The organism is Streptomyces sp. DH12 (genome assembly GCF_020873895.1).
GTDB lineage: Bacteria > Actinomycetota > Actinomycetes > Streptomycetales > Streptomycetaceae > Streptomyces.
Map to the genome: position 1 here is coordinate 225312 of NZ_JAHWGT010000003.1, position 57161 is coordinate 282472.

The 57161-nt window shown below is 74.2% G+C and carries 41 protein-coding genes, 1 pseudogene and 1 riboswitch (1 of these 43 only partly in view); of the genes and pseudogenes, 26 read left to right on the top strand and 16 right to left on the bottom strand.

From position 1 onward, the window contains the following. On the bottom strand, positions 1–734 hold the 5' portion of the coding sequence (locus LPA54_RS04250; protein WP_228973947.1) for a carbohydrate ABC transporter permease. The gene continues 163 nt to the left of window position 1, outside the view; only the first 734 of its 897 coding nucleotides appear in the window; its start codon is at positions 732–734; the stop codon falls past the left edge of the window. A 273-nt stretch (positions 735–1007) separates the two neighbouring features. Beyond that, on the bottom strand, positions 1008–2312 hold the full coding sequence (locus LPA54_RS04265; RefSeq protein WP_228973833.1) for an extracellular solute-binding protein: 1305 nt from the start codon (positions 2310–2312) through the stop codon (positions 1008–1010). A gap of 275 nt (positions 2313–2587) precedes the next feature. On the opposite strand from LPA54_RS04265, the gene LPA54_RS04270 reads away from it, so the two are divergent. Further along, entirely contained in the window at positions 2588–5350 is a 2763-nt protein-coding gene (locus LPA54_RS04270; protein ID WP_228973836.1) for a glycosyl hydrolase, read from the top strand. A 3-nt stretch (positions 5351–5353) separates the two neighbouring features. Here the strand turns inward: LPA54_RS04270 and LPA54_RS04275 are convergent, their stop codons facing one another. Beyond that, positions 5354–6403 carry a LacI family DNA-binding transcriptional regulator gene (locus tag LPA54_RS04275; protein ID WP_228973838.1) on the bottom strand — a complete coding sequence of 350 codons (1050 nt, stop codon included), beginning with the start codon at positions 6401–6403 and terminating at the stop codon, positions 5354–5356. A 469-nt stretch (positions 6404–6872) separates the two neighbouring features. Further along, the gene (locus LPA54_RS04280; RefSeq protein WP_228973839.1) at positions 6873–8420 is read right to left on the bottom strand and encodes a M1 family metallopeptidase; all 1548 of its coding nucleotides are present in this window, start codon (positions 8418–8420) and stop codon (positions 6873–6875) included. A 202-nt stretch (positions 8421–8622) separates the two neighbouring features. Between LPA54_RS04280 and LPA54_RS04285 the strand changes: the two genes are divergently transcribed. The 3 genes from LPA54_RS04285 (at position 8623) to LPA54_RS04295 (ending at position 13934) form a co-directional block, all read left to right on the top strand. Beyond that, complete coding sequence (locus LPA54_RS04285; protein ID WP_228973841.1) at positions 8623–10764, top strand: Xaa-Pro dipeptidyl-peptidase; 2142 nt, start codon at positions 8623–8625, stop codon at positions 10762–10764. Next, positions 10761–12062: a M14 family metallocarboxypeptidase gene (locus tag LPA54_RS04290; RefSeq protein WP_228973843.1), complete on the top strand. Its 1302-nt coding sequence runs from the start codon at positions 10761–10763 to the stop codon at positions 12060–12062. Before LPA54_RS04285 ends, LPA54_RS04290 begins: the two co-directional genes overlap by 4 nt. 234 nt (positions 12063–12296) lie before the next feature. After that, a complete protein-coding gene (locus tag LPA54_RS04295) occupies positions 12297–13934 on the top strand; it encodes an ABC-F family ATP-binding cassette domain-containing protein (protein ID WP_228973845.1) in 1638 nt (545 codons plus the stop codon). A gap of 123 nt (positions 13935–14057) precedes the next feature. Here the strand turns inward: LPA54_RS04295 and LPA54_RS04300 are convergent, their stop codons facing one another. The 7 genes from LPA54_RS04300 to LPA54_RS04330 form a co-directional block, all read right to left on the bottom strand. After that, complete coding sequence (locus LPA54_RS04300) at positions 14058–14255, bottom strand: hypothetical protein (RefSeq protein WP_228973847.1); 198 nt, start codon at positions 14253–14255, stop codon at positions 14058–14060. Between the two features lie 166 nt (positions 14256–14421). Then, the gene (locus LPA54_RS04305; RefSeq protein WP_228973849.1) at positions 14422–16869 is read right to left on the bottom strand and encodes a Tex family protein; all 2448 of its coding nucleotides are present in this window, start codon (positions 16867–16869) and stop codon (positions 14422–14424) included. A gap of 173 nt (positions 16870–17042) precedes the next feature. Continuing rightward, the gene (locus LPA54_RS04310) at positions 17043–17906 is read right to left on the bottom strand and encodes a hypothetical protein (RefSeq protein WP_228973851.1); all 864 of its coding nucleotides are present in this window, start codon (positions 17904–17906) and stop codon (positions 17043–17045) included. 342 nt (positions 17907–18248) lie between these two features. Then, positions 18249–19838: a PfaD family polyunsaturated fatty acid/polyketide biosynthesis protein gene (locus tag LPA54_RS04315; protein WP_228973854.1), complete on the bottom strand. Its 1590-nt coding sequence runs from the start codon at positions 19836–19838 to the stop codon at positions 18249–18251. Continuing rightward, a complete protein-coding gene (locus LPA54_RS04320; RefSeq protein WP_228973855.1) occupies positions 19835–20326 on the bottom strand; it encodes a hypothetical protein in 492 nt (163 codons plus the stop codon). The genes LPA54_RS04315 and LPA54_RS04320 overlap by 4 nt, the downstream gene beginning before the upstream one ends. 2 nt (positions 20327–20328) lie before the next feature. Next, the gene (locus LPA54_RS04325) at positions 20329–26508 is read right to left on the bottom strand and encodes a type I polyketide synthase (protein ID WP_228973857.1); all 6180 of its coding nucleotides are present in this window, start codon (positions 26506–26508) and stop codon (positions 20329–20331) included. Positions 26509–26604: 96 nt separating this feature from the next. Next, positions 26605–27453 carry a class I SAM-dependent methyltransferase gene (locus LPA54_RS04330; RefSeq protein ID WP_228973859.1) on the bottom strand — a complete coding sequence of 283 codons (849 nt, stop codon included), beginning with the start codon at positions 27451–27453 and terminating at the stop codon, positions 26605–26607. A 586-nt stretch (positions 27454–28039) separates the two neighbouring features. Between LPA54_RS04330 and LPA54_RS04335 the strand changes: the two genes are divergently transcribed. Genes LPA54_RS04335 through LPA54_RS04345 form a run of 3 tightly spaced genes read left to right on the top strand, consistent with a single transcriptional unit; the run spans position 28040 to position 29624 of the window. Next, positions 28040–28600, top strand: a complete 561-nt coding sequence (locus LPA54_RS04335) for a DUF6230 family protein (RefSeq protein WP_228973861.1) — start codon at positions 28040–28042, stop codon at positions 28598–28600. Beyond that, positions 28591–28959, top strand: coding sequence for a DUF6114 domain-containing protein (locus LPA54_RS04340; protein WP_308112796.1), 369 nt, complete (start codon positions 28591–28593; stop codon positions 28957–28959). Before LPA54_RS04335 ends, LPA54_RS04340 begins: the two co-directional genes overlap by 10 nt. After that, entirely contained in the window at positions 28956–29624 is a 669-nt protein-coding gene (locus LPA54_RS04345) for a hypothetical protein (RefSeq protein WP_228973864.1), read from the top strand. The genes LPA54_RS04340 and LPA54_RS04345 overlap by 4 nt, the downstream gene beginning before the upstream one ends. A 440-nt stretch (positions 29625–30064) precedes the next feature. Here LPA54_RS04345 and LPA54_RS04350 read toward each other — a convergent pair whose 3' ends face one another. Beyond that, the gene (locus LPA54_RS04350) at positions 30065–30880 is read right to left on the bottom strand and encodes an enoyl-CoA hydratase/isomerase family protein (protein WP_228973866.1); all 816 of its coding nucleotides are present in this window, start codon (positions 30878–30880) and stop codon (positions 30065–30067) included. Positions 30881–30965: 85 nt separating this feature from the next. Here LPA54_RS04350 and LPA54_RS04355 point away from each other — a divergent pair, with 85 nt between their 5' ends. Then, positions 30966–31715, top strand: a complete 750-nt coding sequence (locus tag LPA54_RS04355; RefSeq protein WP_228973869.1) for an HdeD family acid-resistance protein — start codon at positions 30966–30968, stop codon at positions 31713–31715. Between the two features lie 93 nt (positions 31716–31808). After that, entirely contained in the window at positions 31809–32288 is a 480-nt protein-coding gene (locus LPA54_RS04360) for an ATP-binding protein (protein ID WP_228973871.1), read from the top strand. A gap of 58 nt (positions 32289–32346) precedes the next feature. On the opposite strand, the gene idi is transcribed toward LPA54_RS04360, so the two are convergent. The 3 genes and pseudogenes from idi to LPA54_RS04375 form a co-directional block, all read right to left on the bottom strand. Continuing rightward, positions 32347–32940 (bottom strand): isopentenyl-diphosphate Delta-isomerase, encoded by a 594-nt coding sequence (gene idi / locus LPA54_RS04365; RefSeq protein ID WP_228973873.1) that lies wholly within the window; start codon positions 32938–32940, stop codon positions 32347–32349. Positions 32941–33055: 115 nt separating this feature from the next. Continuing rightward, a pseudogene (locus tag LPA54_RS04370) lies at positions 33056–33562 on the bottom strand (GNAT family N-acetyltransferase); the annotation flags it as partial. 403 nt (positions 33563–33965) lie between these two features. Then, positions 33966–34907, bottom strand: a complete 942-nt coding sequence (locus LPA54_RS04375; protein WP_228973876.1) for a cation diffusion facilitator family transporter — start codon at positions 34905–34907, stop codon at positions 33966–33968. A 409-nt stretch (positions 34908–35316) separates the two neighbouring features. On the opposite strand from LPA54_RS04375, the gene LPA54_RS04380 reads away from it, so the two are divergent. From LPA54_RS04380 to LPA54_RS04455, 16 genes are all read left to right on the top strand, one after another. Further along, on the top strand, positions 35317–37176 hold the full coding sequence (locus LPA54_RS04380) for a DUF5941 domain-containing protein (protein WP_228973949.1): 1860 nt from the start codon (positions 35317–35319) through the stop codon (positions 37174–37176). Next, positions 37173–37910, top strand: coding sequence for a sugar phosphate nucleotidyltransferase (locus LPA54_RS04385; protein ID WP_228973878.1), 738 nt, complete (start codon positions 37173–37175; stop codon positions 37908–37910). The genes LPA54_RS04380 and LPA54_RS04385 overlap by 4 nt, the downstream gene beginning before the upstream one ends. After that, positions 37898–38959 carry an iron-containing alcohol dehydrogenase family protein gene (locus LPA54_RS04390; protein ID WP_228973881.1) on the top strand — a complete coding sequence of 354 codons (1062 nt, stop codon included), beginning with the start codon at positions 37898–37900 and terminating at the stop codon, positions 38957–38959. Before LPA54_RS04385 ends, LPA54_RS04390 begins: the two co-directional genes overlap by 13 nt. Next, the gene (locus LPA54_RS04395; RefSeq protein ID WP_228973883.1) at positions 38937–39716 is read left to right on the top strand and encodes a CDP-alcohol phosphatidyltransferase family protein; all 780 of its coding nucleotides are present in this window, start codon (positions 38937–38939) and stop codon (positions 39714–39716) included. Before LPA54_RS04390 ends, LPA54_RS04395 begins: the two co-directional genes overlap by 23 nt. Positions 39717–39721: 5 nt before the next feature. Continuing rightward, positions 39722–40594, top strand: a complete 873-nt coding sequence (locus LPA54_RS04400) for a glycosyltransferase family 2 protein (protein WP_228973885.1) — start codon at positions 39722–39724, stop codon at positions 40592–40594. 107 nt (positions 40595–40701) lie between these two features. After that, entirely contained in the window at positions 40702–41631 is a 930-nt protein-coding gene (locus LPA54_RS04405; RefSeq protein WP_228973888.1) for an ABC transporter permease, read from the top strand. Continuing rightward, complete coding sequence (locus LPA54_RS04410; RefSeq protein ID WP_228973890.1) at positions 41624–42427, top strand: ABC transporter ATP-binding protein; 804 nt, start codon at positions 41624–41626, stop codon at positions 42425–42427. Before LPA54_RS04405 ends, LPA54_RS04410 begins: the two co-directional genes overlap by 8 nt. Positions 42428–42728: 301 nt before the next feature. Next, entirely contained in the window at positions 42729–43640 is a 912-nt protein-coding gene (gene hpnC / locus LPA54_RS04415) for a squalene synthase HpnC (RefSeq protein WP_228973893.1), read from the top strand. 8 nt (positions 43641–43648) lie between these two features. Next, the gene (hpnD, locus tag LPA54_RS04420; protein WP_228973895.1) at positions 43649–44587 is read left to right on the top strand and encodes a presqualene diphosphate synthase HpnD; all 939 of its coding nucleotides are present in this window, start codon (positions 43649–43651) and stop codon (positions 44585–44587) included. A 205-nt stretch (positions 44588–44792) separates the two neighbouring features. Continuing rightward, a complete protein-coding gene (gene hpnE / locus LPA54_RS04425; RefSeq protein ID WP_228973897.1) occupies positions 44793–46163 on the top strand; it encodes a hydroxysqualene dehydroxylase HpnE in 1371 nt (456 codons plus the stop codon). Beyond that, positions 46160–47260 (top strand): polyprenyl synthetase family protein, encoded by a 1101-nt coding sequence (locus LPA54_RS04430; RefSeq protein ID WP_228973900.1) that lies wholly within the window; start codon positions 46160–46162, stop codon positions 47258–47260. Before hpnE ends, LPA54_RS04430 begins: the two co-directional genes overlap by 4 nt. Positions 47261–47427: 167 nt before the next feature. Then, positions 47428–49425, top strand: a complete 1998-nt coding sequence (gene shc, locus LPA54_RS04435) for a squalene--hopene cyclase (protein WP_228973901.1) — start codon at positions 47428–47430, stop codon at positions 49423–49425. Beyond that, positions 49426–50091, top strand: coding sequence for a 1-hydroxy-2-methyl-2-butenyl 4-diphosphate reductase (locus tag LPA54_RS04440; RefSeq protein ID WP_228973903.1), 666 nt, complete (start codon positions 49426–49428; stop codon positions 50089–50091). 19 nt (positions 50092–50110) lie between these two features. Further along, a complete protein-coding gene (gene hpnH / locus LPA54_RS04445; protein WP_228973905.1) occupies positions 50111–51133 on the top strand; it encodes an adenosyl-hopene transferase HpnH in 1023 nt (340 codons plus the stop codon). A 55-nt stretch (positions 51134–51188) separates the two neighbouring features. Next, on the top strand, positions 51189–53153 hold the full coding sequence (dxs, locus tag LPA54_RS04450; RefSeq protein ID WP_228973907.1) for a 1-deoxy-D-xylulose-5-phosphate synthase: 1965 nt from the start codon (positions 51189–51191) through the stop codon (positions 53151–53153). Next, positions 53150–54538: an aspartate aminotransferase family protein gene (locus tag LPA54_RS04455; RefSeq protein ID WP_228973909.1), complete on the top strand. Its 1389-nt coding sequence runs from the start codon at positions 53150–53152 to the stop codon at positions 54536–54538. Before dxs ends, LPA54_RS04455 begins: the two co-directional genes overlap by 4 nt. Positions 54539–54613: 75 nt before the next feature. On the opposite strand, the gene LPA54_RS04460 is transcribed toward LPA54_RS04455, so the two are convergent. Next, entirely contained in the window at positions 54614–55426 is an 813-nt protein-coding gene (locus LPA54_RS04460; protein ID WP_228973911.1) for a tyrosine-protein phosphatase, read from the bottom strand. A 607-nt stretch (positions 55427–56033) separates the two neighbouring features. Continuing rightward, positions 56034–56191, top strand: a riboswitch (cyclic di-AMP (ydaO/yuaA leader). A 5-nt stretch (positions 56192–56196) separates the two neighbouring features. On the opposite strand from LPA54_RS04460, the gene LPA54_RS04465 reads away from it, so the two are divergent. After that, the gene (locus LPA54_RS04465) at positions 56197–57111 is read left to right on the top strand and encodes a LysM peptidoglycan-binding domain-containing M23 family metallopeptidase (RefSeq protein WP_228973913.1); all 915 of its coding nucleotides are present in this window, start codon (positions 56197–56199) and stop codon (positions 57109–57111) included. Positions 57112–57161 lie beyond the last annotated feature (50 nt).

A 57161-nucleotide genomic window follows, 5' to 3' on the forward strand; every position in this document is an offset into this window, starting at 1 on the left:
TGGTGCGAGATGCCGCCGGAGATCGAGCCCTCGTAGAGCAGCGGCTCACCGAACAGCTGGGTGGCGCCGATCGTCGACACGACGACCGTGAAGACGATGGTGGGCCGCAGCCCCGGCAGGGTGACGTGGAGGAACTGCCGCCACCGGGACGCCCCGTCCATCTCCGCGGCCTCGTACAGCTCGCTGGGGATGGACTGCATGCCGGCCAGGTAGATCAGCGCGTTGTAGCCGGTCCACCGCCAGATCACGATGGTGGAGACCGCGATCTGTGAGGCGACCGTGCCGGTCTGCCAGTCGACCGGGCCGACGCCGACCAGTCCGAGGACGTAGTTGACCAGGCCGAAGTCCCGTCCAAAGAGCTGGGCGAAGACGAGGGTCGCCGCGGCGACGCTGGTGGCGTACGGGAGCAGCATCGCGGTGCGGAAGAAGGTCCGGCCGCGCAGCCGGTAGTTGAGCAGGTGCGCCAGGCCGAGCGCCATGACGAGCTGCGGCACGGTCGACAGCACGCCGATGGTGAAGGTGTTGCGCAGGGAGATCCAGAAGTACTCGTCGGTGAAGATCGCCGCGTAGTTGCCGAGGCCGCGCCACTCCATGTCGCCGGGGGTCTGCAGCTCCACCCGGTAGAGCGAGACGAACGCGGTGTAGAGCAGCGGGAAGAGGCCGAAGGCGGCGAAGAGGGTGAAGAACGGGGCGATGTAGGCGTACGGGGAGACGGTCCGCCACGCCCGCCGCACCGCCGAGGGGCGTGCGGCCCCGGCCGGCGGGGGTGTCGGAGGTGCGGCGGTACCCGCAGGGGCGGTGAGGGTCACGGGGCGGCCCTTCGAAAGGAGCGGTCCTGGAGCGGTCGCGGTCTGAGGAGGAGCGGGGGAGGGCGGCAGGCGCGCAGGCGGTGCGGGCGGGGCGGTCCGGTGGGGGCGCCCCGCCCGCAGGGGGCCGTGGGCCCGCCGGTCCGCCCCGCCGGACGGGCAGCGCCCGACGGGAGCGGGCGCTTCGGCGCCCCTGGAACGTCAGCCCATGACGTTGGCGACGCCCTTGCGCGCGTTCGCCCATGCCTTGTCGGGCGCCGTGCCCTTGCGCTCGACCTCGCTCAGGGCGTTGGTGATCTGGTCGGCGACGTTCTTGTCGTGCACGCCGAGGATCTGCACGGGCGCGGCCTTCGCGGCGTCACCGAAGATCCTGCCGATCGGGGCGCCGGAGAAGTACGGGTCCTTCGCGTCGGCGACCTTCGCGATGGCGCCGGTCGACGAGGGGAAGTTGCCCTGCTTGCGGAAGAGCTTGGCCTGCTGCTCGGGCGCCGTGAGCCACTTGATCAGCTCGTAGGCCTCCTTCTTGTGCGCGGCGGCGCGGGGCACGGTCAGGTAGGAGCCGCCCCAGTTGCCCGCGCCGCCGGGCAGCTTGGCGATGTCCCACTTGCCCTTGCCGGCGTCGCCGGCCTGGCCCTTGATGTAGCCGAGCATCCAGGCGGGGCAGGGGATGGTCGCGAAGGAGCCGGCGGCGAACGCCTGGTTCCACTGCGGCGACCACTGGTCGAGCTTGGCGCTCAGCCCGGCGCCGGCGGCCTCGGTGGCGGCGTCCCAGGCGGCCTTGACGGCCGGGTTCTCCTCGTAGACCAGCTTCCCGGAGGCGTCGTAGTACCGCTCCTCCTCCTGGCCGATCATGATCGTGTAGAGGCTGCCCACGCTGTCGAGCCACGCGCTCCCGCGGGGCGCCTTGGCCTTGTACTGCTTGCCGAGCTCCAGGTACCCGTCCCAGGTGGCCCACCTGCGGGCCAGCTCCTCGCGGTCGGTGGGCAGGCCGGCCTCGGCGAGCAGGTCGGTCCGGTAGCACATGGCCTCGGGGCCCACGTCGGTGCCGAGGCCGAGGACGCGGCCGTCCTTCGTGGTGGCCGCCGACCACTTGGCCTCGGCGAACTGGTCCTTGAGGTCGTTCGCGCCGTACTTGGCCAGGTCCTCGAACCGGTCCGCCTGCTGCTGCGTGACGGACGCGATGCGGCCGACCTCGACGCCCTGCACGTCGGCCAGCCCGCCGCCCCCCGCGAGGCGGGTCTGGAGGGACTTCCAGTAGTCCTGCTCGTCCTCCGTGTCGGTCTGCTTGATCGTCACCCCGGGGTGCAGCTTCTCGTACTCCGCGTACAGCCCGGCCTCCTTGTAGCCGAACGAGCCGAACAGGTCGACGGTCAGCGTGACCTTGCCGCCGGCGGCGTCGGACGCGCCGCCGGACCCGCCGGATCCGCAGGCGGCGAGCAGGGCCCCGGTCAGCGCGACCGCACCGAGTCGGACGGCGGCCCTTCTGGCGGCTCGGGCGATGGGCATGGGAAGCCTCCTTGGCTTCGATCGAGCGGGAAACACCCACCGGAGCGACCACGGGAACCGAGCACAGCGACCGTGAGAGCGCTCTCAAGAAGGTGCAGGGAGCGTGCCCCGGCGGGCCGTCCCCCGTCAAGACTCGAACGCATAACGGCTGTGCTGTGCACCAACTCCGCACCGTGTTCCTTGTATTGACAGCGATGTTTCAGGAGTTTTACGTTCCAGGCACTTGAGAGCGCTCTCGAAGCGTTCTCCCGCCGCCCTCACTCGAGGTGACCCCCATGAGAACCCCCCGCTCAGGCGTCCTCACGCTCGCCGCGGTCCTCGCCGCCGTGGGACTGACCGGCCCGGCCGCCTCCCCGGCGGCCGCCGCCACGGTCCCGGCCGGCGCGGGCAGCTACTCCGACACCCGACCACCCGGCACCTCCGGCCCCACCACCAACACCGGCACCCCCGTCACCCCCAAGCTCACCCCCGCCGCGGCCGGCAAGCCGGTGCCCACCAACGACTGGTGGTCCTCGCTCGCCTTCCAGCGCTACGGCGACAACCCGTACTCCACCCCCATGTACGGCCACCCGCTCACCTACCAGGCCACCGCCGCCGGCCTGGACGTCGGCTACCCGACCACGCCCGCCGTCGTCGGCGACGGCCGCCAGTACGAGTTCGCCCACAAGCGCGACCTCACCCTCGGCCTGACCGGCCTCAACGCCCCCGACACCCGGGCCGACGCCTGGTCGGACTGGACCGTCACCCCGTACTGGTCCGACGGCACGCGCACCCTGCGCACGACCATCGGCCACGGCCTGCCCTTCGTGTACGCCAAGGGCAGCGGCGGCAGCGCCAGCGTCACCACCGCCGCCCCGCCCACGGTCTTCGCCGACCAGGGCAACGTCCTCGGCATCACCGTCAACGGCCACCACTACGGCCTCTTCGCCCCCACCGGCACCGACTGGACGGTCTCGGGCACCTCCCTCACGGCCGGCCTGGGCGGCAAGGACTACTTCTCGCTCGCCGTGCTGCCCTCCACGAGCGCCCTGGCCGCCTACCGCCAGTACGCGTACAGCTTCGTCACCGGCTCCCAGGCCACGTGGAGTTCCGGCGGCGGCACCGTACGCGCCACGTACACGCTCACCACCCAGCCCCAGGAGGGCACGGAGACGGGCACCCTCCAGGCCCTCTACCGCCACCAGTGGCTGCACACCGCCGACCCGCTCACCGCGTACACGTACGTCTCGCCGCGCGGCACCATGAAGGTCCGCGCGTCGCGCACCTTCACCACCAGCCAGCGCGCCGCCGCCGTCCTGCCCGCCCTGCCCCGGGCCTCCGGCACCGACCCGGCCCGGCTGCGCGGCTACCTCAACGAGGTGGTGAACGCCCCCGACCCGTTCTCCGGCGCCACCGACACGTACTGGACCGGCAAGGCCCTCGGCCGGCTCGCCCAACTCGTCCCCGTCGCCGAGCAGATCGGCGAGACGGCCACCCGCGACCGGCTGGTCGGGCTGCTCAAGGGCCGGCTCCAGGAGTGGTTCACGGCCGGCGGGCCGAGCGAGTTCTCCTACGACCGGACGTGGAAGACCCTCACCGGCTACCCGGCCTCCTACGGCAGCGACACCGAGCTGAACGACCACCACTTCCACTACTCGTACTACGTCCACGCCGCGGCGATCGTCGCCCAGTACGACCCCGCCTGGGCCGCCGACCCGGCCTGGGGCACCATGGTGAAGACCCTCGTCCGGGACGCCGCCAACCCCAGCCGCACCGACGCCGCCTTCCCCTTCCTGCGCGGCTTCGACGTGTACGCCGGGCACAGCTGGGCCTCCGGCCACCAGGGCTTCGCCGCCGGCAACAACCAGGAGTCCTCGTCGGAGTCCACCAACCTCAGCGCCGGCCTCGTCCTGTGGGGCGCGGCCACCGGTGACACCGCCCTGCGCGACCTGGGCACCTTCCTGCTGACCACCGAGTCCGAGGCCATCGCCCAGTACTGGTTCGACGCCGACCAGCAGGTCTTCCCGGCCTCCTTCGGCCACGACACGGCCGGCATGGTGTGGGGGAGCGGCGCCGCCTACTCCACCTGGTGGACCGCCAACCCCGAGGAGATCCACGGCATCAACGTCCTGCCCGTGACCGGCGGTTCCCTCCACCTCGCCGCCCGCAAGGACGCCATCCGCCGCAACATCGCCGAGATGGAGCGTGAGAACGGCGGCCCGGCCGTCGAGTGGCGCGACATCCTGTGGGAGTTCCAGTCGCTCGCCGACCCGGCGGCCGCCAAGGCCAAGTGGGACGCGCAGCACGCCGGGTACACCCCGGAACAGGGCGAGTCGAAGGCGCACACCTACCACTGGCTCACCACCCTCGACACCCTCGGCGCGCCGGACACCACGGTGACGGGCGACCTGCCCACCTCGGCCGTCTTCACCAAGGGCACCGTCCGCACCTACGCCGCCCACAACCACGGCTCGACGGCCCGCACCGTCACCTTCTCGGACGGTGCGAAGCTCACCGTCCCGGCCCGCTCCACCGCCACCGGTACGGGCACCGGCGACCCGGGAGACCCGGGGCCGTCCACCGGCAGCACCTTCCAGCTGCGCACCGGCGGCACGCTGACCACGGCGACGGGAGCGGCGGCCGGCGCGGACACGATCGCCTCGGCCGGCGGCGCCAACCACGACGGCACCCCGAACCGGCCGCTCGTGTACGAGGCCCGGGGCGTCAACGGCACCCTGCGGCCCGGCGCCGCGACGGCCTTCCGCCTCCAGGTCGACGCCGGCACCGCCGTCGGCCTCGGACAGCAGGCCCGCGTGAGCTACGACCTCACCGGCGACGGCACCTTCGACCGGACGGAGACGTACCACTACTTCGCGTCGGACCCGGTGGCCGGCTGGGAGGAGTACACCCAGGGGCGCGGCCTGAAGGCGGCGACCGGCACGCTCGGCGACCTCCGGGGCGGCACCGTCCGCCTGGAGGTGTGGCACGCCATCGGCTCGGCCACGGCGCGTCTCCAGACGGGCACGGACCGGTCGGTGCTGGTCGTCCCGTACGCGTAGGACTCACGCCGAGGCCCGGCGGACCAGCTCCGTCGGCGTGATCACCGAGCCCGGGGCGGCGTCCGCCGCCCCGGGCCCACCGTCCTGGTGCAGCGCCCGCATCAGCAGCCGCACCATCAGCCGGCCCATGCCCTCGATGTCCTGGCGGACGGTGGTCAGCGGCGGGTCCGTGGCCACGGCGACGGACTCCATGTCGTCGAAGCCGACCACCGCCACGTCCCCCGGCACCCGCAGGCCCCGCTCGCGCAGCACGCGCAGGGCGCCCGACGCCATCAGGTCGTTGGCCGCGAACACCGCGTCCAGGTCGGGCCGCCGTTCCAGCAGCCCGGCCATCGCCGCGGCACCGCTGCCCTCCGTGAAGTCGCCCTGGGCGACCAGCCCCGGGTCGGCGTCCAGCAGGACGTCCCGGTACCCGGCGAGCCGGTCCGTCGCCGAGGTCTGGTCGCGCGGCCCCGCGATGTGCGCGATCCTCCGGCGCCCCTGGCCGACGAGGTAGCGCACGGCCTCCCGGGCGCCGCCGCGGTTGTCGGCGTCCACGTACGGGACGGCCGGCCCCCCGGTCGCGCCCGGCCATCCGGGGCGGCCGCCGAAGACGGTCGGCACCTGCGCGCGGCGGACGATCGCGGGCAGCTCGTCGTCGTCGTGCACGGAGAACGCGAGCGCCCCGTCGACGTGGCCGCCGCCCAGGTAGCGGGCGATCCGCTCGTAGTCGCCCGCGCTCTCCACCCACAGCAGGACGAGCTGCGAGTCGTGCGCTGTCAGCTCGCGGCTGATGCCGCGCACCTGCTGCTCGAAGAACGGGTCGGAGAAGATCCGGAACTCCGGCTCCGCGATGATCACCGCCACGGCGCCGTTGCGCCGGGTCACCAGCGTCCGCGCCGCGTGGTTGGGGATGTAGCCGAGCTCCTCGACGGCCCGGCGCACCCGCTCCACCAGCGGCTGGCGCACCCCGGCCCCGCCGTTGACGACGCGGGACACCGTCGCCCGGGAGACCCCGGCGCGGGCCGCGACGGCTTCGAGTGTGGGACGGGCCCCAGGGGTCGGATCGGGCACAGCGGACTCCTCGGGGCGGTGCGACGCGGCGTACACCGGTCAGAATATCCGGTGAACAAGGGGGTGAGAGCGCTCTCACCCCCTTGCTCGCCGGGCACGGCGGCCCGCAGGCGCCGGACGGCGGTCGGAGGGGCCGTGGCGGGTCGCCCCCGCAGGGGTCGGCGGCGTCACCGGGGTGCCTTCCGTGGTGCCCGGGGCCGCCGACCCCGAGGAGGTGACCCGCCACGGCCCCGACCCCACCCACCGGCCCCCGGCGCGCCGCAGCGGCAGCCGCAGCCGCCCGCCTCCGCAACACCCACCGCCCCCGGCGCGCCGCAACCGCAGCGGCAGCCGCCCGCCTCCGCAACACCACCGCCTCCCGGCGCGCCGCAGCCGCAGCCGCCCGCCTCCGCAACACCCACCGCCCCGGGCGCTACGCGCCGCGGCGGCCCGTAGCCGCCCCACGCCGCGTCATCCCCCGCGAGGAGTGTCAGTGGCGGTGGTGGCCGTCGTGGACCGGGTGGCCGGTGTCGTGGACGGTGTTGGTCGCGGCGATCTCCTTCCAGGACTTCGGGGGCGCCGCGGGCGCCGGGTCCGCCACGGCCGACGCCGACGACCGCGTGGCCGCCCGGGCGCCGTCGGCGGCGGGAGCCTGCGGCTTGGACGGCTGGTACAGCCAGGTGTCGAAGAGGGTGCCGAGCCGCTCGCCGGAGATCCGCTCCGCGTAGGCGACGAAGTCGGCGACCTCCGCGTTGCCGTAGGCCCGCTCGGTCGGCCAGCCCTTCAGGATCCGGAAGAAGTCCTCGTCACCGATCTCGTTCCGCAGCGCCTGGAGGGCCAGGGCGCCCCGGTCGTAGACGGCGACGTGGAACTGGTCGTCCGGGCCGGGGTCGCCCGGCTTGACCGTCCAGAACGGGTCGTCGGCCGGGCGTGAGGCGTACACCCAGTCCGCCAGCTCCTGCGCGGTGCCCTCGCCCTCCTTCTCCGACCAGAGCCACTGGCTGTACCGGGCGAAGCCCTCGTTGATCCAGATGTCCTTCCACCCCTCGACGGACACGCTGTCGCCGTACCACTGGTGGGCCACCTCGTGGACGACCACCGACACGTTGGACCCGCTCGCGAACTGGCGCGGGCTGTAGAAGGGCCGGGTCTGAGTCTCCAGCGCGTACCCGCTGCGCACGTTGGGGACGTACCCGCCGAGGGCGTTGAACGGGTACGGGCCGAAGACCTCCTCCAGCCACTCCGCGACCTCCGCCGTGCGCTCCAGGCTGGCGCGGGCGGCGCCGGCGTTCGCCCCGAGGTCCTTGCTGTAGGCGTTGAGGACGGGCAGCCCGCCCGCCGTGGTGTCGGTCGTGATGTCGAACCTGCCGACCGCGAGGGTGGCCAGGTAGGTCGCCTGCGGCTTGTCGGAGCGCCAGTTGAAGCGGGTCCAGCCGAGCCGCGAGCTCTGCGACTGGAGGACGCCGTTGCTGATCGCCTGCGTGCCGTCCGGGACGGAGACGGAGACGTCGAAGGTGGCCTTGTCGAGCGGGTGGTCGTTGGACGGGAACCACCACACGGCCGAGTCCGGCTCCTGGGCGGCGACCCCGCCGTCCGGGGTGCGGTGCCAGGCGGTCCACCCGCCGATCTTGACCTCGGACGGCTTCCCGGAGTACCGCACGACGACCGAAACCGGTCGGTCCTTCGGCAGCGGCGAGGCCGGGGTGATCTCCAGTTCCTGCTCGCCCGCCCTGCGGAACTCCGCCTTCCGGCCGTTGACCCGCACCTCGTGCGTCGTCAGGCCGAGGTCGAGGTTGAAGCGCGACAGGTTCTGCGTCGGGGTGGCGATCAGGGTCGCCGTCCCCTCCAGCAGGTCCGTCGCCGGCTGGTACTTGAGCCGCAGGTCGTAGTGGCCGACGTCGTATCCGCCGTTGCCGCTGACCGGGTAGTAGGGGTCGCCGATGCCCGGTGCCCCCGGCTGGAAGTTCGCGGCCGACGCCGGGATCGCCAGCATCAGGGAGGCCGCGATCGCGCCCGGGACGATCAGTCTGCGGTGCACGTAAGACCCTCCAAGTCGTAGAACGAACTGATGATCTGAACGTTATTCAGCTAGCCCGTCGCAGTCATGTCCATGGCCCCCGCCGTCACACGATCGCCATCCGGCCGACATGAGCCCCCCGCACCCGCTGTGTCCCCTTGGTCGCCGAACGCCCCCTATCGCCGTCTTCTGTGCGGGAGTTCGACGGCAGTACCGTCCGCCCATGCCGATACGCACGCGGAGATCCCTCCCCAACGCCCTCGGCCCCGCCGCCCGAACGGGCGGGACCCCCACACCCCGAGGGGCGCTCGCGGCGGCCGTCGCGGCCGCCCTCGCCGCCGTCCTCCTCCCGGCCGCCGGCGCCCACGGCGCCCCGCCCCCGCGCCCCACCGAGTCCCGGCCCGTCCACTCCTACGCCGACGCCGTCCGCGAGTCCGTCTGGGTGGACACCGGCCTCGACGGCGACGGCGACGGCCGGACCGACCGGGTGGCCGCCGACGTCGTCCGGCCGCGCGCGACCGCGCACGGGCTGCGCGTCCCCGCCATCATGGACGCCAGCCCGTACTACTCCTGCTGCGGCCGCGGCAACGAGAGCCAGAAGAAGACGTACGACGCGAACGGCGCCCCCGTCCTCCTCCCGCTCCACTACGACAACTACTTCGTGCCGCGCGGCTACGCCTACGTCGCCGTCGACCTCGCCGGGACCAACCGCTCCGACGGCTGCGTCGACGTCGGTGGCCGCTCCGACGTCCTCTCCGCGAAGGCCGTCGTCGACTGGCTCGGCGGGCGCGCCCGCGCCTACACCACCCGCACCGGTACGACCCGCGCCCACGCCACGAACTGGTCGACCGGCACCACCGGCATGATCGGCAAGAGCTGGGACGGCACGATCGCCAACGGCGTCGCCGCCACCGGCGTCCGCGGCCTGCGGACCATCGTGCCGATCGGTGCCATCTCCTCCTGGTACGACTACTACTTCAGCCAGGGCGCCCCCCTCCACGGCTCCGGCCCCGACCGCCTGGCGCACCACGTCGACAGCCCGGAGGCACGCGGGCGCTGCCAGGCGGTCCAGCGCCGCCTCGTCGAGGGCGCCCCCCGCTCCGGCGACCGGACCCCGCTGTGGGCCGAACGCGACCACGTCCCCGACGCCTCCCGCGTACGGGCCAGCGTCCTCGCCGTCCACGGCCTCCAGGACCTCAACGTCCGCAGCGGCCACCTCGGCCGGTGGTGGGACGCCCTCGCCGCGCACGGCGTCGAACGGCGGATCTGGCTCTCCGGGACGGGCCACGTCGACCCCTTCGACTTCCGCCGCGCCGCGTGGGTCCGCACCCTGCACCGGTGGTTCGACCACTATCTCCTCGGATACGACAACGGCGTCGAGCGCGAGCCCATGGCCGACGTCGAACGCGCCCCGGACCGGTGGACCACCGACCGCGCCTGGCCGCCGGCCGCCACCGCCCCCGCCACCCTGCGCCCCGCACCCGGCCCCGCCCCCGGGCCCGGCACCCTCGGGCTCCGCCCGGCGCCGGCCGGCGCGACGGCGACGTTCACCGACGACCCGTCGCTCGGCGAACTGGACTGGGCCGCCCGGATCGACACCGCCACACCCGCGAAGGCCGCCTTCACCACCGGCCCCCTCACCCGGGACCTGCGCCTGGCCGGCTCGCCCACCGTCACCGTCACCGCCACGCCCGACACCACCAGCGCCCACCTGACGGCCGTCCTCGTCGACGTCGGGCCGGCCACCATCCGCGACTACACGGCGCCCGGCGAGGGGATCACCACCCTCGCCCACCGCACCTGTTGGGGAGCGAGCACCCCCGGCGACAGCGCCTGCTTCAGGGAGACCGCGGCGAGGACGGCGGACGTCGACTTCACCGTCGTCAGCCGCGGCTGGGCCGACCTCGGCACCTGGGCCGACCCGGACCGGGGACGCCCCCTCACCCCGGGCGCCGCCCACACCCTCACCCTCGACCTGCACCTGACCGACCACGTCGTCCCCGCCGGGCACCGGCTCGCGCTGATCGTCGCCGGGACGGACGAGGGACTCGTCGAGGCGCCGCCGTCCCGGCCGACCCTCACCCTCGACCTGACCCGCACCAGTGCCCGCGTCCCCGTCGTCGGCGGCCCGCCGGCCTTCGCCCGCGCCACCCGCCCGACCCCGCCCGGCGCTGCCACGGCCCCGAGCAACGGCGCGGACACCACCCCGCACGCAGGCGCGGACACCGCCCCGCCCGCCGGCGCGGACACCGCCCCGCACGCCGGGGTGGTCGCCCCGCCCGCCGGAGAGGCCGTTCCCCGCACCGGAGTGGCCGCGCCGCTGCCGCCCCGGACCCGCCCCCTCCTCCCGGGAGGAGCCCGATGACCCCGCGCCGGCGCGCCCTCGCCGCCCTCGCCGCCTGTACGAGCGCCCTCGTCCTGCCGCTGACCGCGCTCGGCCCCGCGCAGGCCACTCCGGCCGCCCCGCCGCCCCGCACCGGCTTCGAGACCAGCGGCGGCGCCCGCTGGACCACCCTCGACGAGGAGGAGCGCTTCCTCACCGCCGTCGACCGCGGCAGCGACCGGGCCGCGCTGACCGCCCTCGGCACCACCCGCCAGGGCCGCCCGCTCCGGCTCGTTCGGGTCACCGCCTCTCCCGCCGCGCCCACCACCGTCCTCCTCGTGTGCGGCCAGCACGGCGACGAGCCGTCGGGCCGCGAGGCGTGCCTCACCACCGTCCGCGACCTGGCCCACGCCCGGGACGCGCGGACCCGCGACTTCCTCGCCCGCACCACCGTCCTCGTCGTCCCCACCGCCAACCCCGACGGCCGCGCCGCCGGCACCCGCCACAACGCCGACGACGTCGACGTCAACCGCGACCACCTCGCCCTGCGCACCGCGGAGGCCCGCGCCCTCGCCCGCGTCCTGCGGGACCACCGCCCCCACGTGGTCGTCGACCTCCACGAGTACGGCTCGACCCCGCCGTACTACGTCAAGGACCTGCTGTCCCTGTGGCCCCGCAACCCCAACACCCGCGGCGGCGTCCACGAGGAGGCGCACACCCTCTCCGAGCGGTACGTCCGCCCGGCCGCCGCCCGCGCGGGCTTCACCACCGGCGTCTACGGCATCTGGACCGACCCGGTCACCGGTGAGCCGGTCCGCCAGGTCGCGGGCGACGGCCAGGAGCGCATCCTGCGCAACACCACCGGCGTCAAGCACACCGTCGGCCTCCTCGTCGAGACGCGCGTCGAACCCCTGCCACCCGCCGGGGGGAACGGTCCCGCGCCCGACAACCGGCGCCGCGTCGACAGCCAGCTCGCCGCGGTGGACGGGGCGTTCGCCTACGTCACCCAGCGGCGCGCCCGGATCGCCGGGGCCACCGCGACGGCCCGCCTCGCCGGGCTCGCCGACCACGGCCCGGTCCTGCTCGGCGGCGCCGACAACGACCCGCCCGAGCCGACCGAGGTGCTCGCCGACCCGCCCTGCGCCTACCGGCTGGACGCCGCCCAGTACGCCGAGTGGGGCGACGAACTGGCCCTGCACGGCATCCGGTCGTCACCCGACGGCGACGGGGGCCGCCTGGTACCGCTGCGGCAGTCGCTGCGCGCGTTGGTGCCGCTGCTGCTCGACGCCCGCGCCGCGTACCACGTCACGGCCGCACGGCCGGTACCGCGCTGCCCCTGACCCCGCCGGCCCCGCCGGCCGACCGGGACCGCCGGGGACGGCCGGGCACCGCCCGGCCCGGCACCGCCCGCCGGTGTCCGGCGCCGACCCGCCGGCCCCGGCACCGCCCGCCGCCCGCCGACCCGGGGACGGCCGACCCGGGGCACGGCCGGGTCGGGGCACGGCCGGTTCGGCGCTCGGCGCGCGGTCCGGCCGTGCCCGGGTCGGGCGGCCTGTCCTAGGATCGGCCTCCTGATGACTGCCACCCTCGTCGCCAAGAACCTCGCCGCCGGACACGCGGAGCGCTCGCTCTTCACCGGCCTCGACCTCGTCGTCGCCCCCGGCGACGTCATCGGACTCGTCGGTGTCAACGGCGCCGGCAAGTCCACCCTGCTCCGGCTCCTCGCCGGGCTGGACGCGCCCGAGGACGGCGGGGTCCACCTCTCGCCCCGCACCGCGGCCGTCGGCCACCTCCCCCAGGAGCCGGACCGCCGCCCCGGTGAGACCGTCCGCGCCTTCCTCGCCCGGCGCACCGGCGTGGCCGCCGCCCAGGAGGCGATGGACACCGCGACGCAGGGCCTGGTCGAAGGGGCGCCGGGGGCCGACGACGCGTACTCCGCCGCCCTGGAACGCTGGCTCGCCCTCGGCGGCGCCGACCTCGACGACCGGGCCGAGGAGACCGCCGCGGCCCTCGGCCTGACCGTCGGCCTCGACCAGCCGATGACCGCGCTCTCCGGCGGCCAGGCGGCCCGCGCCGGCCTCGCCTCGCTGCTGCTCTCCCGCTACGACGTGTTCCTGCTGGACGAGCCGACCAACGACCTCGACCTCGACGGCCTGGAGCGGCTGGAGGGCTTCGTGCGCGGCCTGCGCGCCGGGACGGTGGTCGTCAGCCACGACCGCGAGTTCCTCGCCAGGACCGTCACCAAGGTCCTCGAACTGGACCTGGCACAGGGCCGCACCGCCCTCTACGGCGGCGGCTACGAGGCGTACCTGGAGGAGCGCGACACGGCCCGGCGGCACGCCCGCGAGGAGTACGACGAGTACGCCGACAAGCGCGCCGCGCTGGAGGGACGCGCCCAGATGCAGCGCTCCTGGATGGACAAGGGCGTGAAGAACGCCCGCCGCAAGGCCGGGGACAACGACAAGCTGGGCCGCAAGTTCCGCAGCGAGGCGAGCGAGAAGCAGGCCGCCAAGGCCCGCCAGACCCAGCGCATGATCGAACGCCTGGAGACGGTGGACGAGCCGCGCAAGGAGTGGGAGCTGCGCATGGAGATCGCCGCGGCCCCGCGCTCGGGCGCCGTCGTGGCGTCCCTGCGCGACGCGGAGGTGCGGCGCGGCGACTTCGCGTTCGGACCCGTGACACTCCAGGTCGACTGGGCCGACCGGATCGCCGTCACGGGCGCCAACGGCGCGGGCAAGTCGACGCTCCTCGCCGCGCTCCTCGGACGCCTCCCGCTGGACGCCGGCCACGCCACCCTGGGCTCCGGCGTCCTCGTCGGCGAGGTCGACCAGGCGCGCCGGCTCTTCCACGGCGAGGAGATGCTGCTGGACGCCTTCTGCGCCGCCGTGCCCGACACCGAACCGGCCGAGGTGCGCACGCTCCTGGCCAAGTTCGGGCTGAAGGCCGCCCACGTGCTCCGTCCGGCGACGACGCTCTCCCCGGGCGAGCGCACCCGCGCGGCCCTCGCGCTGCTCCAGGGCCGGGGTGTGAACCTGCTCGTGCTGGACGAGCCGACCAACCACCTCGACCTGCCCGCGATCGAGCAGCTGGAGTCGGCCCTCGACGACTTCTCCGGCACGCTGCTGCTGGTGACGCACGACCGCCGGATGCTGGACGCCGTCCACGTCACCCGCCGCGTCGAGGTCGCCGACGGGAAGGTCACCGAGCTGTGACCCCGCCCGCCGAGCTGTGACCCCGCCCGCCGACCTGTGACCCCGCCCGCCGGCCGGCTCACGGCCGCCCCGGTCTGACCGCGCCGCCCACGGGGGCCCGGCCCGCGCGGGCCGGGGGCGCTCCTACGGGCGGTCCTCGGGCTCCTCGTACGTGTCGAAGGAGTCACGCGCCGCCTCGTCGGTCGCGGCGCGGTCGGCCGGGTCGTGCTCGCGGCGGCCCTTCGCGCCCCCGGGCTCGGCGGGGTCGTCCCCGCGCGCCCGCCGCCGCTCCTCCTCGCGGTGTTTCCTGACCTGCTCCGGCTTGTCCCCGATCTGGTTCATGACCGCCTCCGTCCGCGCCGCCGCGCGGTGCGGCGACGCGGCCAGACTCACACGCCCCGCCCGCCCCCGCACCTCGGCCGGTAGCCGGCCGGGGGGACGCGGGGGAGACCTCCGCCCGCCCGGTCCGGGCGACCCGGGGGCCGCGCCGCCCGCCGGGCGGACGGCGCTACTTCCCGGGCCGGCCCTTCCCCCCGCCGTCGAGCAGGCCCGCCTTGCGGAGCGCGTCGGCCATCGCGCCGTTGCCGGGCGGCACGGTCCGCCGGTCGCCGCCCCGCTCGCCGCCCCGGCCCCCGCCGCGGTCCGCGCGCTCACCGCCGCGTTCACCGCCACCGCCACCGCCACCACCGCCGCGCCGCTCCTGGCCGGCCGCGGCGGCGCCCTGGCGCTGCCGCGGCGGGCGGGGGCCGCGCTCGCGGCGCGGGCCGCCGGACGGCCGGTCAGCCGCGGCCTCGTCGTCGAGGCGCAGCGTGAGCGAGATCCGCTTGCGCGCCGCGTCGACCTCCAGCACCTTCACCTTCACCACGTCACCGGGCTTCACCACGTCGCGCGGGTCCTTGACGAAGGTGCGCGACATCGCCGACACGTGGACCAGGCCGTCCTGGTGGACGCCGACGTCCACGAACGCGCCGAACGCCGCCACGTTCGTCACGACGCCCTCCAGCACCATCCCCGGCGCCAGGTCGCCGATCTTCTCGACGCCCTCCTTGAACGTGGCCGTCCGGAACGCCGGCCGCGGGTCGCGCCCCGGCTTCTCCAGCTCCCGCAGGATGTCGGTCACCGTGGGCAGGCCGAACGTCCCGTCCACGAAGTCGTCGGCGCGCAGCGACCGCAGCACCCCGGTGTTGCCGATCAGCGAGGCGACCTCCCCGCCGGTCGTCTTCACCATCCGCCGGACCACCGGGTACGCCTCCGGGTGCACGGCCGACGCGTCCAGCGGGTCGTCGCCGTCGCGGATCCGCAGGAAGCCCGCGCACTGCTCGTACGCCTTCGGGCCGAGCCGCGGCACGTCCTTCAGAGCCCGCCGCGAGCGGAACGGGCCGTTCGCGTCCCGGTGCGCCACGATGTTCTCCGCGAGGCCCGCGCTGATGCCCGAGACGCGCGACAGGAGCGGCGCGGACGCCGTGTTCACGTCCACGCCGACGCCGTTCACGCAGTCCTCCACGACCGCGTCCAGCGAGCGCGACAGCTTCACCTCGGACAGGTCGTGCTGGTACTGGCCGACGCCGATCGACTTGGGGTCGATCTTCACCAGCTCGGCCAGCGGGTCCTGGAGCCGCCGCGCGATGGACACCGCGCCGCGCAGCGACACGTCGAGTCCGGGCAGTTCCCGGGAGGCGAACGCCGACGCCGAGTACACGGAGGCGCCGGCCTCCGAGACCATCACCTTGGTGAGCCCCAGCTCGGGATGGCGGGCGAGGAGGTCCGCGGCGAGCCGGTCCGTCTCGCGGGAGGCGGTGCCGTTGCCGATGGCGACGAGTTCGACGGCGTGCCGCTCCGCCAGCCGCGCCAGCTTCGCCAGCGACTCGTCCCACTGGTTGCGCGGGACGTGCGGGTGGACGGTGTCGGTGGCGACGACCTTGCCCGTCGCGTCGACGACGGCGACCTTCACGCCCGTGCGGAAGCCGGGGTCGAGGCCGAGTGTGGCCCGGGTCCCGGCGGGGGCGGCCAGCAGCAGGTCGCGCAGGTTCGCGGCGAAGACCCGCACGGCCTCGTCCTCCGCCGCCGTGCGCAGCCGCAGCCGCAGGTCGATGCCGAGGTGGACGAGGATGCGGGTGCGCCACGCCCAGCGGACCGTGTCGGCGAGCCACTTGTCGCCCGGCCGGCCCCGGTCGGCGACACCGAACCGCCTGGCCACCGTCCCCTCGTACGTGGAGGGGCCGTCCCGCGGCTCCTCCGGCTCCAGGACCAGGTCCAGCACCTCCTCCTTCTCGCCGCGCAGCATCGCCAGCACGCGGTGCGAGGGAAGCTCGGTGAACGGCTCCGAGAAGTCGAAGTAGTCGGCGAACTTCGCCCCCGCCTCCTCCTTGCCCTCCCGTACCCGCGCCACCAGGCGGCCGCGCGTCCACATCCGCTCGCGCAGCTCGCCGATGAGGTCGGGGTCCTCCGAGAACCGCTCGGTCAGGATGGCGCGGGCGCCCTCCAGCGCGGCGGCCGGGTCGGCGACGCCCCGGTCGGCATCGACGTAGGCGGCGGCAGCGGCGAGCGGCTCCACCGACGGGTCGTCCAGCAGCCCGTCGGCCAGCGGCTCCAGCCCCGCCTCGCGGGCGATCTGCGCCTTCGTGCGCCGCTTGGGCTTGAAGGGCAGGTAGATGTCCTCCAGGCGGGCCTTGGTGTCGGCCTCGCGGATGCGGGCCTCCAGCTCCGGCGTCAGCTTGCCCTGCTCGCGTACGGAGTCGAGGACCGCGCCGCGGCGGTCCTCCAGCTCCCGCAGGTAGCGCAGCCGCTCCTCCAGGGTGCGCAGCTGCGCGTCGTCGAGCGTCCCGGTCGCCTCCTTGCGGTACCGGGCGATGAACGGCACGGTCGATCCGCCGTCCAGCAGCTCGACGGCCGCCTTGACCTGCCGTACCCGTACGCCGAGCTCCTCGGCGATCCTGCCTTCGATGGACGTCGTCACGGTTGTCCCGACCCGCCTTCTCGTGCCTCGGTTGCGCTCGCATTCTGCCTGTCCAGGGCGGGACGTGTCGCGTCCGGCCCCGCCCCCCGGCGCGCCCGCCGTGCGACGGGCCGTGTGCGGCGGGCGGACGGACGGGGGAGGGGAGGGGGCGGGAGGCGAGGGGAGCGGCGGGGTCAGTTCCGGCCGGTGAGGTGGGAGGGGAAGGCGCCCGCCGCGGCCGCCGCCCCGAGGAATCCCTTGGCCAGTTCGGTGAGCCGGGCGACGCCCTCGGCGCCCAGGTGCTCGTAGGGGGCCGTGTCGAGCCGGTCCGTGTGGGCCTCGACCTCCTCGCGGAGGGCGGCCCCCGCCTCCGTCAGCCCGCCTTCCGCGTCCAGCAGGCCGCGGCCGCGCAGCCGCTCGACCGCGGCGTCCCAGTCGGCCTGCTCCCAGCCGCGGCTGGCGAGCACCCACCGCGGGGAGACGCCCGTACCGGTCGCTGTGTGGCTCACCACGGCCTCCAGCGGGTCGAGGTCCGCGCCGAGCAGCGCCGCCAGGTGCGCGTCGCCGCGGTGCTCCCGCAGCAGCGTCGCGGCGTGCCAGAACGCGAGGTGCGGAGCCTTCGGCACCGGGAGGTCGGCGTGTGCGGCGTACAGCGGCCGGCCGTGCCGGGTGCACGCTTCGGCGGCCCGCAGCGCCAGCCGCGCCGCCTCCGCCATGCGGTCCGACGCGGCCTCGTCGCCGAGCAGCCGGCGTACGGTCGCGTCGGCCGCCCGCAGCCGCGCGTCCAGGACGTCGGCGGGGGACGCGGTGTCCCACACGGCGGGCAGGTGCCGGGCGACGAGGGCGTGGTTGAAGTTGTAGAAGGTGCCGGCGACCACCCCGGGCCCGACGGCGCCCATGGCGGCGGCCCGGCCCGCGAAGTAGGCGGCGTGCGGGTCGGCCACGCCCACGCCCGCCAGCTCGGTGGCGAACTCGGGGGAGAAGTAGACGGTCGAGTGGAGCAGGTTCACCGGGTGGTGGCAGCGGCGCACGGCCCGGGGCGGAAGAGTCGTCGTCATGGGCACACGTTACCGACTGGTCGGTACGTGGTGTAGGGGGTGGCCTGACCGCTCGGGGTGCCGCGCCCGGCGCCCTGGGCGTGCCCGCGATGGATCGGTCCGCGGATCTGACGTGTCGGTCCGGTTGGTGATCGGTGTTGCGACGGCGGACCGGATCGAGCCGTTGCGGCGGATCCGGTCCGCGGCCGGCGGCGGGCCGGCCGTCGCCGCGCTGCCCGACCCGTCAGCCCGGACGTGCCGCACCAGCTCGCCCTGGCGCGACCTGCCGACGAGCCCGGCTCCTTCCAGGCCGCCGACGAACGGCGGGCGTGCCGGCGAGGCCGCGGTCGCCCGGCGCGTGGATCACACGGGAGGCAGGCGGTATGCGGCGCAGGCAGCCGGAAGGCGCAGTCCCGACACCCGCAACTGGGTCACCCGCGTGTGGAAGGCCGCCGCACGCATCAGATGGTCCGCGATGGAGACGGCCCGGCGCCGGTCGGGCAGAGCGAGGGCGGTGCCCGCCGTCCAGCCGTTGAAGGCCCCCATCGCCGGCCCGCACCAGATCTGCCAGTCATCCCGGCGCTCCTCGGCACCGGAGATCGCCCAGCGGCTGGCCATGGCGAGGTACCAGCGGAAGACCATGGCCATACGGAATTTGGGGTCCTGCTCGGCCCGGCGATGCCAGTCCGGCTGGTGGGCGAGCAGGTAGTCCGCGGTCTCTCGCCAGGCCGTGGCCAGCGGGCGTCTCAGGATCCGTTCCTCGATGTCGCGGCGTTCCCGGGCCGGGAGCTCGTCCAGGCCGGCGTGCTCCCGGTAGAGGCGGTACAGCCGTGCGGCGGTGCCGGGGAACCGGGTCCCCCGGCTGAGGACCTGCACGGTGCCGCCCTGCTCGAACAAGTCGGCGGCCGGAGCCATGGCGTAGTCGGTGAGCCCCGCCTGCGCCAGCAGACGTTTGACGCCGGGGGACGTGCCCGCCTCGGTCGCGCTCTGGTTGACCGACCCGGTGACGACGTAACAGGCTCCCAGGGCGAAGGCGGCCGTGATCGCCTCGGGAGTCGCGATCCCTCCGGCCGCGCCGATCCCGATCCGGCCGGCGGAGGGGTGTTCACGGGCCACCCGGTCACGGAGCCGCAGGATGGCGGGGAGGGCGACGACAAGTGGGCGGCGGTCGGTATGGCCGCCGGAGTCGGCCTCGACGGTGATGTCGTCGGCCATCGGAAAATGCCGGGCGAGATCGGCCTGCGCTTGCGTCACCTCGCCCCGGGCCACCAGCTCCGCAACGAGAGCCTCCGGGGCCGGCCGCATGAACAGCTCCGCGACTTCCTGGCGGGAGACCTTCGCCACGACGCGGTGGTCGGCGCGTACCCCGCCGACGGAGTCGGACCGGAGTCCGGCCAGCCGGTAGCGGACCAGGTCCGGGGTCAGCCGGACGAACGCGGAAGCCTCCAGGCAGGGCACCCGGTGCCGCAGACACGCGTCGACGCAGGCGCGTTCCTGCTCCGGGGAGAGGGGATGGTGGATCAGGTTGCAGGCGTACGGCGTCCCGGTGTCGCCGAGCGAGCGTGCCAGCCGCGCCAGCGCCTGGTCCACGCGGTCCTCCGGTAGACCCGCGGCGCCGAACGAGGCGAGGTAACCGGCCCCGGCCAGGCGCAGTACCAACTCCTCGGAGGCGATGCCCCCGGCCATCGCCCCGGCCATGTACGCGTATCGCAGACCGTGCCGGGCCCGGAAATCCGATGAGCCGAGCCGCTCGGGCGGCTGCGGGGCCGCGACCGCGAGGAGCGTGGCCCCGCTCCCCGGCCCTGGTGGGTGAGGCGTCACACCGACCCGGCCCCCACCGCCGACGACGTAGCACGGGCGGTCGAGATCGGCGAGGACGCCGTACACACCGTCGGCCTCGTAGTGGACACCGGTACGGTCACCGTCCTGCCGGACGGTCGTCGGCGTGGTCATCGCGTCTCCCCGGCCGGCCGTCGTGACGCCGCTGGCAGGCCGTCGGGTTCGGATCGCCCGGGATCGGGCGCGACACCGGTGGGCCCGGCCGCGGCGACCGTCGCCGGCAGACCGGACCCGTCCCGCGGCGCGCCAGGCCCGTGGTCGTGCCGTGTGCCGGGCTGGGAGCCGGGCGTGCGGGCCCGCCTGATCAGCCACGCGCCGATGGCCTGGTGCGCGGTGAGGACCTCACCGTGCGCGCGCTGGACCTGCTCCGCCAGGCGCAGGGCGAGGGCGGCCGCCCCCGCCTCGGCGTCGCAGCCGGCTCCGGTCCGCGGCGCCGCAGGTACGGGAAGCCGGTGGGCGGCCGCCTCGGACACCATCGGGGCGCTCGGAGCGGGCCCGGTCGGGACGGCTTCGATCCCCGGGGCGCCGGGCGCGGACGGCGCGGTGCCGGGCGCGGGCATCGGCAGGACCATCGGCGGACCCTCGAAGATCAGCTCTTCCACGGTCATCCTCCTTGGCGTGCGTGGCTGGGAGAGCGCGGTGCCGCGTGCTGCTCGACGCGTCTGACGATGGCCTCGGGAGCCGCCCAGAGCAGCCTGACGCGCGTCCAGCGCTGGTGGACCAGGCCGTCCGGGGCGGCCGCGGTGAGCGTGCACTCGCCGAAGAGCGGATGGGACTGCGTCTCGTGCGCTTCGACCACGATGGCGAAGGGCTCGTCGTCCGGCAGGGGGGTGAACAACTCCAGACGCTCGAAGGCGACGGGCACGGGAACGCGGGCACCGCCGGGTCGCGGCACCAGCGTCACCAGGGCGGCCTGCAGCAGCAGGTCGGCCAGGGCGGGGCGGTAGAGCTGTCCGGCGTAGGCGCCGTCGGCCAGGGCGGGCTCGGACATCCGCGCGGCCAGGACCACGCGGCGGGGCTCCTGCGTCAGTACGTTCCTCAGGCCTCTCAGCGTCGGGCCGTGGAACAGCCGGCCATCGCCGTAAGCGGGATGTGGAGCGTCGTCGATCCGGTACGGGGGCAGTGCGACACGGGGTGCTTCGCCCGGCTCGACGGCGTGCCGGAACACACCCTCGTACCGCAGTGTCCCGTCCGGCTCGGGATCCCGTACCGAGACGGTGACGGAGGCAGGGTCTTCCCGGGGGACCAGGTCGACCCGGAAGCGCTCCTGGTGGCCCGGAGGGAGGAAGACGCCCTGGGCGATGGTGAAGCCCTCGCAGGTGAGCACCGGACGGACGCCGCCCAGTGCCCGCTCGACGCTGTGCACGCCCCAGCCCACGGCGGCCGTCATCGGCAGCACCGGGACGTGCGCGAAGCAGTGGTCGCGGAGTACCGGCTCCTCACCGAGACCGGTCACCGCGCGATGAGCGGTGCGGCCCGCCGAGGGCAGCCGTTCGATCCTGCGGTAGAACGGGGTGGCAGGCCCCACGACGGTGGTGCCGCTCCATTCGGTACCGACGGCCATGCGGTCCATGAAGTGAGTGGTCCCCTGCTCGCGGGTGAGTACCGGGACTCCGGCGTCCGCGAACACCTCGTGGATGCGGTCCGCCATGCCACCGTCCCAGGGCCCCCAGGCGATCGGCACCACCCGGCAGCCGGGGTGGGCGGCCTGAAAGGCGCAAGCGAACGTGTTCAGCGTCCCGTTGGCCAGTGCGTAGTCGCTCTGCCGCAGGTTGCCCCAGACGCCCACGACGGAGCTGAACAGCACCAGGTGCCGCAGGCGGTCGTGGTCGAGGGCGTCCAGGACGTGGTGCAGTCCGCTGACCTTGGTCTCCACGACCGAGGCGACGGAGTCGGCGGCGGCGTCCCGCAGGGGCCGGTCACCGAGGACCCCGGCTCCGTGGACGACGCCGGTGATCCGTGCCGCGTACGGGGCGAGGGCGGAGGCCACCTGGGCGGCGTCGCGGACGTCCGCCGACACGTAGTGGGCTTCGACGCCACGGACGCGCAGGGCGTCGAGCGTGGAGCGGATCTCCCGCCGGGCCAGCAGCAGGCGTCCGTGGCGTGCGATCTCGGCGGCGGTCCCCGGGGCCAGCGGGTCCTCGCCCGCAGCGCGGGCGCGTTCCTCCAGCGCCCCTCGCAGTTCTTCCTCGGTCCGCAGCCCGGCGGCCCAGGCGGGCTCCTCCTCCAGTGGGGTGCGGCCGAGCAGGAGATAGCCGCAGGCGTGCCGGGCGGCGAGGGACCGCACGCACCAGGACGTGATCCCTCCCGCGCCGCCGGTGACGAGCAGGAAGTCGTCCTCGGTGAGCTCGATGTCCTTGCCGGTGGGGGGCAGGAGGGGATCCGGCGTCCGGGACAGGACCGGTGTCCGGCGCGAACCGTCGGCGCCGACGCCTACCTCGCGCACGTCGGTCGCCAGGTCGGCGATCTCCGCTGCGAACGCCGTACCGATCTGCTCGGTGGTCAGGCCGGGAGCCAGGTCCACAGCCCGGCAGAACAGGGTGGACGCCTCCAGGGCGGCGACCTTCACGAGCCCGCCGACGCCGCCGGCCAGGGCCTGGACCACGTCGCCGTCCGTTCCCGCGTGGCCGAGGGCGCCGTCCAGCTGGGTCACGGAGACCAGCGCGGCCCGGGTGCCGCCTTCGGCCGCGGCCTGCAGGTGGGGGAGGACGTGCTTGGTCGTGAGGACGGCATGACACAGTCGCCGGATCGTACGGTGGGCGTCGTCGTCCGCGCCGCGGCTGAACGGCAGGACGCACAGGTCCACGCGCGGGTCGTCGGCGAGAAGCTCCGCGAGACACGAGGAGAGGCTTCCCTCGTCCCAGTCGGGGAGCGCGGCGGCGCCCGCGGAACCCGGACCGCCGGCCGGTGTGACGCCGGGCAGGGCCAGAAGACGCGTACGCCAGCCGAGCGCCGACAGGCTTCCCGACAGCACGGTCACGAGTTCGCCGCCGTCATCGAGCAGCAGAGCACACGGCCGGCCTGGATACAGGCCGACGCAGACGTCCACCGGCGGAAGACGCCGGAGCGAGACGAACGTGGGTCCCACGTCGGCGCTCATCGGAGTGATGACCAGTTCCGACCGGGACTCCGTCCGGGTGAGGACGGTGCGCACCATGTCGGTCAGTTCTCCGACCGTCTCGGCCTCCGTGAAGCGGTACAACTCGTCGCGGCCGATGGCCGGGTAGCGGCGCCAGATCTCCGCCCCGATCTCGATCTGCTTCAAGGAGTCGATGCCCAGCTCCTCCTGGATGTGCATGCCGGACTCGATCATGTCGATGTCATAGCCCGTCTTCTCCGCGACGACGGCGCGACAGACGTGTTCGAGCTCCGCCAGGTCCACTTCGCCGGGGTCCGCCGTGGGTTCCCCGACGCCGGCAGCGCCTTGTTCCGCCGCCCACAGTTCCGCGAAGGCCGATCTGGCCGACGGCACCGGCGGCTCGTCACCCGCGGCGGGCCGCGCGCCGAATGGATCCGACTGCTTGGGCAGCGACAACGCCGTGGCCCCGTCGTCGGCGGGACGTGTGGGGGTGTCGTCGAAGGGCGGCGGCGTGAACGCCGGCGTCTCACCGCCGGGCCGCTCCGGAGCCGCGGACGGGAGGCCCAGCAGACGGGCCACGACTTCGCCGGCACGCTCGTGCGTCCGTCCCAACGCCATGCTGTGCTCGGCGACGGTGTGCACGGCCGTGGCCAGCGCCGGGTCGATGCCCTCCCCCCGGCTGCCCCGCCGAAGCAGGTCCGTCAGCTGCCCGGCCGTACGCAACTGGCCGTCCAGGTAGCGGGTGTGCGCCGCCAGGTGCTCCGCCGCCGCACGGGCCAGCGGATCATTCTGCGCCGCCGGGGCCACCACGGGCTCCTCCGGCACGGCTCCCCCTTCCGGCTCGGCGGGCGAGACGGCGGACGCGGCAGCTCGGGCCGGCCGCGGCGGAACCGACGGGCGCAGGGCCTCCATCGCGAACATCGGGCCCTCCAGCGCCCGTGCGACCTTGGACGGCTGAGTCCTCTTCCTCCCCGCGGTCCGGGCACACGGGTCGGTCACGGAAGCGACGCGCCCCAGAACGGCCAGCCGCAGCGCCGCTTCCTTGAGCGCGACAGCGCCGTCCGCTCCCGGGCCGTGGTCGCAGGCGATCGCCTCCACCCCCCGGTCGCCCAGCGTCCGCTCCACCAGCTGCGTCAGGACGCGGCCTGGCCCGAACTCGACGAAGACACGTGTCCCGTCGGCGTACATCTCCTCGAGACGTGCCGCGAAGTCCACAGGCTCGACCAGCTGCCGGACCAGCGTGCGGCGGTCGGCGTCGGCCTCTCCGACGTACGCGGCGCCCGCGGTGGTGGAATGGACCCGCAGGGCGGGCGCGGCGAAGGCGGTCCCGGCACAGGCTGCCGCGAACGCCTCGGCCGCGTGTTCCACCAGTGGGGTGTGGAACGCGGCGGCCACGTCCAGGGGCTTCGCCCGTACACCGCGATCGGCGCACAGCTCGGCGAACCGGAGAGCCGACGGGGTCGGGCCGGCCACCGTGTACTGATCCGGGGCATTGCGTCCGCTGACTGTCATTCCGGGGACCTCGGCCAGCAGGGCGCCCAGTTCGCCGGGCGATGCCATGACCGCGATCATCCGCCCCGGGTCGGCGTCGGTGCCGGCCGGCAGTTCCATCGCCTGCCCGCGAGCGCGGGCCAGCCGCGTGAACGCCCCGTCGTCCAGTACGCCGGCCGCCCACAGCGCGGTCAGCTCGCCGAAGCTGTGCCCGAGAGCGCTGCGGGGAGCGAAGCCCATCATCCGCAGGTACCGGTACTGGCCCACGGACAGAGCCCCGATGGCCGACTGGGCGTGTCCGGTGCGACGCAACCTCTCGTTCCGGGTCTCCGCGTCCTCCGCCACCGGTGGAGGGAAGACCGCTCCGGCGAGACTGTCGCTCGGCGGGAAAAGGGCGTTGGCGTCGTCGAAGGCGGCACGGACAGGGGGGACGGCGAGAGCTGTACGCAGCCCCATACCCACGTACTGGCTGCCCTGACCCGCGAAGAGGGCAGCGACGCCCGCCTCGGGCGGCAGGGCCGAAGCGCGGTAGTGGATGCCCCGGGGGTGCCGCCACTGGGGCAGGTCCGGATCCTGCCGCAACCGCTTCGCCGCGAGGGCGAGCAGTTCGCCGTACTCCTCCTCGCCAGTGGCCACGAAGCCGATGCGGGTGTGTCCGGGCGGAGCCGGTTCACGGGCGGGGCCCTCGCCCGCCTCCAGACGGCGCAGCAGCTCCTCCGCGTCCGGCGCGTGCCACAAGGCCATCCGGGGGACGTCGTGCAGGGGGTGGTCGCGTTCCTCGCCGCCGCCCGTGTACTCCTCCAGAACGGCGTGATAGTTCACACCGCCGAAGCCGAACGACGAGACCCCCGCCCGGCGGACCGGCCGGGAGGGGTCGAGCACCCAGGGGCGGGCATGGGTGTTCAGGTAGAGGGCACTGCCCTCGCGGGCCGTCTGGGCGTGCGGCTCACGCACGTTGATGGTGGGGGGCAGCACCCGGTGGTGCAGTGCCAGCGCCGCTTTGATGACGCCCGCGGCTCCCGCCGCGGCCTTGGTGTGCCCGATCTGGGACTTCACGCTGCCGACCGCGGCGAAGTGACGCTCCTCCGGTCCGGACAGCACCTCGTTGAGAGCCGCCAGCTCGACGCCGTCACCCACCCGGGTACCGGTTCCGTGCGCCTCGATCAGCTGGACCGTCCGCGGTGGGCAGTCGGCGTCCTCGTAGGCCCGCCGGAGCGCCGCCACCTGACCCTCACCACAGGGTGCGTAGATGCTGCCGGTCCTGCCGTCGCTGGAACTGCCCAGACCCCGCAGGACGGCGTACACACGATCGCCGTCCCGTTCGGCGTCCGCGAGGCGCTTGAGCACCAGCACGCCCACGCCCTCACCCACCAGTGTGCCGTCGGCCTCGGCGTCGAACGGACGGACCTGTTCGCTCGGAGACAGCGCGGGGGTCTTGCTGAAGCACATGAAGGACACGATCGCGTTGTCGGTGTCGCAGCCGCCGGTGAGCATCAGGTCCGCCCGTCGGCTCAGCAGTTCGTCGACGGCCGAGCGCAGTGCCGCCAGGGAGCTCGCGCAAGCGGCGTCCACGGTGTGGTTGGCGGCGCCCAGGTTCAGCCGATTGGCGATCCGCCCGGAGACGACGTTGCCGAGGACGCCGGGGAAGCTGTCCTCCGTCCATTTCGGGAGGGCCGCCAGCTGGCTCCGCACGACGGCATCGACCTGGTCCTCCGGCACGCCCTGGGACCGCATGGTCTCGGCCATCTGCGGGACGAACAGCCGTGCGGCCAGCGGCATGATGGTGGAGTTCGTCCCGCACACACCGAGCACCACTCCGGTCCGTGCCGCCTCGTACCAGTCCGCTCTGCCCTGCCCCGCGTCCTCGAGCGCCTCCTTGGCCACGACGAGGCTGAGGAGCTGAACGAGCCCAGTCGAATCCAGGGTGTTCGGCGGAATTCCGAACTCCAGGGGATCGAACACCTCGGGGGTCAGGAAACCGCCCCGCCGGCAGTAGGTCTTGTCCGGGGCGAAGGGATCCGGATCGTAGTACTGGTCCGTCCGCCACCAGCTCGACGGTACGAGGTCCGAACAGTCGCGAGCGGACATGATGTTGTCCCAGAAGGCGCGGACGTCGCCCGCTCGGGGAAAGCGTCCCGCCAGGCCGACGATCGCGACGGGGTCTTTGGCGAGCCGGCGGTCTACAGCGGACGCTTGGGAAGCAGTGTGTTGCACCAGGACCTCGTGGTGTGGGCGGGGAGGAGGGGGAGGGGGTATACCGGCGAAGGCGAGCCCGGCAGTGGGACGTCGCGCGTTTCGCGGAACGATGCCTCAATGCCCGTCGACTGAGGCTGCGGCGGGCTGACGCGGGAACGTGACGCGCACGGTCGCGGGGACGCATGTGCCCACGAGGGGAACACGATGGCCGTGGCGGTGGAACAGCCGAAACGGTCCGGAGCTGTGCCGCGCGGGGACATGCGCCACGGTTGTCCCGGCGGGCAGTCGGGATCGCAGCCGTGCCAGGCCGCGCGGTGACAGGCTGCTGGACATGGAAGGGATGCGGAATCCTCCGCACCGTAGTCCTCCGAGCCGGGACAGACCGACGAACCACCACGGCGCGGTGTCGAAGAGCACGGTGTGGCCCGGGTATCTTCGCGCGCAGGCGTGGAGCAAGTCCATGATCTGTCGGGGCCGCAGGTACATGAACAGGCCCTGGGCGGTGATCAATAGCGGTCGGTCGTCCGGGACTTCCCTTATCCAGTCGGAATCGAGCACCGAGCAGGCGACGTGCGTGATCCGGTCCGACGGCGGCATGAGGTCCCGACGCAAGCGGATGACCTCCGGCATGTCGACACCGATCCAGCGCAGTCTGCCATCGTCGACCCGCCAGAACTGCGTGTCGAGTCCCTCGCCCAAGGTGACGATCACGGCATCGGGGTGGCGGGACAGGAACAGCCGGATCTCGGCGTCGAAGAGCCTGGCACGCTGCGTGAAGTAGTGGGCCATCGTGGGGGTGCGACGGCCCATGGAGGGGCCCACTGGCCCCTGTCTGCGCCGGATCTCCAGGAGGACCCTCTCGGCCACGGGGTCCTGCAGGTGGAGGCTGCGGTGGTGCAGCGCCCACAGCGCTGTGAGGCCGACACTGCTCAGCGCATCACCTGGCGGTGGTGCCTGTCCCATGGGGGTCTCCTCTCGGTCGGGGACACGCGGTGAGACACCGCGCGCGAATGCGCCCCTACGCGTCCGCGCCCGCGACGCCAGAGGATCCGAGCGTCGTCTCGGCGCGAGCAACGGCAGTCTGCGAGCAGACGGTCCGACAGAACGTGGTGGCCCGTCGAGGATGTCGCCGACGGGATCAGGGACAGACGGACCGATACCGAGGTCGGCTTGTGTTTCCGTGGCGGGTCGTCACTGTCGTGGCGAATTGGCCTCACGAGGACATCGATATCCCATGAGGCGGCAATGATATGCCCTCGGCTCCGTGAAGAGTGCCGCTTTCCGGTCCGCATTCGCGCGATGGTCGGAAAGGCCCCCGGAAAGAGCATGCGAGTCTGATGACCGTACCGAAGGGCGGGTTGCGATCGGATGAAAGGACTTCGCGTTTCTTCACTCCGGCGGAAATGCGCTGAAGGCCGCGTGACGAGACCGTCGGCTGGTCGTTCTTCCAGTGCTCGATCTCGGCGGAAGGAAGCACACTGTGCCAGGGTTCACCCAGGTCCGGCATGGCCATCGCACATCGCACCCGCCTCGCCGGCACGATTGGTGGTTGTTCGCCGGCGCCCTGGTTTCCGGGCTGGCATGCGCTTTCGGCGCCGCGGCGGCCGGAACGGCTGCCGGGGTACCGGTGTCTTTCACCGTGTCAGGCACCGCGTTCAAGGTGTCGGCCACCCGGCTCGAGGGCGAAGGCTTCATCCAGTACGCGTCACTGCGGGAGGAGAGGGAGGGAACCCCTCGCCCCGTCGCTCTGACGGGCATTCGATCCGCCGAGCTGAGCGATCTCTGCCAGTCCGTGGTCACTCCGACACCCGTCGGTACGATCACGATGCGAGTGACCGCCGGAGCGCGGCAACCGGTGAAAGCCCAGGATCTCGTCATCGACCTGCAGCAGATGCGCGGCGACGTGACCTTCTCGCAGCTGGAACTGGGTCGGGACGCCTCCGACAGCAGGGTGTCACGAGTGGCCGGAACACCTGGTCACTACAGTCAGCAGGCATCGGGCGTGACGATCCGGAACCTGCGTCTGCACACGAGCTCCATGACGGCGGGCACGTTCCAGCTGACAGGCATGAGCGTGTCGATGGGAACGGGGCGGGACGAGTGCTTCTGACGTCACGCTCCGGATATCGGCGTCCGCCCGAGGACCGCCCCTGGGCGGCAGCGATGTTCACCTTCGCCGCAGCCGGTGTGGTTCTTCTCCTGCCGTTGGCGCGGCTGCCGTTTCTGGCCCTGCAGCAGACCTGGGGCGCACTGCCGCTGCTCACCGCGAGCGCGTGGGCGGTGGCCGGGGCCGACCTGCTGCGTCGTCCACAGCGGACCCGGACGGTGGGAGCGTTCATCATGCTGGTGGCCGTGGTGTCCTGGTTCACCGCGACGTTCGGAGGACTCGGGGTGGGCCTGCTCCTGGGCCTGGTGGGCGGCTCGCTGGCGGTCGCCCGGCGACCGCTGTCGGGCAGCGGTACTCAGTGATCCGTCTCCTCGCCCTGAGCACGGCCCTGGCCCTGGCGACAGCAGTGACCTCCCCGCCACCACCGCCGCTGAGCACCACCCCGACCTCACGCCCGCACGTGGCGGAGCGGGGCGAGGCGGAGGCTGCGAGGACCGAGTGCGAGGAAGGGCGGCCGGACGCGGGCATCCAGCCGGAAGGGCAGGGGGCCAAGGAACTGCTGCGTTGCCTGCGCCGGTACGTGGGCGTCGCGCCACCGCTCCGGGAGGCGTCCGACGAGGCGGCGCTGTCCTCGCGGCACCTCGCGCTGCGGGGCGTATGGATCGACATGGTGCCGCACGGCGGCGGCGCGACGCTGCGCTGCCGAGCGGCTCGGGTGGAGGCCGCGGACGCGGTCTTCCGTTTCCCGGGCGGCGACGGCAGCACGGCCGGGGTGCTGCGGTCACCCCGGCTGGTGCTGCGCGGACCGGTGGAGGTACGCGCCCGGCACGTCCGGGGGACGTTGCTGGGTCTGGTGCCGGTGTCTCTGGGAGGGGCGACGCACGCTGTTCCGGTGGGGCCGCCCCTCTTCCTGCCGACGCTGGATCTCACGGACGTGCACATGCGCGTCGTGACCGTGCGCGCGGCGTCGGCGGACATGCCCGACGCCTTGCTGCGCGGGCTTCCGACGGAGGGCCCGGGCCTTTGACGGCGGCAGTCCCGTACGCAGGGCGGCTCGTCGACGCGGGGATGCCCCTCCGGGCGCCCCAGACGACTCCGCCGCGCACGGGTACCGCTGCGGAGGCGGTGGCCGATCGGATGCGCGCCGAGCCCCACCCCCGTTCACCCCACCGGGAAGCTCGGCGGACAGTGCCACTCGGCCCGGACCTTCCGGGCCCGCCCCCCGGCAGAGGCGTCACACCCACGTGCCCGAGCGCGTCGACCGGCTTGCCGGACGCAGATCGCCCCGTGAGCGGTCCTGCGGGTTTCGACCAGGCCGCCTACCGGCGCAGCGACGTCACCGCACGCTGCTTCCACCGCCTCGAGCAACGCGTGGCACCACCACCCGCCGCCACGACAAACACCCGGACCGCTACGGCGCCGCCGGCACCCCCGCCGGGCTCCACACATGAGCGGTCAGAGGTGCCCTCAGCCCCGGTAGGTGAACCGCGGCTCGCGCCGCTCCAGGAACGCCGCGACGCCCTCCGCCCGGTCGCCGCTCAGACGGGCCTGCTCCGCCCAGTGCTCCTCGCGCCAGGCCGACCCGTCGGCGTACTCCTTCGCGGCGGCCTGCGTGAGCAGGGACCGGGAGGTCAGGACGCGCAGGAACGCCGCGACCCGCTCGTCCAGACCCCCGGCGGGCAGCAGCTCGTCGACCAGGCCGGTGCGCAGCGCCCGCTCGTCGTCGATCAGCTCGGCGGAGAAGAGCAGGTACTTGGCGGCGGCCGGCCCGACGAGGGAGGCCAGGCGGCGGGTGGAGGAGGCCGGGTAGACGATGCCGAGCTTCGCGGGCGTCACCCCGAAGCGTGCCCCCGCCTCGGCGAACCGCAGGTCGCAGGCGGCCGCCAGCTGGCAGCCGCCGCCCACGCAGTAGCCCCGCACGGCGGCGAGGGTCGGCCGGGGGAAGGCGGCGAGCGCCTCCTCGGCGCGCACGGCCAGCGTCTGCTGCCGGTCGTCCGGCCGGCGCAGCGCCGAGATGTCGGCCCCGGCGCAGAACGTGTCGCCGTCGCCGGTGAGCACCAGCGCCCGTACGTCGCGGTCGGCGGCCAGCTCGGCCAGCAGCTCGGGCATCGCCCGCCACATGTCGGCCGTCATGGCGTTGCGCTTCGCCGGGTTGCTGATGACGACGGTCGCCACGCCGTCGGCGACCCGGTGCTCCAGCCGGGGCTCAGCCCTCGGCGACGGCTCGTGCTGCTGGTGCTGCTCGGGCGGTACCTGCGACGCCTGCGGCTGCTGCGGCTCCATGCGTCGGATGCTATCCGGGGAGTCCGACCGTACGATCAAGAAGGGGGCGCCGCGACAGCCGTACCGAGGGAAGCGAGGCGCTTCGATGCCCGATACCACCCACGACCCGGCCCGCGAGGGCAAACGGCTGAGCAGGAGCTTCGGCCGACTGGCGCTGCTGGGAGCGGTCCTGGTGCTCGGCGGCCTGTTCGGCCTCGTCTACACCGGGCTCGCCACCCTCACGTCCATGCTGCTGTTCGGCTGGCTGCTGCTGATCGGCGGCGCGGTCGGCCTGCTGCACGCGCTGGAGTCGCGCCGCACCGGCTCCTTCTGGCTGGCCGTGGTGGTCGCCGCGCTGAACATCGCCGCCGGGTTCGTCGTGATCCGCCACCCCGTGGAGTCGGCCGAGGCGTTCACCATGTTCGCCGCGCTCCTCTTCCTCACCGGCGGCGTCTTCCGCCTGGTGGGCAGCGCGGTGGTGCGCGGCCCGCAGTTCGGCTGGACGCTGCTCCAGGGCGCCTTCGGCGTCCTGCTGGGCCTGCTCGTGCTGTTCGACTGGCCGGGGAGCAGCCTGTACGTGCTCGGGACCTTCTTCTCGCTCGCCCTGCTCTTCGACGGGCTGGGCCTGATCGCCATGGGACTGGGCGGGCGCCGGATCGTCGGCATGGTCGCCGAGGGCATGGCGCCGCACGAGGAGCGCCGGCACGGGAAGCGCGGAGGTGACGGGCACGGGCACGGGCCCGGCCACGGGGAGCGCGGGCCCGGGGAGCACGGAGCCGAGGGGCACGGGCCTGAGGGACAAGGCCGTAGCGGGGCGTGGGCGCCAGAATCGGACCCGCATCGGCCGGAGAAGTAGAAATACCGCTCAGTAGAGAGCGGAGTACGTCGATAAGCGGTCACTTCCGGTCGCATCCTTGGTCGTCCCGCCGGGGGGCCAACACTCTGACGCGTGGCGACAATCGAGCACGAGGGTGAGAGCCGGACCGCGCCGGGCCGCGGAGGCGTCCCGGCCCGGCCGCCGTCGTACGAAGGGGTCTGGCGCTTCACCGCTCCCGCGGTGGACGCCTCCGTACCGCAGGCCCGGCACGCCGTACGCGACCTGCTGGAGCGTCAGGGGGTGCCGCTCGGCGGGGACGTCGCGCAGGGCCTGCTCCTGATCGTCTCCGAGCTGGTCACCAACGCCGTGCGGCACGCGGCCCTGCTCTCCCCGCAGGTGTCGGTGGAGGTCGCGATCGGCGCCGCCTGGGTCAGGGTGGCCGTCGAGGACGACCACCCCTACCGGCCGAAGGCGCTGGAGACCGACTACGCGCAGACGGGGGGCCGGGGACTGCTGCTGGTCCGCGAGATCACCCGCGAGGCGGGCGGCACCTGCGACGTCGAGCACACCGCCACGGGCGGCAAGACCGTCTGGGCCGCCCTGCCCCGGTGACGGAAACGGGGCGCCCCCGGCCGCACCCGGCCGAAGGCGCCCCGCGGGGGGCGGGGGCTCACCAGCCGCCCGCGGCCCCCGTCAGCTCCTTGATCGCGGGCCGGGCCGCGTCCAAAACGGTCATGAACCAGGCGGAGAACGGCGCGCTCGCGTGCCGCTCGGCCAGCTCCTGCGCCGTGACGAACGCCGTCTCCCCGACCTCCTCCGGGTCCGGCCGCAGCGGAGCCTGCACCATCCCGACGAAGAGGTGGTTGAACTCCTGCTCCACCAGTCCCGAGTCCGGGTCCGGGTGGTTGTAGCGGACGGTCCCCGCCTCGGCCATCAGCGACGGCGACACCCCGAGCTCCTCGAACACCCGCCGCGCGGCCGCCGTGAACGGCGCCTCGCCCGGGTACGGGTGCCCGCAGCACGTGTTCGACCAGACGCCCGGCGAGTGGTACTTGCCGAGCGCCCTGCGCTGGAGCAGCAGCCGCCCCTCCTCGTCGAAGAGGAACACCGAGAACGCCCGGTGCAGCTGCCCCGGCGCCCGGTGCGCGGCGAGCTTCTCCGCGGTACCGATGGTGCTGCCGTCCTCGTCGACCAGTTCGAGCATGATCGTGGGTGCGGATCCGTTCGACGAGCTGTTCGCCTCGGTGGCAGGTGTGGTCGGCATAACCATCCTTCGCATCGATTCTCGGCCCTGTGGGGCAATCCTCAGTCTGCCGTACGGAAGGCGCCCGTCGGCACACCGCGCCCGCGCCCACACGGCCGAACGCGCTGCGGCCCGGTCACACCCCGAACGCGCGCGGATAGGTGATCGTTCCCGCGGGCGGCCGGCCCGAACCGTCCGGCACCAGCGCCATCATCGCCGCGTCCGGCACGTCGAAGGGGGGCCGGATGCCGTACCGGGACGCCGGTACGAAGCCGAAGCGCGGGTAGTACTCCGGATGACCGAGCACCAGCACCAGCCCCTCGCCGCGTAGCCGCGCCGCCGCCAGGACGGCGCGCACCACCGCCTGCCCGGCACCGTGCCGCTGGTGCGCGGGGGCCACCGCCACGGGGGCGAGCGCCGCCGCCGGGGCGTCCCCGACGCGGCACCGGGTGATCAGCGCGTACGCCGCCACCGAGCCGTCGGGCGCCTCGGCGACGTACGACAGGCCCGGCAGCCAGGCGTCGGGGTCGGCGCGCAGCGCGTCGACGAGGTCGGCCTCGGCCGGCGTCGGGAAGGCCGCGGCGTTGACCGCGCGGACCGCCGCGCGGTCGGCGTCGGTCTCGGGGCGGGTCGGCCAGCGCGGACCCGGAGGGGAGGAGGGTGACGGGGCGGTGGAGGGGACGTCGTGGAAGTCGTCGTGGGACATCGTGGAAGCCCTTGTGTGAGGAGGGTCCCCGGTCTCCGGCGTCCTGCCGTCGGCCGGAGACACGGGGGAGGGGGAGGAGGGAGCGAACGCGTCGCCGTGGAGGGCGGTGCCGACCGTGGCGGCCATCGTCCTCGACTCCTCTCCCGCCGGTGTGCGGGTCCTGCCGGTGTTCGGGTCTTCCCGCCGCAGCCCAGCAGCCCGGGCCGGCGGCTCCCGGGCTCCCGGACGGACGCCGGGGTCCCGCCCGGTGACCCCGGGCGGCCCCCGGACGGAGCCTCGCACGGGGATCCGTCCGGCGGGCCTGTTCCCAGGCCCGCCGGGGCCCGGACGGGGCGTCCCGTCAGTGGCAGAAGCCCGCCTCGTGCTCCGCGTGCCCGCCGGGCTCCAGCTGGAAGGTGCAGTGCTCCACGTCGAAGTGGCCGACCAGGCACTCCTGCAGCGAGTGCAGCATCTTCTCGTGCCCCGGCCCGTCCAGCACGCTGGCATCGACCACGACGTGTGCCGACAGCACCGGCATCCCGGACGTGATCGTCCACGCGTGGAGGTCGTGCACGTCCTCCACGCCCGGCAGCGCCAGCAGGTGCGCCCGCACCTCCGTCATGTCCACGCCCTTCGGCGCGGCCTCCAGCAGCACGTCCAGCGTCTCGCGCAGCAGCCGCAGGGTGCGCGGGACGATCATCAGCCCGATCACCAGCGAGGCGATCGGGTCCGCCGCCTGCCACCCGGTCGCCAGGATGACGCCCGCCGCCACGAGCACCGTCACCGAGCCGAGCGCGTCGGCCAGCACCTCCAGGTAGGCGCCGCGCACGTTGAGGCTGTCCTTGCGCCCCCGCGTCAGCAGTGTGAGCGACACCATGTTCGCGGCCAGACCGACCAGCGCGAAGACGATCGTCAGGCCGCCCTTCGTCTCGGCGGGGGTGACGAACCGCTGCACCGCCTCGACCAGGACGTAGCCGCCGGCCCCCAGCAGCAGCAGGCAGTTGGCGAGGGCCGCGAGGATCTCCGCGCGGGCGAAGCCGTAGGTGCGGTTCGCGGTGGCCGGGCGGTTCGCCATGTGGATGGCGAGCAGCGCCATGCCGAGCCCGACGGCGTCCGTGGCCATGTGCGCCGCGTCCGCGAGCAGCGCGAGCGAGTCGGCGAGCAGCCCGCCGACGATCTCGACCACCATCACGCCCAGCGTGATGGTCAGGGCCACCCGCAGCCGCCAGCGGTGCGCGGCTCCGGCCGTACCGGCCGGTGGTGGTCCGCCGTGCGTGTGCCCGTGGTCGTGCCCAGCCCCCATGGGGTCGCCTCCCGATCGGTTGGTGACTGCCTTCCGAGCGGTCAGTCAACTACGGGTGGGGGGTATGGGCAAGCTGAGGCTGAACACCGTTGTCATCCCCTCTGACCTGGGCATCCTCGCCCAGGTGGAACACCGCCGACCCCCGCGCGCGCCGCCGCCGGCGCGCCCGCCGCCGCCCGCGCGGAGGGCACGCGCGGACGCCCGCCCGGGCGCGCCCGGGACCTGGGGTTTGTCGGCCGGGGCGATCATCGAGGATGATGATCCCGGCGCCGGCCGGGCCGCTCCCGTCCGCGCAAACCCTCGGTGAACTCGCTCTTCCGTTCATCCGATAGCCTCTGCCGACGTGCCGCCGCCCGCCCCGGGCCGAGCCATCGCACACCAGCCGTCAGGTCCCAAGGAGTGAGTTCGTCTGTCGACCGCCATCCTCACCGGTCCGCCGGTACCCGGATCGCCGCTCGAGGGCGATCTGCGGTCGCTGGGCTTCGAGGTCCGCTCCGCCGCGGACCCGGGCGAGACCGCCGCGCTCCTCGCCGCCGTACCGGCCGGTGACCGCGTCGCCGTCGTCGACCCGCGCTTCGTCGGGCACCTCCACGCCCTGCGCCTGGCGCTGACCGACCCCCGCTTCCCGGCGGCGGCGGCGCCCGGCGCCCTCACCGCGCAGCCCGAGGCCCGCCCGGCCCTCGCCCGCGCCCTCACCGCCCACGCACCGGCCCCCGCCTCCGCACCGGCCCCCGGCGCACTGCCGGCGGCCGGACCCGGCGCAACCGCCCCCGGGGACGGCGTGCCGCCGCTGCCCGACGCCCTCGCCGCCGCCCTGGAGGCGGACGGCGTCGCCGTGCACCGGCCCGACCTCGGCTCGCTCGTCGCCGCCGTACCGGTCGGCCCGCAGGCCCGCAAGGAGACCCGGGACGCCGTCGCCGCCGTCGACGACGAGGCCGTGCGGCTGCGCTCCGCCGTGAAGTCCCGCGACGGGTTCTTCACCACGTTCTGCGTCAGCCCCTACTCCCGCCACCTCGCCCGCTGGTGCGCCCGCCGGGGCCTCACGCCGAACCAGGTCACCACCGCCTCGCTGCTGACCGCGCTCGTCGCGGCGGGCTGCGCCGCCACCGGCACCCGCGGCGGCTTCGTCGCGGCGGGCGTCCTGCTGCTCCTCTCCTTCGTCCTGGACTGCGCCGACGGGCAGCTCGCCCGCTACTCCCTGCAGTACTCGACGCTCGGCGCCTGGCTCGACGCCACCTTCGACCGGGCCAAGGAGTACGCCTACTACGCGGGCCTCGCCCTCGGCGCGGCCCGCGGCGGGGACGACGTCTGGGCGCTGGCCCTCGGCGCGATGGTCCTCCAGACCTGCCGGCACGTCGTGGACTTCTCCTTCACCGAGGCCAACCACGACGCCACCGCCAACACCAGCCCCACCGCCGCCCTCTCCGACCGGCTCGACAGCGTCGGCTGGACGGTCTGGGTGCGGCGCATGGTCGTCCTGCCGATCGGCGAGCGCTGGGCGATGATCGCGGTGCTCACCGCCGTCACCACCCCCCGCGTCGTCTTCTACGCCCTCCTCGCCGGCTGCGCCTTCGCCGCCTGCTACACCACCGCCGGCCGCGTCCTGCGCTCGCTGACCCGCCGGGCCGGCCGCACCGACCGCGCCGCCCGTGCCCTCGCCGACCTCGCCGACGGCGGCCCGCTCGCCGAGATCGCCGCCCGCGCGACCCGCCGCTGGGCCCGCCCGCTCGGCGGCCGCACCCCGTACGCGGTGCTCGGCGCGGCCCTCCTGCTGTACACGGCGTGCGCCGCGCCCGTCGGCAGCGGCCTCGTCGTCGCGGCGGCCGCCGTGTACGCGCTGACCTCCGGCGCCGCCGTCGCCCGGCCGCTGAAGGGCGCCCTGGACTGGCTCGTCCCGCCCGTCCTGCGGGTCGCCGAGTACGGCACGGTCCTCGTCCTGGCCGCCCGCGCCGACGTCCCCGGGGCGCTCCCGGCGGCGTTCGGGCTGGTCGCGGCCGTCGCCTACCATCACTACGACACGGTGTACCGCATCCGCGGCGGCACCGGCGCGCCGCCCGCGTGGCTGGTGCGGACGCTCGGCGGCCAGGAGGGGCGCACGCTGCTCGTGGCCGTCCTCGCCGCCCTCCTCGCGACGGGCGGCGGCGAGCGCCTGCCCCTGGCGCTGACCGCCCTCGCCGGCGCCGTCGCGGTGGTGGGGCTGGCGGAGTCCGTCCGCTTCTGGGTGTCCTCCCACGCACCCGCCGTACACGACGAAGGAGAACCCGCATGATCGGCCTCGTACTCGCAGCCGGTGCCGGACGGCGTCTGCGGCCCTACACCGACACGCTCCCGAAGGCCCTCGTGCCGGTGGACGGGGACACCACCGTCCTCGACCTCACCCTGCGCAACTTCGCCGAGGTCGGCCTCACCGAGGCCGCGATCGTCGTCGGCTACCGCAAGGAGGCCGTGTACGCGCGCAAGGAGGAGCTGGAGGCCGCCTACGGCCTGTCGCTCACCCTGATCGACAACGACAAGGCCGAGGAGTGGAACAACGCCTACTCGCTCTGGTGCGCCCGTGAGGTCCTGAAGCAGGGCGTCATCCTCGCCAACGGCGACACCGTGCACCCGGTCTCCGTCGAGCGGACCCTCCTCGCCGCCCGAGGCGAGGACCGCCGGATCATCCTCGCCCTCGACACGGTGAAGGACCTCGCCGACGAGGAGATGAAGGTCGTCACCGCCGACGGCGAGGGCGTCCGGCGGATCACCAAGCTGATGGACCCCGCCACCGCGACCGGCGAGTACATCGGCGTCACCCTCATCGAGCCCGAGGCCGCCGAGGACCTCGCGGACGCGCTGCGGACCACCTTCGAGCGGGACCCGGACCTCTACTACGAGGACGGCTACCAGGAGCTGGTGGACCGGGGCCTGCGGATCGACGTGGCGCCCATCGGCGACGTCAAGTGGGTCGAGATCGACAACCACGAGGACCTCGCGAAGGGCCGTGGGATCGCGTGCCTGTACTGACCCGGCTCATCCCCTCGCCGGTCGTCGTCGACATCAGCTGCGGGGCGATGGACGACCTGGCCGGCCTCCTCGCCGACCAGCGGATCTCCGCCTCGGGCAAGCTCGCCGTGGCCATCAGCAACGGCTCGGGGCAGGCGCTGCGCGAGAAGCTCGCGCCGCTGCTCCCGGACGCCGACTGGTACCCCGTGGCCGACGGCAGCATCGACTCCGCCGTCAGCCTCGCCGACGCCATGAAGGGCAAGCGGTACGACGCCGTGGTCGGCCTCGGCGGCGGCAAGATCATCGACGTGGCGAAGTACGCGGCGGCGCGGGTCGGCGTGCCGATGGTGTCGGTCGCCACCAACCTGTCGCACGACGGCATCTGCTCACCGGTCTCCACCCTCGACAACGACAACGGCCGCGGCTCCTACGGCGTCCCCTCGCCGATCGCCATGGTCATCGACCTCGACGTGGTCCGGGACGCCCCGGCGCGGTTCGTCCGCTCCGGCATCGGGGACGCGATCTCCAACATCTCGGCCATCGCCGACTGGGAGCTCTCGCACCGGCACACCGGCGAGCAGGTCGACGGCCTCGCCGCCGCCATGGCCCGCACGGCGGGCGAGGCGGTGCTGCGCCACCCCGGGAGCGTCGCGGACGACGAGTTCCTCATCGTGCTGGCCGAGGCCCTCGTCCTGACCGGCATCGCCATGTCGATCAGCGGCGACACCCGGCCCGCCTCGGGCGCCTGCCACGAGATCTCCCACGCCTTCGACCTGCTGTACCCGGCGCGTTCCGCGCTCCACGGCGAGCAGGTCGGCCTCGGCGCCGCCTTCGCCATGCACCTGCGCGGCGCCCGTGAGGAGTCGTCGCTCTTCGCCGAGGTCCTCCGCCGGCACGGCCTGCCGGTGCTGCCCGAGGAGATCGGCTTCTCCCCGGACGAGTTCGTGCGCGCCGTCGCGTACGCGCCGCAGACCCGCCCGGGACGCTTCACCGTCCTGGAGCACCTCGACCTGTCCACCGACCAGATCAGGGACGCGTACGCCGACTATGCCAAGACCATCCGTAGCTGAACTCCGCCCGGTCGTCCATCCGGCCGGGGTGAAGGACCGCCGCAGCGGAGAGCACTGGGGCGGCCGCCTCTACATGCGCGAGGTCTCCCTGCGCGTCACCCGGCTCCTGGTCACCACGCGGGTCACCCCGAACCAGCTGACGTACGTGATGACCCTCGCGGGCGTCCTCGCCGCACCGGCACTGCTGGTGCCGGGCATCCCGGGGGCGCTCCTCGGCGCGCTGATGGTCCAGCTCTACCTGCTGCTCGACTGCGTCGACGGCGAGGTGGCCCGCTGGAAGAAGCAGTTCTCCCTCTCCGGGGTGTACCTGGACCGGGTCGGCGCCTACCTGTGCGACGCGGCGGTCCTCGTCGGCTTCGGGCTGCGGGCGGCCGACCTGTGGGGGAGCGGCCGGATCGACTGGCTGTGGGCCTTCCTCGGCACCCTCGCCGCGCTCGGCGCCATCCTGATCAAGGCGGAGACGGACCTCGTCGGGGTCGCCCGCCACCAGGGCGGCCTGCCGCCGGTGAAGGAGGCGGCGGCCGAGCCGCGCTCCTCCGGCATGGCGCTCGCCCGCAGGGCCGCCGCCGCGCTGAGGTTCCACCGGCTCGTCCTCGGTATCGAGGCGTCGCTGCTCATCGTGGTCCTGGCCGTCGCCGACACCGTCCGGGGCGACCTGTTCTTCAGCCGCCTGGGCGTCGCCGTGCTCGCCGCCATCGCCCTGCTGCAGACGCTGCTGCACCTGGTGTCCGTCCTCGCGTCCAGTAGGCTGAGGTGACGTCGTTGAAGCTCGGTGCCGTCATCATCACCATGGGCGACCGCCCCGACGACCTGAACGCCCTGATCGAGTCCGTCGCCCGCCAGGAGGGCGAGCCGGTCGAGGTGGTCGTGGTCGGCAACGGCGCCCCCGTCCGCGGTGTGCCCGGCTGGGTCCGCACCGTCGACCTGCCCGAGAACCTCGGCATCCCCGGCGGCCGGAACGTCGGCATCGAGGCGTTCGGCCCGAACGGCTCCGACGTCGACGTGCTGCTCTTCCTCGACGACGACGGGCTGCTCCCCGGCAAGGACACCGCGGAGCTCCTGCGCGCCGCGTTCGCCGCCGACCCGGAGCTCGGGATCGTCAGCTTCCGCATCGCCGACCCGCAGACCGGTGTCACGCAGCGGCGCCACGTGCCCCGGCTGCGGGCCTCCGACCCGATGCGCTCCTCGCGCGTCACCACCTTCCTGGGCGGGGCGAGCGCCGTGCGCACGAAGGTCTTCGCGGCGGTCGGGCCGCTGCCGGGCGAGTTCTTCTACGCGCACGAGGAGACCGACCTCGCCTGGCGGGCGCTGGACGCCGGCTGGATGATCGACTACCGGTCGGACATGGTGCTCCACCACCCCACGACCGCCCCGTCCCGGCACGCCGTCTACCACCGCATGGTGGCGCGCAACCGGGTCTGGCTCGCCCGCCGCAACCTGCCCGCGCCGCTGGTCCCGGTGTACGTCGGGGTGTGGCTGGCGCTGACCTTGCTGAGGCGCCCGACGGGGGCCGCGCTGAAGGCGTGGTTCGGGGGCTTCAAGGAGGGCTGGACGACCCCGTGCGGGCCGCGGCGCCCCATGAGGTGGCGCACGGTGTGGCGCCTCACGCGACTGGGCCGCCCGCCCGTCATCTGACAAGCTCGGACCCGGCGGCCCAGCCGCCCCCGGGGACGGGCCGCACCCGCCCCGGGGACGGGCCGCACCCCACCGCCCCGCACCGTGAACACGAAAGTCTTCGACCTGTGAGTGAGACGACCCGCGACCCAGCGGTCGCCGTGAGTGTCCCGCCCTCGCCCGACGACGGCCTGTCGCCGGCCGAGCTGGCCGCCAAGTACGGCCTGTCGGTGAGCGGCGCCCGTCCGGGGCTGGCGGAGTACGTCCGGCAGCTGTGGGGCCGGCGCCACTTCATCATGACGTTCTCCCGGGCGAAGCTCACGGCCCAGTACAGCCAGGCCAGGCTGGGCCAGCTCTGGCAGGTGGCGACCCCGCTGCTGAACGCCGCCGTCTACTTCGCGATCTTCGGGTTGATCCTCGGAGCGGGCCGGGGCATGGACAAGAACGTCTATGTCCCCTTCCTGGTGACGGGCGTCTTCGTCTTCATGTTCACGCAGACGTCCGTGATGTCCGGCGTGAAGTCGATCTCCGGCAACCTGGGGCTGGTGCGGGCGCTGCACTTCCCGCGGGCCGCGCTGCCGATCTCGCTGGCGCTCCAGCAACTCCAGCAGCTGCTGTACTCGATGCTGGTGCTCTTCGTCATCGTGGCGCTGTGCGGCAGCTACCCCTCGCTCAGCTGGCTGCTGATCGTCCCGGCGCTGGTGCTGCAGTTCCTCTTCAACACCGGTCTGGCCATGATCATGGCGCGGCTCGGCAGCAAGACGCCGGACCTCGCCCAGCTGATGCCGTTCATCATGCGGACCTGGATGTACGCGTCGGGTGTCATGTTCTCCATCCCGGTCATGCTGCGGGACAAGCCGGCCTGGATCGCCGACGTCCTGATGTACAACCCGGCGGCCGTCTACATGGACCTCATCCGCTTCGCGCTGATCGAGGGCTACACCTCCGACAACCTGCCCGACCACGTCTGGCTCGCGGCGCTCCTGTGGGCGGTCGTCGTCGGCGTCGTGGGGTTCGTGTTCTTCTGGAAGGCTGAGGAGCGGTACGGCCGTGGCTGACGAGACCTACGACGCCCGTCCCGCGGGCCCGCGCATCCCCACCGTCATCGCCGACGACGTGCACATCGTGTACCGCGTCCACGGGGGCGGGTCGGCCGGCCGGGGCAGCGCCACGGCCGCCCTCAGCCGCATGGTCCGCGGCGAGAAGGGCGAGAGCCGCGGCGTGCGCACGGTGCACGCGGTGCGGGGCGTCTCCTTCACCGCCTACCGCGGCGAGGCCATCGGCCTCATCGGCACCAACGGCTCCGGCAAGTCCACCCTCCTCCGCGCCATCGCCGGGCTGCTGCCCACCGAGCGGGGCAAGGTCTACACCGACGGCCAGCCGTCGCTGCTGGGCGTCAACGCGGCCCTCATGGGCGACCTCACCGGCGAGCGCAACGTCATCCTCGGCGGGCTCGCCATGGGCATGTCCCGCGAGGAGGTCAGGGAGCGCTACCAGGACATCGTCGACTTCTCCGGCATCAACGAGAAGGGCGACTTCATCACCCTCCCCATGCGGACCTACTCCTCCGGCATGGGCGCCCGGCTCCGCTTCGCCATCGCCGCCGCCAAGAACCACGACGTCCTCATGATCGACGAGGCGCTGGCCACGGGCGACCGCAAGTTCCAGATCCGCTCCGAGGAGCGCATCAGGGAGCTGCGCAAGGAGGCCGGCACCGTCTTCCTCGTCAGCCACAGCAACAAGTCGATCCGTGACACCTGCGACCGCGTCCTGTGGCTGGAAAAGGGCGAGCTGCTCATGGACGGACCGACCGACGAGGTCCTGCGGGCGTACGAGAAGGAGACCGGCAGGTAGCCGGGGCGCTCCGGGCACCGCGCCGTACGGCGCAGGTCACACCGGCGGAACCAGTGGGTCCGCCGCTGCGTACGCCACCGCGTGCCACACGCGGAAGCCCCCTGTCCGGATCGCCGACCCCGCTCGACGTAAGCTGTACCGGTTCTGATTCGCGCCATGCGCGGTGATAGGTCCGAGGGGCTGCGGCGTGTCCGAAATGGGATGTATTGGGTCCGCAGTGTAGAACGGGAGACGTGACGGCCATGACGGAGAACCCCCCACGCGCCGAGGGTCCCGCCGTCCCCGCGACGGGCAGCGCGCAGTGACGGGTGTCCGGCAGGCGCGCCCCGACGCCACCGCGCGTACCACGCTCGACAAGGCCACGGCCGAGAACTTCCCCGTGGCCCCCTTCTTCCTGCCCCGCGCCTGGCGCGACGACCTCATGGCCGTCTACGGCTACGCCCGGCTGGTGGACGACATCGGCGACGGCGACCTGGCGCCCGGCGGTGCCGACGCCCGCCACCTCGGCGCCGACCCCGACGCCGACCCCTCCGCCCTGCTCGACGCCTTCGAGGCCGACCTGCTGCGGGTCTTCGACGCCTCCGCCGCGCCCTCCCACCCGCTGCTGCGGGCCCTGCGGCCCACCGTGCGCCGCCACGCCCTGACCCCAGAGCCGTTCCTCGCCCTCGTCGAGGCCAACCGCCAGGACCAGCGCGTGCGCCGCTACGCCGGCCACGGCGACCTCGTCGCCTACTGCGAGCTCTCCGCCAACCCCGTGGGCCGGCTCGTCCTCGCGATCAGCGGCACCGCCACCCCCGAGCGCGTGCGCCGCTCCGACGCCGTCTGCACCGCCCTGCAGATCGTCGAGCACCTCCAGGACGTCGCCGAGGACCTCGGCCGCGACCGGATCTACCTGCCCGCCGAGGACATGGCCCGCTTCCACGTCACCGAGGCCGACCTGGCCGCCCCGACCGCCGGCGCCTCGGTGCGGGCGCTCGTCGCGTACGAGGCCGAGCGGGCCCGCGCCCTGCTGGAGGAGGGGGCGCCGCTCGTCGCCAGTGTGCGCGGCCGGCTCCGGCTGCTGCTCGCCGGGTTCGTCGGCGGCGGCCACGCGGCCCTCGACGCCATCGCGGCCGCCCGCCACGACGTGCTCCCCGGACCGCCCAGGGCCACCGGGCCCCGTCTGCTCCGCCGCGCGGCAGCGGTGTGGCGAACAGCGCGCAGAGAGGGGTGAAGGGGACCGTGGACACCACGACGCAGCCGCCCCCGCCGGTACAGGCCGCCTACAGCTACTGCGAGGCGGTGACCGCACGTCAGGCTCGCAACTTCGCGTACGGCATCAGGCTCCTGCCGACCGCGAAGCGGCAGGCCATGTCGGCGCTGTACGCCTTCTCCCGGCGGGTCGACGACATCGGCGACGGCGGCCTCGGACCCGAGGACAAGCACAGCCGCCTGGAGGCGACGCGCGAGGTGCTGGACCGCGTCCGGCGCGGCGCCGTCGCCGAGGACGACACCGACCCGGTGGCCGTCGCGCTCGCCGACGCGGCCGCCCGCTTCCCGCTGCCGCTGGAGGGGTTCGACGAACTCATCGACGGCGTGCTCATGGACGTGCGCGGCGAGACCTACGAGACGTGGGACGACCTGCGGGTCTACTGCCGCTGCGTCGCGGGCGCCATCGGCCGGCTCTCCCTCGGCGTGTTCGGCACGGCCCCCGGCGCGCGCGAGGCCGGACGCGCCGCCGAGTACGCCGACACCCTGGGGCTGGCCCTCCAGCTCACCAACATCCTCCGCGACCTGCGCGAGGACGCCGCCAACGGCCGCAGCTACCTCCCCGCGGAGGAGCTGGCCAAGTTCGGCTGCTCCGACGGCTTCCGCACCGCCTCCCCGCCCGCGGACGGGGACTTCGCCGGCCTCGTCCAGCACCAGGTGCGCCGCGCCCGCGCCCTGTTCGCCGAGGGGTACCGGCTGCTGCCCCTGCTCGACCGGCGCAGCGGCGCGTGCGTCGCCGCGATGGCCGGGATCTACCGCCGCCTCCTGGACCGCATCGAACGCGACCCCGAGGCCGTGCTGCGGGGCCGTGTCTCCCTGCCCGGCCACGAGAAGGCGTACGTCGCCGTGCGCGGCCTGTCCGGCCTCGACGCCCGCACGGTCTCCCGCCGCAGCGAGAGGACCCGCCCGTGACCCCCGCCCCCACCGGGCCACCCGCCCGACCGACGGCACCAGCCCGACCGGCGACGTCCGCCCGACCGACGGCACCAACCCGACCGGCGACGTCCGCCCGGCCCGGGGCCCACGCCCGACCGGCGACGTCCGCCCGGCCCGGGGCCCACGCCCGGGCCGCGGGCGTCCGGCGCGACCGCCCGGCACCGCGGCGGGAGGCGGCCGCATGAGCGGGCACAGCGCCGTCGTCGTCGGCGGCGGCCTCGCCGGGATCACCGCGGCCCTCCGCCTCGCCGACGCCGGGGTGCGGGTCACACTGCTGGAGGGCCGGCCCCGCCTCGGCGGGCTGGCGTTCTCCTTCCGGCGCGGCGACCTCACCGTGGACAACGGCCAACACGTCTACCTGCGCTGCTGCACGGCGTACCGGTGGTTCCTCGACCGGGTCGGCGGCGCCCACCTCGCCCCCGTCCAGGACCGGCTCGACGTGCCCGTCCTGGACGTCGCCCACCCGCGCGGCCCCCGCCTCGGCCGGCTGCGCCGCACCGCCCTGCCCGTGCCCCTGCACCTCGCGGCCAGCCTCGCCGCCTACCCGCACCTCTCGCTCGCCGAGCGACTGGGCGTGGGCCGCGCCGCCCTCGCCCTGCGGGCCCTCGACCCCGCCGACCCCGCGCTCGACGGCGTCGACTTCGCCGACTGGCTCGCCCGACACGGCCAGTCCCGCCGCGCCGTCGAGGCGCTGTGGGACCTCGTCGGCGTCGCCACGCTCAACGCCACCGCCCCCCACGCCTCCCTCGGCCTGGCCGCCATGGTCTTCAAGACCGGACTGCTCTCCGAGCCCGGCGCAGCCGACATCGGCTGGGCGCACGTCCCCCTCGGCCACCTCCACGACACGCTCGCCCGCCGCGCCCTCGACGCCCGCGGCGTGCGCGTCGCCGTCCGTACCAAGGTCTCCGCCATCACCCCCGCCGACGGCGGCCGCTGGGTCGTCGACGTGCCCGGCGACACCCTGGAGGCGGACACCGTCGTCCTCGCCGTCCCGCAGCGCGAGACCCACGACCTGCTGCCCCCCGGCGCCCTCGACGCCCCCGGCGACCTGTTGAAGATCGGCACCGCGCCCATCCTCAACGTCCACGTCCTGTACGACCGCCCCGTCCTGCGCCGCCCCTTCTTCGCCGCGCTCGGCTCGCCCGTCCAGTGGGTCTTCGACCGCACCGCCGCCTCCGGCCATGTCGGCGGCCAGTACCTGGCGCTGTCCCAGTCGGCCGCCGGACACGAGATCGACGCCCCCGTCTCCGAGCTCCGCGCCCGCTACCTGCCGGAGCTGGAGCGTTTGCTGCCGGCCGCGCGCGGAGCCCGCGTGGACGACTTCTTCGTCACCCGGGAGCGGACGGCGACGTTCGACCCCGCCCCCGGCGTCGGACGGTACCGCCCCGGCACCCGCACCCACGCGCCCGGCCTGTACCTCGCCGGCGCGTGGACCGCCACCGGCTGGCCCGCGACCATGGAGGGAGCGGTGCGCAGCGGCTCCGCCGCCGCGTCCGCCGCCCTCTCGGCCCTCGGCCGCCCCCACGTACACCCGATGGAGGAGGCGGCATGAGACCGCGTACAGGAACAAGAGGAGAGACCGTGCCGACAGTGCCCCCGGCGAACCACGCCGTCGACGCCGCGGAGGTCGCCGCGCTGCTGGAGCGCGGGCGGACCCTGTCCACCCCCGTCCTGCGCGCCGCGGTGGACCGGCTCGCGCACCCCATGGACACCGTCGCGGCCTACCACTTCGGCTGGATCGACGCCCTGGGCCGCCCCGCCGACGGCGACGGGGGCAAGGCGGTCCGCCCGGCCCTGGCGCTGCTCTCCGCCGAGGCCGCCGGCGCCCCGCCGGAGACGGGCGTGCCCGGCGCCGTCGCCGTGGAACTCGTGCACAACTTCTCGCTGCTCCACGACGACCTGATGGACGGTGACGAGCAGCGGCGCCACCGCGACACCGTGTGGAAGGTGCACGGCCCCGCCCAGGCCATCCTCGTCGGCGACGCGCTGTTCGCCCTCGCCAACGAACTGCTGCTGGAACTCGGCACCGCCGAGGCCGGCCGGGCCACACGCCGGCTCACCACCGCGACCCGCAAGCTGATCGACGGCCAGGCGCAGGACATCTCCTACGAGCACCGCGAGCGGGTCACCGTCGAGGAGTGCCTGGAGATGGAGGGCAACAAGACCGGCGCCCTGCTGGCCTGCTCCGCCTCCATCGGCGCCGTCCTCGGCGGCGCCGACGACCGCACCGCCGACGCCCTGGAGGCGTACGGCCACCACCTCGGGCTGGCCTTCCAGGCCGTCGACGACCTGCTCGGCATCTGGGGCGACCCGGAGGCGACCGGCAAGCAGACGTGGAGCGACCTGCGCCAGCGAAAGAAGTCCCTGCCGGTCGTCGCCGCGCTCGCCGCGGGCGGCCCGGCCTCCGAGCGCCTGGGCGAGCTGCTCGCCGCCGACGCCAAGAGCCAGGACCTTGAGTCGTTCTCCGAGGAGGAGTTCGCCACCCGCGCCGCCCTCATCGAGGAGGCCGGCGGCCGGGACTGGACGGCCGAGGAGGCCCGCCGCCAGCACACCGTCGCCCTCGACGCCCTGGACCGCGTCGAGATGCCCGCCCGCGTACGCGACCGGCTGGCGGCCCTCGCCGACTTCGTCGTCGTACGGAAGCGATGACGGCACCCGTGGCCCCGTCCTCTCCCGCCCTCACACCCGGACCCCGGAGCGCTTCCACCCGCATATGAGTGCGCGGTCGGCGGCCGCCGCCCGCACGCGACGACGTGCGGCCGGCGGTCGACGGCAGACCCGTAGCAGCAGCACGTCCACTGCACGAAGGGGAAGCCATGACAGCGACGACCGACGGGAGCGCCGGGGCCCTGAGCCCGCGGACGATCGCGACCACCGGGACGCACCACACCATCGCACCCGCACCGACCCCCGCCCCCGACGTCAAGGCCGACGCGGAGACGGCGATGCGGCGCTCCGTGGACCACCTCCTCGGCCGGCAGGACGCCGAGGGCTGGTGGAAGGGCGACCTGGAGACCAACGTCACCATGGACGCCGAGGACCTCCTCCTGCGGGAGTTCCTCGGCATCCGCGACGAGGCCGTCACCGAGGCCGCCGCCCGCTTCATCCGCGGCGAGCAGCGCGACGACGGCACCTGGGCCACCTTCCACGGCGGACCCGGCGAACTCTCCGCCACCGTCGAGGCGTACGTGGCGCTCCGCCTGGCCGGCGACCCGCCCGACGCCCCGCACATGGCTCGCGCCGCCGCCTGGGTCCGGGAGCGGGGCGGCATCGCGGCCGCCCGCGTCTTCACCCGCGTCTGGCTCGCCCTGTTCGGGTGGTGGAGGTGGGAGGACCTGCCGGAGCTGCCGCCGGAGATGATCTACCTGCCGAGCTGGTTCCCGCTCAACATCTACGACTTCGGGCAGTGGGCGCGGCAGACGATCGTGCCGCTCACCATCGTCTCGGCGAAGCGCCCCGTCCGCCCGGCCCCGTTCCCGCTCGACGAGCTGCACACCGACCCCCGGCGCCCGAACCCGCCCCGCCCGCTCGCCCCGGCCGCCACGTGGGACGGGCTGTTCCAGCGGATCGACCGGGCCCTGCACCGCTACCGCCGCGTCGCCCCGCGCCCCCTGCGCCGTGCCGCGATGAACGCCGCCGCCCGCTGGATCGTCGAACGGCAGGAGAACGACGGCTGCTGGGGCGGCATCCAGCCCCCGGCCGTCTACTCGCTGATCGCCCTCCACCTCCTCGGCTACGACCTCGGCCACCCCGTGATGCGCGCCGGGCTGGAGTCCCTCGACCGGTTCGCGGTCTGGCGGGAGGACGGCGCCCGCATGGTCGAGGCGTGCCAGTCACCCGTCTGGGACACCTGCCTCGCGGTCATCGCCCTCGCCGACGCGGGGCTGCCCGCCGACCACCCGGCGCTCGTCAGGGCCGCCGACTGGATGCTCGCCGAGCAGGTGGTCCGGCGCGGCGACTGGGCCGTGCGCCGGCCGCACCTGCCGCCGGGCGGCTGGGCGTTCGAGTTCCACAACGACACCTACCCGGACATCGACGACACCGCCGAGGTGATCCTCGCGCTGCGCCGCGTACGCCACCCCGACCCGGACCGGGTCGACGCGGCGGTCGACCGCGGGGCCCGCTGGACCCTGGGCATGCAGTGCCGGGACGGCGCCTGGGGAGCCTTCGACGCCGACAACACCAGCCCCTTCCCCAACCGGTTGCCGTTCTGCGACTTCGGCGAGGTCATCGATCCGCCGTCGGCCGACGTCACCGCGCACGTGGTGGAGATGCTCGCCCACGAGGGCCTCGCCCACGACCCGCGCACCCGCCGCGGCGTCGCCTGGCTCCTCGCCGACCAGGAGCCCCGCGGCTCCTGGTTCGGCCGCTGGGGCGTCAACCACGTCTACGGCACGGGCTCGGTGGTCCCGGCGCTCACCGCGGCCGGGCTGCCGCCGGCGCACCCCGCGATCCGGCGTGCCGTGGCGTGGTTGGAGTCCGTCCAGAACGAGGACGGCGGCTGGGGCGAGGACCTGCGCTCGTACCGCGACGAGGAGTGGGTCGGCCGCGGCGCCTCCACCCCCTCCCAGACCGCCTGGGCGCTGCTGGCGCTCCTCGCGGCGGGGGAGCGGGACTCGTCGGCCGTCGGCCGGGGCGTGGCGTGGCTGGCCCGTACGCAGCGCGAGGACGGGTCGTGGGACGAGCCGTACTTCACCGGGACCGGCTTCCCGTGGGACTTCTCCATCAACTACCACCTGTACCGCCAGGTCTTCCCGCTCACCGCGCTCGGCCGGTACGTGCACGGCGAGCCGTCCTTCGGCAAGGGCCGCTGAGTGGCCGCCCGACGGGCGCGGGACCCGGCGCCGCCGCTGCTGGTCGCCTGCGCGCTGGGCATCGAGCGGCTCGCGCTGCGCGGCGGCGGCCGGCGGCACGCCCGCGGCGGCGCGGACGGCGCGGGCGGCGCGCCGGGCCCGGTCACCGTCCTGCGCACCGGCATGGGCCCCGAGCTGGCCCACCGCGCCGTGTCCGACGCCCTGCGGGACGGCGCCCTGCACGGGGCCTCCGTGATCGCCTCCGGCTTCTGCGCGGGGCTGGCCCCGGGCATGCACCCCGGCGACGTGGTCGTCGCCGAGGAGACGCGCGGCCCGCACGGCACCACCCCGTGCACGGCCCCCGAGGCGCTCGTGGCGGCGCTGGCCAGGGCCCTGCCCGGCGGGACGGTGCACACCGGGCCACTGACCGGCTCGGACCACGTCGTACGCGGCCGGGAGCGGGCGGCCCTGCGCGCCACCGGCGCCCTCGCGGTCGACATGGAGTCCGCGGCCTCCCTGCGGGCGGCGCTGGCCGTCGGCCACCGTCCCGTTGCCGCCGTCCGGGTGGTCGTGGACGCCCCGGAGCACGAACTGGTCCGGATTGGGACGGTACGCGGGGGAATATCAGCCTTCCGTGTCCTTCGTGCCGTCCTTCCCGCGTTCCATGAATGGCACCGTTCCCTGTAGCTCCCCAGGAGGTAGCCAGATGGCCATGCCGCTCCGCCAGACTGTCCGGGTCGGGACCTATCTGCTAGGGCAGAAGCTCCGCAAGCGGGAGAAGTTCCCCCTCATCGTGGAGCTGGAGCCGCTCTACGCCTGCAATCTGAAGTGCGAGGGCTGCGGCAAGATCCAGCATCCGGCCGGGGTGCTGAAGCAGCGCATGCCCGTGGCGCAGGCGGTGGGGGCGGTCCTGGAGTCCGGCGCGCCGATGGTCTCCATCGCCGGCGGAGAGCCGCTGATGCACCCCCAGATCCACGAGATCACCGCCCAGTTGGTGGCGAAGCGCAAGTACGTCTTCCTCTGCACCAACGCCCTGCTGTTGCGCAAGAGGATCGCCGACTTCACCCCCTCGCCCTACTTCGCCTTCGCCGTGCACATCGACGGGCTGCGCGAGCGCCATGACGAGTCGGTCGCCAAGGAGGGCGTGTTCGACGAGGCGGTCGAGGCCGTGAAGGAGGCGAAGCGGCGCGGATTCCGCGTCACCACCAACTCGACCTTCTTCAACACCGACACCCCGCAGACCGTCATCGAGGTCCTCGACTACCTCAATGACGACCTGCGGGTCGACGAGATGATGATCTCCCCGGCCTACGCGTACGAGAAGGCGCCCGACCAGGAGCACTTCCTCGGCGTGGAGCAGACCAGGGAGCTCTTCCGCAAGGCCTTCGCCGGCGGCAACCGGCGGCGCTGGCGGCTCAACCACTCCCCGCTCTTCCTCGACTTCCTGGAGGGGAAGGCCGACTTCCCCTGCACCGCCTGGGCCATCCCCAACTACTCCCTCTTCGGTTGGCAGCGCCCCTGCTACCTGATGAGCGACGGCTACGTCCCGACCTACCGGGAACTCGTCGAGGAGACCGACTGGGAGGCGTACGGCCGCGGCAAGGACCCCCGGTGCGCCAACTGCATGGCCCACTGCGGCTACGAGCCGACCGCCGTCCTCGCCACCATGGGCTCCTTGCGGGAGTCCCTGCGCGCCGCCCGCGAGGCCGTCGCCGGCAACCGCGCGTGAGCCGACCGACCCGGCGCCGAGACTCGACCGCGACACCCCGGGAAGGGGCCCCGGCGTGACACTCCTGGACGACATCAGGGCACCGCGCGACCTGAGGGCCCTGACCGGCGGGCAGCTTGACCGGCTGGCCTCGGAGATCCGGTCCTTCCTCGTCGACGCGGTCTCGAAGACCGGCGGCCACCTCGGCCCGAACCTGGGTGTGGTGGAGCTGACCATCGCCCTGCACCGGGTCTTCGAGTCCCCGAAGGACCGGATCCTGTGGGACACCGGCCACCAGTCGTACGTGCACAAGCTCCTCACCGGACGCCGCGACTTCTCCGGGCTGCGCGGCACGGGCGGCCTGTCCGGCTACCCCTGCCGCGCGGAGTCCGAGCACGACCTCGTCGAGAACTCCCACGCCTCCACCGTCCTCGGCTGGGCGGACGGCCTGGCGAAGGCGAACGAGGTCCTGGGCCGGGACGACCACGTCGTCGCGGTGATCGGTGATGGCGCGCTGACCGGCGGCATGGCCTGGGAGGCGTTGAACAACATCGCCGCCGCGAAGGACCGCCCGCTCGTCATCGTCGTCAACGACAACGAGCGCTCCTACGCCCCGACCATCGGCGGCCTCGCCAACCACCTGGCCACGCTGCGCACCACCGACGGCTACGAGCGGTTCCTGGCCTGGGGCAAGGAGGTGCTGGGCCGCACCCCGGTCGTCGGGAAGCCCCTGTACGGCACGCTGCACGGCGCGAAGAAGGGCCTGAAGGACGTCATCGCCCCGCAGGGCCTCTTCGAGGACCTCGGGCTGAAGTACGTCGGCCCGGTCGACGGCCACGACGTGCCGGCGGTGGAGGCGGCGCTGCGGCGGGCGAAGCGGTTCCGGGGACCGGTCATCGTCCACTGCCTCACCGAGAAGGGCCGCGGCTACCCGCCGGCCCTGGCGGACGAGGCCGACCGCTTCCACGCCGTCGGGGCGATGGACCCGCGCACCTGCGCGCCGCTGCGCCCGGCCACCGGACCGTCGTGGACGTCGGTCTTCGGGGAAGCCCTCGCGGAGCTGGGCGCGGACCGGCCCGACGTGGTCGCCGTCACCGCGGCGATGCTCCACCCGACCGGCCTGTCCCGGTTCGCGGAGGCGTTCCCGGACCGGGTGTACGACGTGGGCATCGCCGAGCAGCACGCGGCGGTCTCGGCGGCGGGCCTGGCCGCGGGCGGCCTGCACCCGGTCGTCGCCGTCTACGCCACCTTCCTCAACCGCGCCTTCGACCAGGTCCTCATGGACGTCGCCCTGCACGACTGCGGCGTGACGTTCGTCCTGGACCGCGCCGGCGTCACCGGCACCGACGGCGCCTCCCACAACGGCATGTGGGACATGTCCATCCTCCAGGTCGTCCCCGACCTCCGCATCGCCGCCCCCCGCGACGCCGACCAGCTGCGGGCCCAGCTGCGCGAGGCCGTCGCCGTCACCGACGCCCCCACCGTGCTGCGCTTCCCCAAGGAGACGGTGGGCGCACCGGTGCCCTCGGTGGGCCGCGTCGGCGGCGCGGACGTCCTGCACCGGCCCGCGCCGGGGGCGGCCGAGGACGTACTGCTGGTCGCCGTCGGGGCCATGGCCGGGGACTGCGTGGAGGCGGCGCGGCTGCTCGCGCGGGACGGTACCGGCTGCACGGTCGTCGACCCCCGCTGGGTCAAGCCGGTCGACCCGGCCATCCCGCCGCTCGCCGCCCGGCACCGGCTGGTCGCGGTCGTCGAGGACAACGTCCGCACCGGCGGCGTCGGCGCCGCGGTCGGCCAGGCCCTGCGCGACGCGGACGTCGACGTGCCGCTGCGCGCCCTCGGTCTGCCCGAGCGCTTCCTGCCGCACGCCGGGCGGGCGGAGCTGCTGGCCGACTGCGGGCTCACCCCGGCCGGCATCGCCGGACGGATCACCGAGGCCCTGCGTCCCGTCGCCCCCGGCCGGGCCGTCGGGGCGGACAACGTACCGCGGCCCACGGAGCCGCCGAACGACCTGCGGAACGGAGTGCGGAGCGAGCCATGACCACCACCGACTTCGACCTGGGCAAGCTGCTCGCCGAACGCGCCGGCGAGCGCTACGAGCTGCACGCCCGCCACCTCAACCACCAGCTGCCCCGCATGCTGCGCACCCTCGGCTTCGACAGGACGTACGAGCGGGCGGAGGGGGCCCACTTCTGGGACGGCGAGGGGAACGACTACCTCGACATGCTCGCCGGCTTCGGCGTGATGGGCCTCGGGCGCCACCACCCCGTGGTCCGGCGCGCCCTGCACGACGTGCTCGACGCCGACCTGCCCGACCTCACCCGATTCGACTGCGCCCCCCTGCCCGGCCTGCTCGCCGAGCGGCTGCTGTCGCACTCGCCCGGCCTGGACCGGGTGTACTTCGGCAACAGCGGCGCCGAGGCCGTGGAGACCGCGCTGAAGTTCGCCCGCCGGGCCACCGGCCGCGAGCGCGTCCTGTACTGCGCGCACGCCTTCCACGGGCTCACCGCCGGCGCGCTGTCGGTCAACGGCGAGGCGTGCTTCCGCGACGGCTTCGCCCCGCTGCTGCCCGACACGGCGATCGGCCTCGGCGACCTGGACGCCCTGGAGCGGGAGCTGAGGCGCGGCGACGTGGCCGCGCTCATCGTGGAGCCGATCCAGGGCAAGGGCGTCCACGAGGCCCCGCCGGGCTTCCTGCGCGCCGCCCGGGAGCTGCTGCACCGCCGGGGCGCCCTCCTCATCGTCGACGAGGTCCAGACGGGCCTGGGCCGCACCGGCGACTTCTACGCCTACCAGCACGAGCCGGACGTCGAGCCCGACCTGGTGTGCGTCGCCAAGGCCCTGTCCGGCGGGTACGTCCCGGTCAGCGCCACCCTCGGCAAGGACTGGATCTTCAAGAAGGTCTACTCGTCGATGGACCGCGTCGTCGTCCACTCGGCCAGCTTCGGCGCCAACGCCCAGGCCATGGCGGCCGGACTGGCCGTTCTCGCGGTGCTGGAGGACGAGGACCTCGTCGGGAACGCCCGCCGCACCGGCGCGCTGCTGAAGTCGCGGCTGACGGAGCTCGTCGACCGGTACGAGATGCTCCACGACGTACGGGGCCGCGGCCTGATGGTCGGCCTGGAGTTCGGCCGGCCCTCCTCGCTGGGGCTGCGCAGCCGCTGGACGATGCTCCAGACGGCCCGCAAGGGGCTGTTCGCGCAGATGGTGGTGGTGCCGCTGCTCCAGCGGCACCACATCCTCACCCAGGTCTCCGGCGACCGGCTCGAAGTGATCAAGCTGATCCCGCCGCTGGTGCTCACGGAGCGGGACGTCGAGCGGTTCGTGGCCGCGTTCACCGCCGTCATGGACGAGGCGCACAGCGGGGGCGGCCTCATCTGGGACTTCGGGCGCACCCTGGTGAAGCAGGCCGTCGCCAACCGCTGACCCGGCGCCCTCGACGGGCGGTGGCCGAGGGCGGCGGTGGTGGCCGCCGTGGCCGTGGCGGTGGCGCCCCGTCCGTCAGTCGGTGAGCAGGCGGTGCCGCAGCCGCTCACGGGTCGCCCCGTCGAGGGCGAGCCCCTCGGTGAGGTAGCGCTCGGTCGTGCCCCAGTGCTCCTCGATGGTCGCGTACGCCGTCGCCAGGTACTCGGCGCGCGCGTCGAAGAGCGGCCCGAGCAGCTCCATGACCTCCGGGGACATCCCGGTGGGGGAGGAGTCGCTGCGGTGCACCCTGTACCGGCGGCGCGGGTCGTTCGACTTGAGGTAGTCCGCCTCGATCGCGTCCCGCTCGACGCCGACCGCCAGCAGCGCCACCGCCACGGACAGCCCCGCCCGGTCCTTGCCGGCCGCGCAGTGCATCAGCGCGGGGACGCTGTCCTCGGCGAGGGCGTGCAGCACCCGGCTCTGCTCCGCGGTGCGCTCGGCGATGATGCTGCGGTACGCGTACCGCATCCGCGCCGCGGCCTTGCCGTCGCCGAGGAGGTCCCGCAGCTGGTCGAGGTCGCCGTCGCGCACCATCTGCCAGAATTCGGCGCCGTCGGCCGGGTCGGTCAGCGGGATGTTGACGTTCCGCACGCCGGGCAGCTCGACGTCCGGCCCCTCCAGTGCCTGGTCGGCCGCGTTGCGGAAGTCGAAGACGGTGTGCAGCCCGAGCGAGGCGAGGAGGACGGCGTCCTCGGCGGTGGCGTGGGCGAGGTGGCCGCTGCGGAACAGCACCCCGTCGCGCACCCGGCGCCCGTCCACGGTCGGCAGGCCGCCCACGTCGCGGAAGTTGCGCACGCCGGTGAGCTCCGGCTCGGCGGTCGGCGGGACGTCCGGCAGCTGCTGCGTCACGGGGGCTCCTCCGTGTCTGGCGTCGGCGACGGCCGCCGACGATGTCGCGGATCAGACGATACGACATCGCTTCCCCCGGTGAAGATCACCATGCGGGGTCGCACGCCTGTCGCCGTACGCCGCCCCCGCCCGTGGTCAGGGCCCCGCGGGGCGGGCCGGCGGGACCTCGCGGGGTGGTCGCACGGGGGCCGCGCAGTGGCCCGGTCTGTCCTCGTTCGACCGTTTTCGCGCATTGGGGCGGTCGCGCCTTCGCCGGCGGGGGTGTCCGCGGGGCGTGGCCGGTGGGTCGACGGGCCGCCTTGATCGCGTTCGATGGCTTCTGTCCGCATTCGATCGGAAAGGTGGTAACGCGCCCCGATAACACGGCAGATGGCCTCCGGGGCGTGAGCAGCGTCATAGAAGTGACGGACCGTGGCCGACCGCGGCGCCGAAACGGCCTGCGCAGCACGGGAATACATGATCCGCAATCCACGCAGGGTGACCGGAATTCCGCCACGAATTCCGAACGGGGAATGCGTCGGCGCAACCATCCGCTTGTTCCCGTCGTCCTGACTCGTTTACGGTCCCGATCAGCCGGGCGGATCGCCGAATCCTGCCGCCGCCTCGGAATTCGCACCCACCCAACGTGTGGCAGGAGCGGGGGAACCAGGTAGTCCGCCGGACGGGGAATTCCCGGACGGCTCGGGGTGAAGTCGCGCCACCCGCGCGGCCGGGCAGCTCCAGCCCGAACCCGACAGCTCACCTCGCAGGCGCCGGAGAGGAATTCGCCCATGCCCGCCAAGGGTAAGCACCGCCGTCCCAAGTCCAGCCCGCTCACCCGCGGATTCGTCGCCGCGGGCACCGGCGGCGCGGCCATCGCCCTCCCGCTCATCGGTGCGACCGGCGCCAACGCCGCCGCCCCCGCGGCCGCTCCGGCCGCCGCCCCCCAGGCCGCCGTCGCGTCCGTCACCGAGGCCGCCAAGCCCGCCCCCCGCGTCTACACCGTCGCGGCCGGCGACTACCTGGCGAAGATCGCGCACAACAAGAACGTCAAGGGCGGCTGGCAGAAGCTGTACGCCGACAACCGCGACGTCATCGGCGAGGATCCGGCGCTCATCCACCCGGGCCTGAAGCTGACCCTCGGCGTCAAGAACCCGGCCGACGCCGACCAGGCCCGCCCCGAGGCCCGCGCGTCCCGCTCCGCCGCCTCGTCCCCGGCGCCGGCGAAGGCCGCCCCGCAGAAGCCCGCCCCGCAGAAGGCCGCCGAGGCCGAGCAGCAGGCCCCCGCGCAGAGCGGCTCCTCCGGCTTCACCGCCCCGGTCTCCGCGGGCGTCTCCACCCCCTACCGCGCCTCCGGCTCGATGTGGTCCTCCGGCTACCACACCGGTGTCGACTTCACCGCCTCCTCCGGCAGCACGGTCAGGGCCGTCGGCCCGGGCACCGTCGTCTCGGCCGGCTGGAGCGGCGCGTACGGCAACGAGGTCGTCATCAAGCACGCCGACGGCAACTACTCGCAGTACGCCCACCTCTCCTCCCTCTCCGTCTCCGCCGGCCAGAGCGTCGGCGGCGGCCAGCAGATCGGCCTCTCCGGCTCCACCGGCAACTCCACCGGTCCGCACCTGCACTTCGAGATCCGCACCAGCCCGAGCTACGGCTCGGACATCGACCCGCTGGCCTACCTCCGGGGCCACGGCGTCAGCATCTGACGCCCGGCGCGCCACGCGCCCGCACCGCCACCGCGCCGCCGCCCGGCACC

What these genes read in the sequence shown, in the direction of transcription:
- LPA54_RS04265 (WP_228973833.1), bottom strand. Translation starts at nt 2,312, where the DNA reads ATGCCCATCGCCCGAGCCGCCAGAAGGGCCGCCGTCCGACTCGGTGCG.
- LPA54_RS04270 (WP_228973836.1), top strand. Translation starts at nt 2,588, where the DNA reads ATGAGAACCCCCCGCTCAGGCGTCCTCACGCTCGCCGCGGTCCTCGCC.
- LPA54_RS04285 (WP_228973841.1), top strand. Translation starts at nt 8,623, where the DNA reads ATGCCGATACGCACGCGGAGATCCCTCCCCAACGCCCTCGGCCCCGCC.
- LPA54_RS04290 (WP_228973843.1), top strand. Translation starts at nt 10,761, where the DNA reads ATGACCCCGCGCCGGCGCGCCCTCGCCGCCCTCGCCGCCTGTACGAGC.
- LPA54_RS04295 (WP_228973845.1), top strand. Translation starts at nt 12,297, where the DNA reads ATGACTGCCACCCTCGTCGCCAAGAACCTCGCCGCCGGACACGCGGAG.
- LPA54_RS04300 (WP_228973847.1), bottom strand. Translation starts at nt 14,255, where the DNA reads ATGAACCAGATCGGGGACAAGCCGGAGCAGGTCAGGAAACACCGCGAG.
- LPA54_RS04310 (WP_228973851.1), bottom strand. Translation starts at nt 17,906, where the DNA reads ATGACGACGACTCTTCCGCCCCGGGCCGTGCGCCGCTGCCACCACCCG.
- LPA54_RS04315 (WP_228973854.1), bottom strand. Translation starts at nt 19,838, where the DNA reads ATGACCACGCCGACGACCGTCCGGCAGGACGGTGACCGTACCGGTGTC.
- LPA54_RS04330 (WP_228973859.1), bottom strand. Translation starts at nt 27,453, where the DNA reads ATGGGACAGGCACCACCGCCAGGTGATGCGCTGAGCAGTGTCGGCCTC.
- LPA54_RS04350 (WP_228973866.1), bottom strand. Translation starts at nt 30,880, where the DNA reads ATGGAGCCGCAGCAGCCGCAGGCGTCGCAGGTACCGCCCGAGCAGCAC.
- LPA54_RS04355 (WP_228973869.1), top strand. Translation starts at nt 30,966, where the DNA reads ATGCCCGATACCACCCACGACCCGGCCCGCGAGGGCAAACGGCTGAGC.
- idi (WP_228973873.1), bottom strand. Translation starts at nt 32,940, where the DNA reads ATGCCGACCACACCTGCCACCGAGGCGAACAGCTCGTCGAACGGATCC.
- LPA54_RS04375 (WP_228973876.1), bottom strand. Translation starts at nt 34,907, where the DNA reads ATGGGGGCTGGGCACGACCACGGGCACACGCACGGCGGACCACCACCG.
- LPA54_RS04385 (WP_228973878.1), top strand. Translation starts at nt 37,173, where the DNA reads ATGATCGGCCTCGTACTCGCAGCCGGTGCCGGACGGCGTCTGCGGCCC.
- LPA54_RS04395 (WP_228973883.1), top strand. Translation starts at nt 38,937, where the DNA reads ATGCCAAGACCATCCGTAGCTGAACTCCGCCCGGTCGTCCATCCGGCC.
- hpnE (WP_228973897.1), top strand. Translation starts at nt 44,793, where the DNA reads ATGAGCGGGCACAGCGCCGTCGTCGTCGGCGGCGGCCTCGCCGGGATC.
- LPA54_RS04430 (WP_228973900.1), top strand. Translation starts at nt 46,160, where the DNA reads ATGAGACCGCGTACAGGAACAAGAGGAGAGACCGTGCCGACAGTGCCC.
- shc (WP_228973901.1), top strand. Translation starts at nt 47,428, where the DNA reads ATGACAGCGACGACCGACGGGAGCGCCGGGGCCCTGAGCCCGCGGACG.
- hpnH (WP_228973905.1), top strand. Translation starts at nt 50,111, where the DNA reads ATGGCCATGCCGCTCCGCCAGACTGTCCGGGTCGGGACCTATCTGCTA.
- LPA54_RS04455 (WP_228973909.1), top strand. Translation starts at nt 53,150, where the DNA reads ATGACCACCACCGACTTCGACCTGGGCAAGCTGCTCGCCGAACGCGCC.
- LPA54_RS04465 (WP_228973913.1), top strand. Translation starts at nt 56,197, where the DNA reads ATGCCCGCCAAGGGTAAGCACCGCCGTCCCAAGTCCAGCCCGCTCACC.